At 45.9% G+C, this 57,671-nt stretch carries 55 protein-coding genes (2 of these 55 only partly in view); 30 read left to right on the forward strand and 25 right to left on the reverse strand.

Features of this window, described 5'->3' with window-relative positions:
- Positions 1-223 carry the end of a helix-turn-helix domain-containing protein gene (locus tag KOD92_RS03480; protein WP_310589430.1) on the forward strand. It extends 791 nt beyond the left edge of the window, so 223 of the gene's 1,014 nt are visible here — the last part of the coding sequence; its start codon lies beyond the left edge, outside the window; the stop codon is at positions 221-223.
- 67 nt (positions 224-290) lie between these two features.
- On the opposite strand, the gene KOD92_RS03485 is transcribed toward KOD92_RS03480, so the two are convergent.
- The 5 genes from KOD92_RS03485 to KOD92_RS03505 form a co-directional block, all read right to left on the reverse strand.
- On the reverse strand, positions 291-2,006 hold the full coding sequence (locus KOD92_RS03485; protein ID WP_215232116.1) for a DUF6528 family protein: 1,716 nt from the start codon (positions 2,004-2,006) through the stop codon (positions 291-293).
- 49 nt (positions 2,007-2,055) lie between these two features.
- Positions 2,056-3,609, reverse strand: a complete 1,554-nt coding sequence (locus KOD92_RS03490) for a RagB/SusD family nutrient uptake outer membrane protein (RefSeq protein WP_215232117.1) — start codon at positions 3,607-3,609, stop codon at positions 2,056-2,058.
- Positions 3,610-3,630: 21 nt separating this feature from the next.
- A complete protein-coding gene (locus KOD92_RS03495) occupies positions 3,631-6,999 on the reverse strand; it encodes a TonB-dependent receptor (protein ID WP_215232118.1) in 3,369 nt (1,122 codons plus the stop codon).
- A gap of 315 nt (positions 7,000-7,314) precedes the next feature.
- Positions 7,315-8,325 carry a FecR family protein gene (locus tag KOD92_RS03500; RefSeq protein WP_215232119.1) on the reverse strand — a complete coding sequence of 337 codons (1,011 nt, stop codon included), beginning with the start codon at positions 8,323-8,325 and terminating at the stop codon, positions 7,315-7,317.
- Positions 8,326-8,337: 12 nt separating this feature from the next.
- A complete protein-coding gene (locus KOD92_RS03505) occupies positions 8,338-8,895 on the reverse strand; it encodes an RNA polymerase sigma factor (protein WP_215232120.1) in 558 nt (185 codons plus the stop codon).
- A 284-nt stretch (positions 8,896-9,179) separates the two neighbouring features.
- Between KOD92_RS03505 and KOD92_RS03510 the strand changes: the two genes are divergently transcribed.
- Complete coding sequence (locus KOD92_RS03510; RefSeq protein WP_215232121.1) at positions 9,180-10,124, forward strand: helix-turn-helix domain-containing protein; 945 nt, start codon at positions 9,180-9,182, stop codon at positions 10,122-10,124.
- On the forward strand, positions 10,090-11,079 hold the full coding sequence (locus KOD92_RS03515; RefSeq protein WP_215232122.1) for an alpha/beta hydrolase: 990 nt from the start codon (positions 10,090-10,092) through the stop codon (positions 11,077-11,079). Before KOD92_RS03510 ends, KOD92_RS03515 begins: the two co-directional genes overlap by 35 nt.
- Before the next feature lie 107 nt (positions 11,080-11,186).
- Here the strand turns inward: KOD92_RS03515 and KOD92_RS03520 are convergent, their stop codons facing one another.
- From KOD92_RS03520 to KOD92_RS03535, 4 genes are all read right to left on the reverse strand, one after another.
- Complete coding sequence (locus KOD92_RS03520; RefSeq protein ID WP_215232123.1) at positions 11,187-11,654, reverse strand: ester cyclase; 468 nt, start codon at positions 11,652-11,654, stop codon at positions 11,187-11,189.
- Positions 11,651-11,923, reverse strand: a complete 273-nt coding sequence (locus KOD92_RS03525; RefSeq protein WP_229254500.1) for a DUF3253 domain-containing protein — start codon at positions 11,921-11,923, stop codon at positions 11,651-11,653. The genes KOD92_RS03520 and KOD92_RS03525 overlap by 4 nt, the downstream gene beginning before the upstream one ends.
- On the reverse strand, positions 11,899-12,357 hold the full coding sequence (locus KOD92_RS03530; RefSeq protein ID WP_215232124.1) for a hypothetical protein: 459 nt from the start codon (positions 12,355-12,357) through the stop codon (positions 11,899-11,901). Before KOD92_RS03530 ends, KOD92_RS03525 begins: the two co-directional genes overlap by 25 nt.
- 134 nt (positions 12,358-12,491) lie before the next feature.
- Positions 12,492-12,779, reverse strand: a complete 288-nt coding sequence (locus KOD92_RS03535; RefSeq protein WP_215232125.1) for a hypothetical protein — start codon at positions 12,777-12,779, stop codon at positions 12,492-12,494.
- Positions 12,780-13,111: 332 nt separating this feature from the next.
- Here KOD92_RS03535 and KOD92_RS03540 point away from each other — a divergent pair, with 332 nt between their 5' ends.
- Complete coding sequence (locus tag KOD92_RS03540; protein WP_215232126.1) at positions 13,112-13,627, forward strand: DUF6934 family protein; 516 nt, start codon at positions 13,112-13,114, stop codon at positions 13,625-13,627.
- Positions 13,624-13,845: a hypothetical protein gene (locus tag KOD92_RS03545; protein ID WP_215232127.1), complete on the forward strand. Its 222-nt coding sequence runs from the start codon at positions 13,624-13,626 to the stop codon at positions 13,843-13,845. The genes KOD92_RS03540 and KOD92_RS03545 overlap by 4 nt, the downstream gene beginning before the upstream one ends.
- Positions 13,846-13,979: 134 nt before the next feature.
- Here the strand turns inward: KOD92_RS03545 and KOD92_RS03550 are convergent, their stop codons facing one another.
- From KOD92_RS03550 to KOD92_RS03565, 4 genes are all read right to left on the reverse strand, one after another.
- Entirely contained in the window at positions 13,980-15,011 is a 1,032-nt protein-coding gene (locus KOD92_RS03550) for a DUF4238 domain-containing protein (RefSeq protein ID WP_215232128.1), read from the reverse strand.
- Positions 15,012-15,714: 703 nt separating this feature from the next.
- The gene (locus KOD92_RS03555) at positions 15,715-17,190 is read right to left on the reverse strand and encodes an SLC13 family permease (protein WP_215232129.1); all 1,476 of its coding nucleotides are present in this window, start codon (positions 17,188-17,190) and stop codon (positions 15,715-15,717) included.
- A 50-nt stretch (positions 17,191-17,240) separates the two neighbouring features.
- Positions 17,241-18,884 carry a choline dehydrogenase gene (betA, locus tag KOD92_RS03560; RefSeq protein WP_215232130.1) on the reverse strand — a complete coding sequence of 548 codons (1,644 nt, stop codon included), beginning with the start codon at positions 18,882-18,884 and terminating at the stop codon, positions 17,241-17,243.
- On the reverse strand, positions 18,877-20,364 hold the full coding sequence (locus tag KOD92_RS03565; protein WP_215232131.1) for an amino acid permease: 1,488 nt from the start codon (positions 20,362-20,364) through the stop codon (positions 18,877-18,879). Before KOD92_RS03565 ends, betA begins: the two co-directional genes overlap by 8 nt.
- 238 nt (positions 20,365-20,602) lie before the next feature.
- On the opposite strand from KOD92_RS03565, the gene KOD92_RS03570 reads away from it, so the two are divergent.
- Positions 20,603-24,694, forward strand: coding sequence for a T9SS type A sorting domain-containing protein (locus tag KOD92_RS03570; protein WP_215232132.1), 4,092 nt, complete (start codon positions 20,603-20,605; stop codon positions 24,692-24,694).
- A 3-nt stretch (positions 24,695-24,697) separates the two neighbouring features.
- Entirely contained in the window at positions 24,698-24,799 is a 102-nt protein-coding gene (locus tag KOD92_RS27375) for an AraC family transcriptional regulator (RefSeq protein ID WP_229254502.1), read from the forward strand.
- Positions 24,800-24,825: 26 nt separating this feature from the next.
- Here KOD92_RS27375 and KOD92_RS03575 read toward each other — a convergent pair whose 3' ends face one another.
- From KOD92_RS03575 to KOD92_RS03585, 3 genes are all read right to left on the reverse strand, one after another.
- Positions 24,826-25,671: a HEPN domain-containing protein gene (locus tag KOD92_RS03575; protein WP_215232133.1), complete on the reverse strand. Its 846-nt coding sequence runs from the start codon at positions 25,669-25,671 to the stop codon at positions 24,826-24,828.
- A 64-nt stretch (positions 25,672-25,735) separates the two neighbouring features.
- Positions 25,736-25,933 (reverse strand): hypothetical protein, encoded by a 198-nt coding sequence (locus KOD92_RS03580; RefSeq protein ID WP_215232134.1) that lies wholly within the window; start codon positions 25,931-25,933, stop codon positions 25,736-25,738.
- A gap of 47 nt (positions 25,934-25,980) precedes the next feature.
- Positions 25,981-26,310: a helix-turn-helix domain-containing protein gene (locus tag KOD92_RS03585; RefSeq protein ID WP_215232135.1), complete on the reverse strand. Its 330-nt coding sequence runs from the start codon at positions 26,308-26,310 to the stop codon at positions 25,981-25,983.
- 341 nt (positions 26,311-26,651) lie between these two features.
- On the opposite strand from KOD92_RS03585, the gene KOD92_RS03590 reads away from it, so the two are divergent.
- Together KOD92_RS03590 and KOD92_RS03595 are read left to right on the forward strand one after the other, a co-directional pair.
- Positions 26,652-27,461 (forward strand): YgaP-like transmembrane domain, encoded by an 810-nt coding sequence (locus KOD92_RS03590; protein ID WP_215232136.1) that lies wholly within the window; start codon positions 26,652-26,654, stop codon positions 27,459-27,461.
- Positions 27,442-28,632: a zinc-dependent alcohol dehydrogenase gene (locus tag KOD92_RS03595; protein ID WP_215232137.1), complete on the forward strand. Its 1,191-nt coding sequence runs from the start codon at positions 27,442-27,444 to the stop codon at positions 28,630-28,632. The genes KOD92_RS03590 and KOD92_RS03595 overlap by 20 nt, the downstream gene beginning before the upstream one ends.
- Positions 28,633-28,713: 81 nt before the next feature.
- On the opposite strand, the gene KOD92_RS03600 is transcribed toward KOD92_RS03595, so the two are convergent.
- The 5 genes from KOD92_RS03600 to KOD92_RS03620 are packed head-to-tail and all read right to left on the reverse strand — an operon-like array spanning position 28,714 to position 33,905.
- Positions 28,714-30,966, reverse strand: coding sequence for a xanthine dehydrogenase family protein molybdopterin-binding subunit (locus KOD92_RS03600; protein ID WP_215232138.1), 2,253 nt, complete (start codon positions 30,964-30,966; stop codon positions 28,714-28,716).
- A gap of 18 nt (positions 30,967-30,984) precedes the next feature.
- The gene (locus tag KOD92_RS03605) at positions 30,985-31,626 is read right to left on the reverse strand and encodes a hypothetical protein (protein ID WP_215232139.1); all 642 of its coding nucleotides are present in this window, start codon (positions 31,624-31,626) and stop codon (positions 30,985-30,987) included.
- Between the two features lie 24 nt (positions 31,627-31,650).
- Entirely contained in the window at positions 31,651-32,130 is a 480-nt protein-coding gene (locus KOD92_RS03610) for a (2Fe-2S)-binding protein (protein WP_215232140.1), read from the reverse strand.
- A gap of 12 nt (positions 32,131-32,142) precedes the next feature.
- Positions 32,143-32,859 carry a LytR/AlgR family response regulator transcription factor gene (locus KOD92_RS03615; protein WP_215232141.1) on the reverse strand — a complete coding sequence of 239 codons (717 nt, stop codon included), beginning with the start codon at positions 32,857-32,859 and terminating at the stop codon, positions 32,143-32,145.
- The gene (locus KOD92_RS03620; RefSeq protein WP_215232142.1) at positions 32,859-33,905 is read right to left on the reverse strand and encodes a sensor histidine kinase; all 1,047 of its coding nucleotides are present in this window, start codon (positions 33,903-33,905) and stop codon (positions 32,859-32,861) included. The genes KOD92_RS03615 and KOD92_RS03620 overlap by 1 nt, the downstream gene beginning before the upstream one ends.
- Positions 33,906-34,170: 265 nt before the next feature.
- Between KOD92_RS03620 and KOD92_RS03625 the strand changes: the two genes are divergently transcribed.
- Positions 34,171-34,845: a hypothetical protein gene (locus KOD92_RS03625; RefSeq protein ID WP_215232143.1), complete on the forward strand. Its 675-nt coding sequence runs from the start codon at positions 34,171-34,173 to the stop codon at positions 34,843-34,845.
- Positions 34,846-34,847: 2 nt separating this feature from the next.
- Here the strand turns inward: KOD92_RS03625 and KOD92_RS03630 are convergent, their stop codons facing one another.
- A complete protein-coding gene (locus KOD92_RS03630; protein ID WP_215232144.1) occupies positions 34,848-35,000 on the reverse strand; it encodes a DUF2256 domain-containing protein in 153 nt (50 codons plus the stop codon).
- A 111-nt stretch (positions 35,001-35,111) separates the two neighbouring features.
- Between KOD92_RS03630 and KOD92_RS03635 the strand changes: the two genes are divergently transcribed.
- The 5 genes from KOD92_RS03635 to KOD92_RS03655 all read left to right on the forward strand — a co-directional run bounded on the left by KOD92_RS03635 (position 35,112) and on the right by KOD92_RS03655 (position 37,346).
- Complete coding sequence (locus KOD92_RS03635; protein ID WP_215232145.1) at positions 35,112-35,390, forward strand: hypothetical protein; 279 nt, start codon at positions 35,112-35,114, stop codon at positions 35,388-35,390.
- 116 nt (positions 35,391-35,506) lie between these two features.
- Positions 35,507-35,851 (forward strand): nuclear transport factor 2 family protein, encoded by a 345-nt coding sequence (locus KOD92_RS03640; protein WP_215232146.1) that lies wholly within the window; start codon positions 35,507-35,509, stop codon positions 35,849-35,851.
- Between the two features lie 111 nt (positions 35,852-35,962).
- Positions 35,963-36,382, forward strand: coding sequence for a helix-turn-helix domain-containing protein (locus KOD92_RS03645; protein ID WP_215232147.1), 420 nt, complete (start codon positions 35,963-35,965; stop codon positions 36,380-36,382).
- Positions 36,379-36,729, forward strand: coding sequence for a DUF1016 N-terminal domain-containing protein (locus tag KOD92_RS03650; protein ID WP_215232148.1), 351 nt, complete (start codon positions 36,379-36,381; stop codon positions 36,727-36,729). The genes KOD92_RS03645 and KOD92_RS03650 overlap by 4 nt, the downstream gene beginning before the upstream one ends.
- A gap of 161 nt (positions 36,730-36,890) precedes the next feature.
- Complete coding sequence (locus tag KOD92_RS03655; RefSeq protein ID WP_215232149.1) at positions 36,891-37,346, forward strand: DUF1905 domain-containing protein; 456 nt, start codon at positions 36,891-36,893, stop codon at positions 37,344-37,346.
- On the opposite strand, the gene KOD92_RS03660 is transcribed toward KOD92_RS03655, so the two are convergent.
- Positions 37,318-37,851 carry a peptide-methionine (S)-S-oxide reductase gene (locus KOD92_RS03660; protein WP_215232150.1) on the reverse strand — a complete coding sequence of 178 codons (534 nt, stop codon included), beginning with the start codon at positions 37,849-37,851 and terminating at the stop codon, positions 37,318-37,320. The two genes, KOD92_RS03655 and KOD92_RS03660, sit on opposite strands and share 29 nt — an antisense overlap.
- 105 nt (positions 37,852-37,956) lie before the next feature.
- Here KOD92_RS03660 and KOD92_RS03665 point away from each other — a divergent pair, with 105 nt between their 5' ends.
- The gene (locus tag KOD92_RS03665) at positions 37,957-38,799 is read left to right on the forward strand and encodes a helix-turn-helix domain-containing protein (RefSeq protein WP_215232151.1); all 843 of its coding nucleotides are present in this window, start codon (positions 37,957-37,959) and stop codon (positions 38,797-38,799) included.
- Positions 38,800-38,862: 63 nt separating this feature from the next.
- Positions 38,863-39,984, forward strand: a complete 1,122-nt coding sequence (locus KOD92_RS03670) for an aldo/keto reductase (protein WP_215232152.1) — start codon at positions 38,863-38,865, stop codon at positions 39,982-39,984.
- Positions 39,985-40,012: 28 nt separating this feature from the next.
- Here the strand turns inward: KOD92_RS03670 and KOD92_RS03675 are convergent, their stop codons facing one another.
- The gene (locus KOD92_RS03675; protein WP_215232153.1) at positions 40,013-40,150 is read right to left on the reverse strand and encodes a DUF2256 domain-containing protein; all 138 of its coding nucleotides are present in this window, start codon (positions 40,148-40,150) and stop codon (positions 40,013-40,015) included.
- A 137-nt stretch (positions 40,151-40,287) separates the two neighbouring features.
- Here KOD92_RS03675 and KOD92_RS03680 point away from each other — a divergent pair, with 137 nt between their 5' ends.
- The 6 genes from KOD92_RS03680 (at position 40,288) to KOD92_RS03705 (ending at position 43,710) form a co-directional block, all read left to right on the forward strand.
- Positions 40,288-40,650, forward strand: coding sequence for a cupin domain-containing protein (locus KOD92_RS03680; protein ID WP_229254504.1), 363 nt, complete (start codon positions 40,288-40,290; stop codon positions 40,648-40,650).
- A 100-nt stretch (positions 40,651-40,750) separates the two neighbouring features.
- Positions 40,751-41,170 (forward strand): helix-turn-helix domain-containing protein, encoded by a 420-nt coding sequence (locus KOD92_RS03685; protein ID WP_215232154.1) that lies wholly within the window; start codon positions 40,751-40,753, stop codon positions 41,168-41,170.
- Positions 41,171-41,422: 252 nt separating this feature from the next.
- Positions 41,423-41,668: a HigA family addiction module antitoxin gene (locus KOD92_RS03690; RefSeq protein WP_215232155.1), complete on the forward strand. Its 246-nt coding sequence runs from the start codon at positions 41,423-41,425 to the stop codon at positions 41,666-41,668.
- A gap of 68 nt (positions 41,669-41,736) precedes the next feature.
- Positions 41,737-42,204 carry a hypothetical protein gene (locus KOD92_RS03695; protein WP_215232156.1) on the forward strand — a complete coding sequence of 156 codons (468 nt, stop codon included), beginning with the start codon at positions 41,737-41,739 and terminating at the stop codon, positions 42,202-42,204.
- Positions 42,201-42,605: a type II toxin-antitoxin system RelE/ParE family toxin gene (locus KOD92_RS03700; protein WP_215232157.1), complete on the forward strand. Its 405-nt coding sequence runs from the start codon at positions 42,201-42,203 to the stop codon at positions 42,603-42,605. Before KOD92_RS03695 ends, KOD92_RS03700 begins: the two co-directional genes overlap by 4 nt.
- Positions 42,606-43,143: 538 nt before the next feature.
- Positions 43,144-43,710, forward strand: coding sequence for a cupin domain-containing protein (locus KOD92_RS03705; RefSeq protein WP_215232158.1), 567 nt, complete (start codon positions 43,144-43,146; stop codon positions 43,708-43,710).
- Positions 43,711-43,903: 193 nt separating this feature from the next.
- On the opposite strand, the gene KOD92_RS03710 is transcribed toward KOD92_RS03705, so the two are convergent.
- A complete protein-coding gene (locus KOD92_RS03710) occupies positions 43,904-44,332 on the reverse strand; it encodes a winged helix-turn-helix transcriptional regulator (protein ID WP_215232159.1) in 429 nt (142 codons plus the stop codon).
- Positions 44,333-44,434: 102 nt separating this feature from the next.
- Between KOD92_RS03710 and KOD92_RS03715 the strand changes: the two genes are divergently transcribed.
- The 7 genes from KOD92_RS03715 to KOD92_RS03745 form a co-directional block, all read left to right on the forward strand.
- Positions 44,435-45,178, forward strand: coding sequence for an SDR family oxidoreductase (locus KOD92_RS03715; RefSeq protein ID WP_215232160.1), 744 nt, complete (start codon positions 44,435-44,437; stop codon positions 45,176-45,178).
- Positions 45,179-45,452: 274 nt separating this feature from the next.
- A complete protein-coding gene (locus tag KOD92_RS03720; RefSeq protein ID WP_215232161.1) occupies positions 45,453-47,849 on the forward strand; it encodes a GAF domain-containing protein in 2,397 nt (798 codons plus the stop codon).
- Positions 47,850-47,883: 34 nt separating this feature from the next.
- Positions 47,884-49,107, forward strand: coding sequence for a Pycsar system effector family protein (locus tag KOD92_RS03725; RefSeq protein ID WP_215232162.1), 1,224 nt, complete (start codon positions 47,884-47,886; stop codon positions 49,105-49,107).
- Between the two features lie 6 nt (positions 49,108-49,113).
- Positions 49,114-49,224 (forward strand): hypothetical protein, encoded by a 111-nt coding sequence (locus tag KOD92_RS27660; RefSeq protein WP_406566159.1) that lies wholly within the window; start codon positions 49,114-49,116, stop codon positions 49,222-49,224.
- On the forward strand, positions 49,221-50,075 hold the full coding sequence (locus tag KOD92_RS03735) for an SdiA-regulated domain-containing protein (RefSeq protein ID WP_215232164.1): 855 nt from the start codon (positions 49,221-49,223) through the stop codon (positions 50,073-50,075). Before KOD92_RS27660 ends, KOD92_RS03735 begins: the two co-directional genes overlap by 4 nt.
- The gene (locus KOD92_RS03740; RefSeq protein WP_215232165.1) at positions 50,072-53,860 is read left to right on the forward strand and encodes a metallophosphoesterase; all 3,789 of its coding nucleotides are present in this window, start codon (positions 50,072-50,074) and stop codon (positions 53,858-53,860) included. Before KOD92_RS03735 ends, KOD92_RS03740 begins: the two co-directional genes overlap by 4 nt.
- Before the next feature lie 164 nt (positions 53,861-54,024).
- On the forward strand, positions 54,025-57,671 hold the 5' portion of the coding sequence (locus KOD92_RS03745) for a GEVED domain-containing protein (RefSeq protein WP_215232166.1). 217 nt of this gene lie beyond the right edge of the window; 3,647 of the gene's 3,864 nt are visible here — the first part of the coding sequence; the start codon lies at positions 54,025-54,027; its stop codon lies beyond the right edge, outside the window.

Consider the following 57,671-nt stretch of genomic DNA (forward strand, 5'->3'; position numbering starts at 1 on the left):
AGGTTACCTAAGCGATATGCTCCGTTCGCTGATCGGGCAGAATGCCCAGCAGTACATCCACGAAAAAGTAATCGAGAAAGCAAAAGAGCGGCTGACCACAACGCAGTTAAGCATGTCCGAAATTGCATATGAGCTCGGTTTTGAGCATTCGCAAAGTTTCAGCAAGCTTTTCAAAAACAAAACCAATCAATCTCCGATGGAATTCAGGGCATCGTTCACCTAATAACATTCGCTTAAAGGCAACATGTCAATTACCTGAACCGGTCTGTCAGGGAAACGACGGGCAAAATTTACTGATAAAACCAGCGTGCTTTGTAAACTTTCATGTCGGGGAATGCAAAACTCCGTTCCGGCCTAAGGAATCGTACATGATACGTCCACCAGCTTTTTTCAGGGATAGTGAAAATGTACTGGCCAGCGCTATCACGGTTCAGACTTTTAATATTCTCTGCATCGGGAAAACCGCTGATCTTGGTAAACTGATGATTGTTAAGATTGAAGGTCCAGGCACCCGTGTGTTCCGTCACAAAAAGGGTATTCTCATCTGAGGTAAGCCCCAGCTCATGCCCGCCTTCGCCAGGGATTTTCCAGTGTGCATTCAAGCTGAGACTTTTTCCGTCTACTATTTTGTATTCCCTTAAAACATCAAATCCCAAAGCAAATAAACTCTTTCGCTTAGCATCCCACACAACCCCGTGAGCTGAATACAGGCTGTCCGTAAAAAGCGGCTCGTTGGGTTTTTTGATATCAAAAAGCATGATCTTGTTTCCATTCGCGTGCGTCGAGGCAGCAGCTGCTATCTTGTTACCTGGGAGAATTGCAACGGAATGTGCGTTAGGTACTTCGGCATAGAAAACGACTTTTTTATCGGACACATTCAGGATTGCAATCGCACCTGAGGACGATGAAATCAGTATTTGTTTTCCATCGTTGATAGCCTTGCAATCATCGGTCGAATTGAACTTTCTGTTTCTGAAAGTTTCCGGAAGATCTTTTGCCAGATGCGCATCCCAGCTCCAAATGATCTCAGGAATGCTGTCACGGGACTTGTTGTAATGCACGATCAGGATCTTGCTATCCCCGCAAACGAGAAATGACTTTGGCGGAATGGATTGCGCGTATTCCTGATTGATCCACGCTTTTTTCAAAGATTCGTAATTGGGCTTTAAATCTTTAAAGCTGTAATTGTTGTCGGCCTTCTTCACAGCCTCGTACATGAACGAGCCTTTATATCCGACTTCGACGAGCGCTGAGATGACTTCGTTCCAATCGATGATACCCTTCCCAGGCAGCCAGTGGCGCTCGTTTACATTATCATAGTCGGAAATGTGAACTGTACGGATCCGTTTATTCACCGCCTTTACAAAATCCTGGGGAGTCTCTTTCAATAAATGGTTGGAATCAAAACAGATACCGATGTTATCAATACCGTCCAATATTTGCAGGATCTCCTTGCTTGTGTTGCCCAGGCAGGTGCGGGGAAGGCATTCGATGTTAAGCGAAGCACCTTTTTTCTTGCTGTACACTGAAAGCTCTTTCAGCGACTCCCGGCAGGCCGCTATCTTTGCCGCCCGCTCCGAATCCGGAATTGGCTCGGTACTCGGATGAATCACAATTTGCTTGACCTTCATTTCCATTGCCAGGTCGATGTATTCCTTGGCATTGCGCAAAATGTCTGGCCTCTTCTCAGGATCAGTTTCCGCCAGGTCAAACTTTTTGCCGTAAGGTATATGTGTCGACCAGATTACAAGACCCGCTTTTCTAGCATTACGATGAAAATCCTTCGCGAAGGCCAGGCGTTCCGCCGGTGTACCATTTACGAGTTCCGGTTTCCAGTTAACTTCAATATGCTCAATGCCGCTCGCTTTAACTTCTTTCAATGTCTCAGGAGTCAAATCCGGGAACAGGCCGGAAGCTGTTCCCAGCTTCCAGCTTTCCGGAATTCTTTTTTTACCCTGAGCCAAACAAGGTTGAGAAAGATAGCCTGCCGCAAACACGGTAAGCATTACAAGGCATTTCATTCTCAAAAGGCCTGAACCCATGTTTTTCGCAGTTTTAGTATCCAATGTTTTGATCTAGTTTAGGGTTTCTGTCACGCTGTACATCCGGGATAGGCCACCAGTAATCCCGCTGGGCATTGAATGTGCGGCTCATAATGGGTTTTGCGTCGTAAGTAAGAACGGGCGCGTTAAGTACCACTTCGGCAGTTTTCCATCTGCGGATATCCGTGTAATACAGCCCTTCGCCCGCAAATTCAATGCGGCGTTCCAGGCGGATTATCTCACGCATTTCGGCTTTGGTCTTTCCTGCAGCAACGAGTGGCATGCCTGCGCGAGCTCGTATTTTGTTTACTGCGTCCAGTAATGAAGCGTCAGGCGCGGCCAAAGCTTCGTTTTGCGCCTCGGAATACATCAGCAATATGTCCGCATAACGGATTAACATATAGTTAATCTCCGAGCGGCTTTCCTGAACGTTATTGCTATTGGCTTCCTTGTCATAAATGGTGTATTTCTTGGTACCATATCCGGTTACTACAAATCGGGCTGGGGTAACCAGCTGGCCCTGGAACATATCGCCGGGATACACGATAGTTTGGTACATACGCGGGTCGCGGTTGTCGTGCGGACTGGCCGGATCATACAAAGGCGACTGAGACTGGGGCAGCCCGTCTTTCATCAGATAGGCATTTACCAGGTCACGCACGGGTGCATTGGTATTGTACTGGCGGCCGATCAGGTCAAAAGAGCTGCCGAGCTGGGGCGCCATGAACTGAACGTCAAAGATCGATTCGCTGCTATTTTCATTTGCTGGAAGAAACAACCCGCGGTAGTTTGGAAAAAGTGCGTAGCCGGTTCCGGGAAGGTCCATCACCGCTTTGGCGGCATCGGCAGCCAGCTTCCATTTAGCAGCGTCTCCTGAGGTGTTGATTAACGGGCTTGCTTCGAAAAGGAGCACTTTCGCTTTCAAAGCCAGCGCAGCACCCTTGGTAGCCCTTCCAATGTCAGTAGCAGCGGAGTATTTTACCGGAAGCACAGCAATCGCTGCGTCCAGGTCTTTCAGTACCTGCTGTACTACTTCCTCCCGCGAATTCCGTGGCAGCTCCGACTGGGCAGCCGGGTCCGGCTGGTCGAGGATCAGCGGCACGCCACCGTAGTAGTTTGCAAGCGTAGAATAATACAATGCTCTCAAAAAGGTTGCTTCGCCCTTCATGCGATTTTTCAATGCAGCATCCATGGATACGGCATCAATTTTTGCAAGAAGCGAATTGCAACGTCCTACTCCACGGTAGGCGTCGTCCCATCTGCTGGTGATGATTGCTGAATTGCTGGCTGTCTGGGTACCGGCCCCGATCACATTCCAGCCTCCGGAGTTGTCATAGTTATATGCATTCGGTGTCGCGGTTTCCTCCCAGAGCGGAGTCGCGGTTCCACCAAATATGCCTGCATTGCGTAACACAGCATAACAGCCGGTAAGCCCCATGGTGGCATTGGATTCAGATGTCCAGAAGGTTTCCTCAGTATACCGGTCATTTGGCTGCACATTCAACATATCGTTTCCGCAACCGGCCATAAACAGACTGAGCGTAAAAACGCAGATTATCTTTTTCATAATATCTTTTTTAAGGGTAGGTTAGAAAGTAACGTTCAGGCCAAAGCTTACGGTCTTCAGCATCGGATAATCATAAAGGTTATCGGCGGTGATATTACGTTCAGGATCAGAGTCTTTATACTTGGAAAAAGTAAAGAAGTTCTGAACATTGGCAAACAGGTTCAGCTTGCTGATAGATGCTTTTGAAATCCATTTCTCAGGAAAAGCATAGTTAAGCTGAATGTTCTGGGCACGCAGGTAAGATCCGCTTCTCAGCCAGGCAGTTGAGGCCTGGTAGTTTTCCGAAGCGCCTTGCGGCGTGGTCAGGATAGGTAGCTTTGCGCCCGTATTTTGCGGTGTCCACGCATCGGTCGCCCATTCCTTGGTGAGTCCGGCACCGTTATTGACGGGATACGCCAGGTTAGCAGTAGGATAAATATTGATTCCCTGCACACCCTGGAAGTAAGTATTGAGGCTAAACTGTTTGTAAGTCAGGTTTATCGCAAAGCTGTAATTCCATTTTGGAATGGACGAGCCGGTAATAATACGGTCGTCACCATTGATGGTACCATTGCCATCCATATCCTTATATTTCAAGTAACCCGGTTTTACTGCGTTGCTCACCTTGGCGCTGTTGTTTACTTCTTCCTGCGTCTGGTAAATCCCATCGCTTTGCAGCAAATAGTAAGCGTCCAGCGGGTAACCTTCTTTGTATATTCTTCTTCCGGTGATAACAGTTTCACCATTCAGGTCGACAACCTTGTTTTTTACGTAACTGGCGCCTGTACGTAATTCGTATTTAAAAGCACCAATCCGGTTTCTATGGCTGAGCGTAACCTCAAAACCTGTGTTATCCACCACACCTATGTTTCTTTGAGGGCCGTTCAATGCACCCACCTGAGAAGGGATGGCAACCTGGCGTAAAATACCTGAAGTCCGTTTTTTGAAAACTTCAAATTCACCGGAAAGCTTGCCAGACCAGGCGTCTACATCCAACCCTGCGTTATAGGTAGTGGTTGTTTCCCACGAAATATTCGGATCGTTGTAAGATGTGGAGGCAGCACCTGGCTGAAGGACATTACCAAATGAATAATCACTGCCCAGGCTTACCACATTGAGGTAACTGTAAAGCGGCACAGCCTGGTTACCCAGCTTCCCGATCGAGGCACGGAGCTTCAACAGATTGATAACGTTGGAGTCAAAGAAGCCTTCCTGGTCAATGCGCCATCCGGCAGAAAGACCCGGGAACACCCCCCAGCGATTATTCTGGCCGAAACGCGAAGAACCATCATATCTTATTACTGCTTCAAGCAGGTATTTTTCCTTGAAATCATAATTTACCCTTCCAAAAAAGGAAGTAAGCTTATCGCGCGTTACCTCGCCGCCTATTACCGGGTTCAATGAACTTGCTTTCAGGTCAGTGAGCGTGTTTCCGGAGAGGTTTTCTATGCTTGCGTTGAACAAGCTGTTGTCAAAATCATTATAGCTTGTTCCAACCAATGCAGATAAGTGGTGATTGCCTGCAAATGTTTTATCCCAGGAAAGTGTCTGGAAAAAATTCAGGTTCAGATTGCTTATGTTGCCATTGTAAGAAACCGTCTGCCCATAGTTCATCACTGCCAGCGTGAGTGGATCGTAGGTATTTACCCTTGAATTAAAACGTCTTTCGACATTATCAAGCTTGTCGATACCCAGGTTAACGCTGTATTTGATATCATACGGAAGTTGATAATCAGCAAAAAGCTTGGCAAAAATCCGCTGAACGGTAGGCTTACGATAACCTTCCCTGACCAATTTCATTGGGTTTTCGATCAGGTTACGTCCAGGGGTACGGAATACCGTGTTGCCATACCTTCCGTCCTCAACATACGGCGTGAAGATAGGTAAGACCCGCATCAGGGAACCGAAGTATCCCGAAGTTGCGTCAGCAGGTTCGGTGGATTTTCTGTAATTGGCGATGATATTGGCTCCAACCCGCAGGTTTTTTGCCACTTGTGAAGACAGGTTCAGATCGATTGAATAGCGTTTTGCATTGTCATTTGCAATCAGCACACCCTTCTGGTCCATGTATCCCAGCGACAATTTGTAAAGCATTTTATCACTCCCTCCTGAAAATTGAAGATGGTGCTGATTGAGCGAGCCGTTCTTCATCACCTGGTCGAACCAGTTGATGTTGGGGTAAGCATAGGGATTCGTAGCCATACCGGCCCGGTACTGCTCAATTTGAGCATCCGAATAATCAACTACTGTTTTGCCTTCATTGCGTAATGCCTGGTTTTTGAGCTGCATATACTGGATCGGGTCCCAGATCACGTCGGGCATCATCGTCGGGCTTTGGATACCGTACGAAAAGTTGTAGCTGATCTTGTTTTTGCCTGCTACTCCGGTTTTCGTTGTGATCAAAACAACCCCGTTTGCAGCACGCGACCCGTAAATGGCAGCTGATGCATCTTTAAGAACGGTAATGGTTTCGATGTCATTAGGGTTAACCTCATTCATATCATACTCCATACCGTTTACCAAAACGAGCGGGTTGCTGTTGTTGGTCGTACCTACACCCCTGATGCGAATGGTCGCGTTATCAGCCCCGGGCCGTGATCCCGATTGGTTGACCCATAACCCTGATACACCATGAAGTGCCTGGCTGGCATTAGTTACAGGTGTATTTTCCTTGGTTTTCATGTCCAACATGGAAAGAGCGCCGGTCAGGTTTACTTTTTTCTGCGTTCCGTAGCCCACCACTACCACCTCTTCCAGGGCTTTGGTGTCCGGTTTCAGCGTGATATCCAGCGTGGTTCTGCTACCAACTATGCTTTCCTGCGTTAAATATCCGACAAACGAAAACACCAGAATGTCGGAAGCATTCTTCGTTACAATCTGATATTTTCCATTGACATCGGTTGTGGTTCCCTGCTGGGTGCCTTTCAGCAACACACTGACGCCGGGTAGGCCAGCTCCTGTTTCATCCACTACCGTTCCCGAAATAGTCTGGTCCAGCGTGTATGGAATGAATCCGGTAGGGCTGCCTGCGGGCGCCTTTTCTTCCTTTTTTTCGTTCTTGAGTAAAATCCGGTTTTCAGAGACAACGTAGCTGACCGATATCGGCTTGAGAAGCTCTTTCAGAATCGCATCCAGGTTTCTGTTTGTAGCCTTGATATTCACCTTTTGATTGATATCAACCGCACTGGAACTATACACAAAGCGCACGTTGGTCTGACTTTCGATCGACTGGAGAACCCTTTTAAGTTTTACATTCTCCATTTCCAGGGAAACGGGCTTGCTGAGGATTTCCTGGCCTTCGGCTTCACGGGCGTAGGAGAACCCGCAGAAAAGTAAAATGATGAGAATCTGGTGAAATGACATTTTCATTGTGTTCCAGACAGGGGCTGGAATCTGTAAATTTTTGTGCATAAATTGGCAAATTTTAAGTTTTGACAGGACTTCAACTGGTACATTTCCATAAGTGTCATGGCCTCAAATTGACGTTTGAGTGATGTACTCTTGTTAGCCGGCAATATTGACGTATTGCCGGCTTTTCATTGTTGGGGGCAACTTTTAAAGGGTTTAGGAATTTTTTAAATAAGGAAAGGAGGGTTTAAGTGAATAAAGGTTACAAAGTTGGTTTGTCAATATTATCCCCGTATTACCGGGTTATCGTCATTATTTTAAGAATTCAAACTATTGTCTTGTAGTGGATGAATGCAACCGGTTCATTTGATCTCGCATTTATTTGGTTGCATCACAGCCGCTTCCCGTGACAAAAATCGTTGTCCCACGAATCTCGTATTGTGCATCCACAACGCCGCAAACCATTTCCAGCTGCTGGTACATCGTAAGCCCGTTCAAATCGCCGGTAAAGGCGCATTGTTCCAGAATCGGATTGCCAATCAGGATTTCAACTCCATATGCGTTTTGCATCATCGCCAATACCTTCCGGATCGTGGTTTCTTCGAACTGGAAGTCCGAAACTGTCGGATGCGGCAGTATTACCTCGGGCGCATCGACGATATCCTGCCGGATCGTCTTGCTTTTAGTGTCATACAAAACCTTTTGATTGGGCGTGATGATCACCCCGTTTTTCTTTTTGCCATCACCAGGATCAGGTGCAAACACTGAAACCCGTCCTGATTTTACCGATACTTCGATGGTGGTGCTGCCGGTTTGCGGCTTGATCCGGAAACTCGTGCCGAGTACTTCGGTCACCAGATCGCCGCTATGCACCAGAAACGGCATTCGGGTATTGCGTTTAATGTCAAAAAATGCTTCGCCGGTCAGATAAACTGTCCTGGTTTTCTTTCCGTAATTTTCCTCAGTAACAAGGCTTGCATTCTCGGCCAGTATCACCACGCTGCCATCCGGCAAGGTGACTTTATGCTGCGAATGACCTATATTTTTAGTCTCAATTCCCTTAACTGGCATGCCCGAAGCTTGCTGCGGCACAACTCCTTTATTAATGTAAAAAACCGAGATCAGTAGTGCAAAAGAGGCTGCTACTCCGGCCCAAAGCCATTTATTGAGCAGCCTAACCCGTTTTTTAGGCACGAATGCAGCAGACTCAATTCTGTCCCAAAGCAGTTGCGCTGTCTCTGCGGCCTCCGGCTCGGTTGCAAATGGGCGACTTGTATCACGTTCCGCGTAATGCAGGTCCGACCATTTTTCCAACATAGCGATTTCCTCCGGCGAGCAATTTCCTGCCAGGTACTTCTCCGAAAGGATATCAAATTCATGGTGTGTCATCAAACCGGGAGATTAATTATCTGAGTGAAAGCCCTGCAAATGCTGCCGGAGCATTTTGAGGGACTTGGTAATGTGATACTCGACGGCTTTGTCTGTCAGATCCATTTTGAGAGCGATTTTTTTGACGGGTATCTCGTCGATCTTGCTCATGCGGAATATGGTCGCCGTCTTTTCCGGCATTTTTTTCAGTACTTTTTCTATTGCGTTCGTCAAGTCGTTCGCTTTGAAAATATCTTCCGAATCTTTGAACTCGAAGACCTGGTGTAGCAGCTGATATTCCCGGTACTTCCGCAGGTTAATGTGTGATTTGATTAACTTATTCGTCAGGTTCCGTGCCCCGATAAAAAGGTAAATCCTTAAATGTTGAATTTGAGAATGCTTGCGGTTCTGCCATAAGCTTAACATCAGATCGTGGACCACTTCTTCTGAATCCTCCTTATAACCTAACTGCTGATATACAAAACCGTAAAGCTGCCGCCAATACCTTTGATAAATTATCTTAAAGGCATCCGCGTCATCACTTTTCATTAAATCAACCAACATTTCGTCAGCCAGATCTGTATAGGACATCTGATTCGTCGTTATTCCCTAAGGTTCACCTAAGAGCTGCAATCCCTAATTTTTTTTTAGTTTTTTTTCAAACCTACGATCAGTTAATAAACCGACCAAGTTTCACAGCTGGGGCCACATACACTTTGGTCTCTTTCCGCAATTGATCAAAGACGTTATTAGACAGACAAAGGATGTCGCATTTGATACTTATCTGCTGCCTCAACATGCATATTTAGTGGCTATTTATGGATACATTGAAGTGTAGTATACTGCTGCCCGTAGGCCACTAAATTCATTTTCTGATGATCTGTCAAGAATTTATTCCACAACCACAATTACGGCTCTTCGTGCAGAGCTATCAACTACGGCATTTTACTTTTAGTGACGGCAGTTCCATTCCCTTCAAACCTTACGCTCCACGCCCGGAACAGACGCTGGCATTTTTTCCGCGGGGAAGTGAATCAGAAGAAAATCTGGTTACCAATACGATGATTGAGCGCCCACGCTCAGCCATTATCGGCCAATACTCGCAGCGAACCAACCGTCACCTGAACGGCCCGGAATTCTGTGTGCTGCTGGTCAATTTAAAGCCAGGCGTGCTCTATCGTTTAATAGGGATGCCGTTTACAGAATTAACCAATTCATTTATTGACGCAGAAGATATTTTACCAAAAGAAATAAGGAGGGTTAACGAAAGGCTTAACAGTGCAGAATCTCCACAGGAAATGATTGGCATTATTGAAAAACTGCTATTGAATCTTACCACGAATATTACGAGAGATACCCATGCTATTGATGCCGTTACAAATCTAATGATCCAGCGCCCGGAAGACTCTTCTGTGCTCGCATTGGCCCAGGCCAGCTGTTTCAGTCCACGCCAGTTCGAGCGTTTGTTCAAGCAGCGAATGGGTATCAGTCCCAAGCTATTTACACGTATTGCCAGGATGACGAAAGCTTTCAGTATGAAATATAATCATCCAGGCCTGGATTGGTTTAGCATTGCGCTTTATTGCAAATACCATGATTACCAGCATTTGGCGCGGGACTTCAAAGATTTGGCAGGAGTCAAGCCAACGATTTATATGAGCGAAGAAAACGACGCACCTGAACGCAGTTTTGGTTTACAGGATTCATCATTGACAGCGGAACTTGTCGCGTTTTTACCACCAGCCAAAGTTGTAAATGTTCCACATTTACAAAAAAACTGGAAAGATGAAAACGTTAGTCCCCATACTCCTGGCATTTAGTATTTCACTTTCTGTTGTACAGGCGCAAACCTGCAACACAGGGCGGCTCGATCCCCGCGTAGCGCACGCATTGAAAACGGTTCTGCGCGACTTACCTGGCTCCCCTACTGCTTCCGTGGAGAAAATAAGAGACATACGGATTCCTGTGAGCCCATTTCCACAAGGAGATATGCAAATACTAAAGGTCACCTCTGATAGTATTCCAATTCAGGTTTTTAATCCGTTGCATACAACCGGTTTACCGATTATTATTTACTACCATCCGGGCGGTTTTGTAACCCCTTTGTTGCCGTTTATGCAATACGAGTGCTGGCGCCAAGCGAAAGCTTTCAAGGCTATCGTTGTTGCAGTCGACTACCGGATCGCGCCGGAACACCCCTGCCCTGCTGCGGTCGATGATTCATATAATGCCTTCAAATGGATAAGCGCTTATGGTCAAACGTTTGGAGGCGATACGGCGAAGATTGTTGTCGAAGGATTGAGTGCCGGCGGAAACCTGGCAGCGGTAGTTTGCCAAAAAGCACTGATCGACGGAATATCCGGGCATATAAAATTGCAGGTGCTCAATTGCCCTTCCACTGACAATGCACGGAACAATGCCCGCTACAAATCATTCCAGCAATACGCTTCGGGATATTTCCAGACGAAAGCGTTTAGTGAATATACGATCGAGGCTTACGCACCGAACGAAGATCTCAACAATCCGGAAGTCGGTCCTATTAACCGACAAAATCTGAGCGGTTTACCACCGGCATTAATACTCACGGCAGAGTTTGACCCACTTCGAGATGAAGGCCAAAAATATGCGGAACGGTTGCAGCGGGCCGGAGTTCAGGTATGGAGCCATTGCTTTCCAGGACAGATTCATTGTTTATTAGGATTACCTCCCGGCTCCGCAGAACTAGAATTAGCGGATGAACTGTTGCTGCGCACGATAGGAAGTGTGTTGAACTGATGAGCAAAACCAGCCTGCCAATTTGAATTTGGCAATGATAAGATTTGACTTGCCCCCGCACTATCTCAATACTGCATTCTCTTCATTTCTATTTTTACCTGCGGGAGTCATTGATTCTCCCGCAGCTGCATTTCCATTCCAAGCCGGTCGTTTTGCAGCCAGTACTCGACGATCTTTCCATTTTCAATCCGATAAACCGCGCTTGTAAACTCGATGAGAGGTTTACCGGTTGGTTTGACGCCGTTCATTTCTTCGAGGTGTTTTCCAGTCTGTACCCAGCGTGCGTACACTTTGTTATCTTCTGCCAAAAGCTCTGTGACCTTGAAATCAAATTGTCCGAACATGCGGAGAAAGTCTCGCACGTGCTCAGCGTAATTTTCAGGTGTTCGCTGAATACTTACCGGGTTTTCTGAATTGATCTGATGGGCAATCACCGTGTCGGCCATATATACATGCGCTTTTTCAGGAAAACGCCCCGAACGGACCTCATCAAGAAAAAGGCGTACAACCTCTTTTGGCGAAAGCGGTTCTTCATTTGTACTATTTTGCTCCATCGTTTTATTTCTAATGTTCATATAATTTTAATGCGGACCGGCCCTTTGATATTGTTAACATCGACCGGTATTCCCTTTTGTGTTATTGCTACGCTACCTTTTTTATGTAAATCAATTGCCACCTCCCGTACATCGGTCATATGTTTCCGCCAGTCCTCAGGAAACAGCATGCGTGCAATTTCGGAAGGACAGGTGCTTTTTTCTGCGCCGCGGTGAATGGCAGTGGCTAGGATGGTTGTTGCTATTTTCTCGTAGTGCTGCATGTTTATCTTGTCAACCCTTGTATCCATGCATTGGCAAGTCTGGAATCCGTAAAAAAGTGTTCCCTGTCGCTGCTGTACAATGATTCGTATTTGTCCATTTTTGTGGCATCATGATGGCAATGCGAAGCTGCGATGCATTGGATATTCCTGTTCCTGGTGATGACCATCTTTTCAGCCTCTTCGGGAAACATCGCTACATAGCCGACTTTCCAGCCGTAACGTGCGAGCGTGAGTGGAACAATGTTGCGAAAATATTTGTGCACATCGAGGTCCTTCGCATTAAAACCATGCATATTTACGAAGATCTTGAAAACGCCTGAATCCGCCACCCGATCCAGCGCAGCATTTAATGTTTGCTCCCAATGTAGCACGTCCTGTTTTGTCACGTCGCCACTGATTTGTGTGATAATGAGTTGTTGATCGGCGTACCAGTCGCTGCTTATGATTGTCTTACCCGGCATGTTATCTTGTGATTAATGAACCATTCGATATGATAATCCAGGCAGTGGTCTTTTTGTTCTGACCGTCGACGGAAAGCCATGAATGGTCGACGAAATAAACAAAAAAAGGACTGTCGCCAACAGTCCCCAAATCTCTAAGCCTTTGCGCCCATTTGTTCGAGCCCTTCCCAAAGCACTTTCAGGTCAAAGAGAGCTGACTTTTCTTTCTGATCAAACGGGATATCCGAGTGATAAAGCGCCAGATCGTGGATCATTTTGAGCGAATGCGCCAGCTCCCTGCAGCCCTGACATTCGATTAGATACCAAAACTCGGCTTGTGACTCTGTCAGCGGATCGCCAACATTTGATGCGTGACGTGCATCGGCCGCGGGGTTAGCTGAATGTACATTTGAGCTAACACCTGGTCCATCCAAAGTTTGCATAAAAAATGGGTAAGTGTGATTAGATAAGGAGAGGTCACCGCAAACTTTGTCAAAGAGCCAACTTTGATAGGTTTCGGGACTTTCACCCGTATGCCTCTCCAAGGCCATTTTTTCCCATGTTTTAACATTGGCTCTATATTTAAATTTCAAAGTTTGCGTGGCAAATATAGAAGAAAATTTGAATGGGTGGTGAGGGAATGAACTAACGGTAAGACTTTATGAAAATAAGATTGATGAAGAGAAAGTTGCTTCGATGTTGGAGATTTAGTAGCATTAAAGAGAAAATAATAGGAAGGTTTTTTCCATAGCTTTGCGCTCTAGACACACTATGCATGAACCTTCCGAGTTACGATACCGTCGCCTATGCCGAAAACGCCTTTCAGTTTTATAGTAAAGGAAATCACAATATGTTGATCGCTATTGTCAAACTCCCTGAGAGAGTTAATGAATACAATCTTGGCTTTGGAGTTTGGGATCGTGAGACCAACAAGATCGACGACAAAATCTCGGTCAATAACGGTGACCGGGACCTGATCCTGGCGACAGTCGCTAAAAAGGCACTCGAATACATTGATAACCACCCTGAAATAAAGCTCTTAGCCACTGGTTCGGTCAGGAAGAAGGAAGGTTCCAATGAGTTCGAAATGCGTTTACGAACGCGCTTATATCAAATGGGCATTAACCAGTACTACGAATATCTGGCACAGCGGTATCACATTGAAGGCTTTAAAGCTGTCAAAAACACGGAGGGTGAAATTGAGGGAAATTGGCCTGATTGGAAGGGCGAATGGGTTCCGTTCACAAAAAGCACCAATTATGACGCATTTTCGTTAAATTTGAAAAGATGATTACATTGATAATCAACAAAGAGGGCAACATGGCGACTCAAACGACAAAAAAACAAGGAGTAGAAAAAAAGGTGGTATTTGCCTCTGGGTACACACATGCCAAGCCAGCGCATCAAGTATCTTACACCAAGCCTTTTGTGATGCCGGATTTATTTTTGGAGCAGGCAGAAGATATGGGCCATTTTCTCGATAAAAATCCACTTCCGCTAAAAGACTAGGCAGATCGCCGAATTCTGCTTGCAGCCGCGTATATCAATTTCACGGGCTACACTCTTTTTCAGCAATCTAGTCGATCCAAAACTTTCGCGAGTGGTGAGAGAATTACATCCCATGTCAGGCTATGTGATTTCAGCTATGTTAGAAAAAAATCTTCTGACTCATTCTGTTCCGAATGCCATCGGTCCCATTGCTCCTTCTCTTGTTCAAACCTTTGAGCATTAACATGTCTTGGAACAAATGAAGGAACCTCATCATCTGCATTTTTTCCAAACACATATCTATGGGCATGCTCAGCAATCATGCGACGTAAAAGTTTGGTTTGTTCAACAGAAAATCTAGTGCCGCGTTGCGGCGGTTTGTTGCCGACACACGCGTAAAGCATATGTTCTGGACTAAGCGGCATTAGTATTTTGGAACCATTGTTACCCCAGCCGCCCTTAAAATTATATTTTCCTCGCTCGTGGAGATTTAAGCGAATGACAGGCTTGTCTGAGGTTATCCAACTCATACCTTTTGCGGGATGCATGATAGTCCATGTATGCTGATGCAGGATTTGGGCAGTATCATCCAATTGATGTTCCATTAAGGACAACCAAGATTGTCGCCCAGGTGTTGTCTCAACTTTTAAGATCCCAAATTCTTCTCCATCTTTTATTTCGGTAGTTATTTTTAATGGAAGAGTTGCCTTTAATTTATTGCTAGAAGTATCGCTCACATTTTGATTCTGATTTTCCAATAGCCTAGGAATTTGAGCTAGAACTCCTTCAATTATTGCTGGCACAGTTTCCGGAAATGTTTTCAAGTGTTCAATAAGTCGCGACGGTGTTCGGAGATCATGTAACGCCAAGAATCGAACCAATTTGTGCCAATCATCAGGAGTAAGCCGATCTTCATTCACTACATTTTGAATGCAGGATTCTGCCGGGAATTCAAATTCATTTGCAAAGCGACGCTCAATTTCGTCACTTTCAATACCATTTGACTTTCGAGTGTAGAGATGTTCCTGATAAGCGAATTTTTTGATGCTTTCCTCTTTCCAAACGGGTATATTTTCACGTGAGACCAATCTACGATAAACAAAAACCTTATTAGGAGAAGATTCCCAGCGTTTGAGATAGCCTTGTGATAGATAGTGATTGTTCTTGCGGAATTCTGCTGCTGACATATGTCTTAATACTTTTGAAGTACAGCATCAATATACTATATAACAACGATTTTGCCTTATCAAGACATTTGGCAGTTTCCTTTGACTTTTTGGATAACATTCGTATTTTTCATCATTCCCAGTGAACGGAAATGCTCATGAACCGGTCAGCCAAATATAAAAGCATTCAGGAATTGAAGTCTTCTTCACGGCTCGCTGATCCATCTTCAACAAAGTCGATGAATCTTCATGATAGTTTTGAGCGCTCTTTGAAAGCTTTGAGACAGGAATATATCAACCAAAAGAAACAGGTAAATGAATCCTGAAAGATTTAATACCGTAAGCATCTTACACTCCCATTCAATTCACTCAACACCAACCTTTGCTCAGTGTTTCAATGATAAAGAATTCAATCTGAGAATTAATTTTTCACAATGTTGATCAACATTAAATTTTCTCCTCAAAGCAAAACTGCCACAGCTTGTAGCAGTTTTATAATGTTTTTATAAACAGGCACTTACACGAATATCAGCTTTTCCTTAACAGCATTTTATACTCCATATAGAAGTCTAGATTAATTGCTAGATGGCTCTATAAACCACATCAATGTGAAACAATTTCCAAGTCATTATTTTCCAAATCAACCAGAAGTACACACGTTCTATACACGAGCAAGTTTCAGTTATTCGAAATTTTCGAGTAACTGAAACCGATGGAAAAACCTTCACTCCCAAACAATCACCCTAATAATCAACGACGCCACCGTAATAATCACAATCCCCGCGACATCAAGCAGCAACCCGGCGTTGCGCATGTCAGCCGCGCGGATGCGGCCGCTTCCGAAGACGATGGTGTTGGGCGGCGTGGCTACGGGGAGCATGAAACCGAGTGAGGCGGCCATTGTGGCGGGAACCATGAGCATTAATGGTGGGAGGCCGGTTACTTTTTGAATGGCTATTAATATCGGTAACACCAATTGTATGCAGGCAACATTGGAAGCGAGTTCGCTGATGACACAAATGAGAACGCACATGCCGGCGATGATAAAAACCGGCGACGCATCCTTTAAAAATAGCAGTTCCTGTGCCAGCCAGGTGCTTAGCCCCGACTGATCGCAGCCTTTGGCCAAAGCAAAACCGCTGCCCAGCAAGAGGATGATGCCAATCGGAAGTTTCTTGGCTTCTTCCCAGCTCATCAGCATTTTTCCTTTTTCATTTTTCGAGGGGATCAGAAATAGTAAAACGGCCATGACAATGGCCACCGTGCTGTCCGTAATAAACGATGCCTGTGTTCCCAAAAGTCGGCCCCAGCCTTTTAAATGAAAAGATCCGAAATCAATGTCTTTACGGCCAAACCACAAGTATGCGGTAATTACAAAAACTGCAAATACGACCTTTTCTTCAAAAGCCATTTTGCCTAATTGTCGTAGAGAGGCAACGAAGTAACTGCGGTCGAAAACAACATTTTTTGCCTGACGGAGAAATGTGAATTTAAGAATGAAAAACGCTGCGGCCAACAGCATTACTGCAACGGGAAATGCCAGGACAAACCAGCTGACAAAGTTCATATCACCGGCATCTTTGTAAGCATCCAAATATATTTTGTAGAATGCAAGATTAGTTGCCGTTCCCACCAATGTGGACATGCCGCCGATGGAAGCCGCATATGCAAGCCCCAACAGCATTGCCTTGGCGATCGCATTTTTTTGCGCAGCAGAAATGTTATGTTTTTCCACCTGAACAATAATGCCCAGCACCGCAGAGAGCATCATCATGACGGTGGCCGTGTTGGACACCCACATGGAAATGAAAAAAGTAGCGACCATCACGCCGCCAAGCATAGTGGCTGGATTCGCCCCAAGTTTTGACAAAATGGACAATGCAATCCGCTGGTGCAGGTTCCAGCGTTCGATAGCGAATGCCAGCAGCACGCCTCCGATGAATAAAAAGATAGTCTGATCCATGTATTGCGCCGCAACCGTTTGCGAATCGGCTATGCCCAGTATCGGCATCAGTATGAAAGGCAGTAAGGCCGTTACGGCGAGGTCAGTTGCTTCGGTGAGCCACCAAATGGCCACCCATACGGTTACCGCGGCCATTCTGGTCACTTCGGGATGCCCGGGATTTAAGTCAGCGAAAAACAGGACAAGAAAAAACGCAGCCGGTCCGGCAAGCAGCGCAGCAAATTGGGCAGGTTTCAAGGAGGTTCAGTTAAGAGTATAAAGGAGGTCAGTAATGTTGTTGCGATGCATTAAGGCTTTTGATAAAAATCAGCTTTTTCAGGTGCGAGTGGCTGCTTGCCTAAAATGATATCGGCTGCCTTTTCGGCAATCATCATAATGGGTGCATACAGGTTACCGTTGGTTATATACGGCATCACACTGCCATCCACGACGCGCAAACCTTCAAGCCCATGCACCCGCAGCGTGAGCGGATCCACCACAGACATGCTATCCGTGCCCATGCGACAAGTGCAGGATGGATGCAGCGCAGTTTCAGCATCACGTCTGACCCAATCGAGAATCTCCTGATCGGTCTCCACGCCAGGCCCGGGAGAGAGCTCGCCGCCGTTGAATTCACCCAATGCTGACTGGTTCAGGATATTCCGGGCACAGCGGATCGCCTCCACCCACTCCTTCCGATCTTTATCCGTCGACAAATAATTAAATCGAATGGCTGGTTTTTCCTTTGGATCGGAAGATTTAATCAGGACAGATCCGCGGGCATCCGAATTCATCGGTCCAACGTGCACCTGATAGCCGTGACCGCCTGATGGAGAACTGCCATCGTAACGGATCGCCACAGGCAGAAAATGAAATTGAAGGTTCGGGTAAGCAACGGTTTCATTGCTTCTGATAAATCCGCCTCCCTCAAAATGGTTGGTCGACGCCGGTCCTTTGCGAAAAAGCATCCATTGCAGACCTACGCGCGGCTTGTTATACCATTTCAGCGCCGGATATACGCTAACCGGCTTTTTGCAGGCATATTGAATATATACTTCAAGATGATCCTGTAAATTCTGGCCCACACCCGGCAGGTCGTGCAGCGGATTTATTCCCGCCGCCTTCAATGTTTCAGGGTTTCCTATTCCTGATAATTGAAGCACCTGGGGAGAATTAATGGCGCCTCCGCAGCAGATAATTTCCGCTGCATTAGCCTTGTGCAAAGTATTTCCTTTCAAAAACTCCACGCCCACAGCCCGCTTTCCCGAAAACAGAATTCTGGTTGTAAGTGCGTCACAGATCACTTCCAGGTTTTTGCGTTTTCCCAAAACCGGATGCAAATATGCATCGGTAGCCGACCAGCGCTTTCCGTTTTTGATATTGCGGTCGAACTTCCCAAAACCTTCCTGCTGGAATCCATTCACATCATCAGTTAGCGGATAACCTGCTTGTTTGGCTGAATTGAAAAATGCCTGAAACAACGGGTTCGTAGCGGGCCCGGTCTCCAAATGCAGGGGTCCGCCGCCACCACGCCAGGCATTGACTCCGGCAGTTCTGTTTTCGGACTTTTTGAAATAAGGCAAACAATGGGCATAATCCCAGGATTCCATTCCAGGGTCCTTTGCCCATTTTTCGTAGTCCATTGGATTACCGCGGATGAAAATCATTCCGTTAATGGAGCTGGAACCGCCAAGCACTTTCCCACGTGCATGATACACCTGCCGATTATTCAAAAACGGCTCGGGTTCGGATTGGTATTGCCAGTCGTAAAATCTGCTGCCGATCGGATAAGTCAGCGCTGCCGGCATATGGATGAATATATCCCACCAGGAATCCGTTCTCCCCGCCTCAATGACCAGCACTTTATGGTTGGGATCTTCACTTAGCCTATTCGCCAGTACACAACCTGCCGACCCACCACCAATGATGATCGTGTCAAAATTTTTATCCATTGTCCTTTAATGACTTATAATAATAAATGCAAATTCCGATCACGATTAAACCAGCCGTGTACATCCATGCGGAATACTGGTGATACCATTCTAAACCATACGTTTCGGGCCGCGGCCAGGAGACATTGACCACCATAAATGTGCTCCAAACGAGCGCAAGAATGTTAATCGGTAAGCCCCATTTGCCCAAGTCAAATCTGGCGTTCGTATCGCTATCGCCGCGAGCTGACATTAACCTGTTTTTGAGTTGAAGTGCCACCACGATCCAGTAAGCCAGATTGGCCCAGAGTATGGCAATTGAAGTTACTAAGGCAAAAACATTGGGAAATTGAATGTTAACTGCCAAAACGATGATCGCTCCCAAACCACAAATGAGCGTTGCTAAAACGGGCGTTTGGGTTTTTAAGGAAACTGCTGATAAAGATTTGCTGAAAGGCAAATAACCGTCGCGCCCCATCGCATACATTAACCGGACTGCCCCGGAATGAACTGCCAAAGTGCACACCGTAATGGCGAAAATAACGCAGCAAAGAAACAGACTTCCCGTAGTTTCCCCCAGGACTGATTTGACCAAACCGGGTAACCCGCCGCGAATATTTCCCAGATCCGGCATATTGAAGTCCGGCACTGCCATGAGCGCGAAAAGCAATACGAGTAATCCCGCAGTGCCGGCTGCTAACAATGCCTGCAAAATGGCGCGGGGTGCTTTTGTACGCGGGTTATGGGTTTCTTCGGCCAATGTTCCTGCCGTATCAAAACCGTACAAAACATAAGAGGCTGTCAATGCGGTGGCTGCCAGAAAAATCTTCAAATCAGGAAAAGAGCTGCCCACAGATTTGATTTGTTCAATGTCAACAACCGCCTCGACGGGAGATCTTACCCGGTTTAGAAAAAGCAGAATAATTAAAAGCACAATCCCAATCAGTTCTGCAATCGCACCAATGTTATTAATCAGCACCATCAGCTTAATGCCTTTGGCATTGACCAGCGTACTGATAGCAATCAGAATCGATCCGAGTAAAATGCCGTTGATAGCAACCGATTCTGCATCATCTGACGTTCCTATCACCTGAAAAGCACTTGAAATCTGCGGCAAGCTGACTTGTAATGCCATCGCCACGGCAGCAAGGGTGACAATGAGACAAGCCAGGTAAATCCAGCCAGTCATCCATCCCAGGAATGGGTTACCTGTGAATTTCGCCCATTGATAAACGCCGCCAGACAATGGAAAGCGGGAAGCCAGTTCAGCAAAGCAAAGCGCCACCAGCAATTGACCAGCCAGTACAAACGGCCATGTCCAGAAAAATCCGGGACCGGCAACGCCGTAACCCATATGGAACATCTGGAAAAGCCCCGTAAGAATAGAAATGTAGGAGAAACCGGCAGCAAAACTGGAAAAGCTGCCCATCGAGCGTTTTAATTCCTGCCGATAACCAAAACTGGCCAGGTCGGACTTATCGTCTGCTCGGAAATCCTTCATATTAGTTTTATAGGGTTTACTTCACTATTACTACATAAAATGGAGAGCGACCAATATATACTTAACAGTCAGCCCGATTTGTAAACCTTTACTAAACTTATGGTGCATGCTGGCCTGCCTAACGCTTGAAATAAGGCAGCAAAAAATATAGCGCACAGCTGAGAATATACGTCACGGTTTTATCAAATGAAACCCGGTACTTTACAAAAACTCGTAAACTCCTCTGCTTCTTTCCTGTATGCATTCAACTTTACTTTCTTCAAAAAGTAGGTCCAATTTCTATTTTGCCTTTTCCCGTGTCGCCATTTACTGGTTGATTTTCCTGTTTTTTATAGGCACTTCGTCCGGTGTATTTGCATCGGTATTTTACGTAAAAACAGATGGGACTGGCGATGGTACTGTTTCCTGGGCTAATGCGAACGCAGACCTGCAAGCCGCCATAGATGCTGCCAATGCGGGCGATGAAATCTGGGTGGCGGCAGGTTCATACACCGCCTCGGTGGAACAAAATTATGCACGCGCTTTCCAGATGAAAGAAGGCGTCAGGATCTATGGTGGTTTTGCCGGAACCGAATTGACCCGCGCGGCGCGTGATTTGGCAAGTGGCAATAGAAGTATTCTATACACCCTTTCCAACGCAGGCTTTATTATGCATAACACAGGTGGTGGTCTGACCAACGCTGCCGTACTGGACGGATTCGCGCTATCAGGAAGAAACAATAGCTCCCTCGTTGTGAATGAGAACTCATCGCCCATCTTTGTTAACGTTGAATTAGCTGGTCCTTTGGTAGGAGGCTCTACCAATATGATGTACAATTCTTATTCATCTCCAACCTTAATAAACTGCCTGTTTATTAATAGAGGAGGTATTGGGATGGCCAACCAAAACTCTTCTCCTATACTTGTCAATTGCACGATTACCAAGGATCCGTTGCAACCTACGACAGGTCTGTTTAACGGCGACAATTCGTCTCCCCAGATTCTTAACAGTATCATTCTCGGAAGTCAAACTGGCATGGTCAATCCGGGAAGTGCTATTATCCGATATAGCCAGGTAGAAGGAATAAACGATACAGACCCCACACACCATAATATTTCAGGCGGCGTGGAAGCATATTTAGTTAATCACCGGCTGACAGCTTGCAGTCCCGGAATTAATAAGGGCAACAACTCCTATTACAGTGACGGCCAAATACCAGCGCTATCCGAAATCACCAAAGACCTCGGGGGTGACAAACGCTTCTATAAAGAAGGCACTGTTGATCTGGGCGCTTTTGAGTACCAGGTGGATGAACAGGTTACCACTGTTGCCGGTGTTTGGTATGTGAAACCAGGTGGAACTGGATCAGGAAAAAGCTGGGACTGCGCACTTGGTAATTTGCAGCTTGCCATCAATGCTGCCTATCCAGGCGATGAAGTCTGGGTATCAGGTGGTTCATACACGGGCGCAGTGGATCAAGACAACACACGAAGCTTTCAGATGAGAGAAGGTGTCAGAATCTATGGTGGTTTTGCCGGAACTGAATTATCTCGTGGGGCACGTGATTTATCGAGCGGAAATACAAGTAATCTATACGCCCGTTCCCAGGCAGGTCTGGTTATGAATAATACAGGCGGACTTACCAACGCTGCTGTACTGGATGGATTTACTTTAACGGGGCTGTACAATATCGTCCGCAACTCGTCCTCATCGCCTACATTTGTCAATGTAGTCATCGTCGGTCCTGGGGTGGGAGGAGGTCATATAATGATGGAAAATAACTCTTCGTCTCCAATCCTGATAAACTGCCTGATTACTAACAGAGGAGGTACAGCAATACTCAATAACTCCTCTTCTCCTGTACTTCTCAACGCTACAATCAACAGTGTTTCTTCATTACCAACGACAGGTATGGTGAACAATGGCAATTCATCTCCCAAGATTCGAAACAGTATTATCCTTGGAAATCAGATGGGTATGGTCAATTCCGCAGCTGCTGATATTAGATATAGCTATGTAAAAGGGCTAAACGATACAGACCCAGCACGTCATAACCTTAAAGGTGACGAGGAACTATATTTAGTTGATAGTTACCGATTATCTGGTTGCAGTCCCGCGATCAACACGGGCAACAACGCCTTTTACGACGACATCCAAATCCCAGCTCTATCGGAAATCACCAAAGACCTCGGTGGGAGAGAACGCTTTTATAACGATGGAATTGTGGATCTGGGTGCTTCTGAGTACCAGGGTAATGGACCGGATGCAGGCATTGCCGGTGTATGGTATGTAAGACAAGGTGGAACCGGAACAGGAAAAAGCTGGGGTTGCCCGCTCGGCGATTTGCAGCTAGCCATTAATTCAGCATCCAGCGGCGAGCACGTTTGGGTAGCTGCCGGCACGTATATCCCTGGGAGCGGCCCGCGTTTTAGCATGAAAGAAGGTGTGAAAATTTATGGAGGTTTCGCAGGTAATGAAACAAGTCTGAACCAGCGGGACCTGTCCGTAACAGCTAATATAAGTACCCTAAGTGGTAATAATGGGCCTGGGGTACTCATCCATTTCGGGCTTACGCTGACAAGCGCCGCTGTACTGGACGGCTTTACAATCACCGGTTCAAACGGTGCCCCTGCCATTCAGAACGGTTCCGGATCGTCTCCGATGCTGGCTAACCTGACGGTCACCGGAAATAACTTTTCAGGTATGTATATTACCGACTCCTCACCAGTGTTGGTTAATTGTACTTTTAGCGGCAATACTTCAAACTCGCCAGGCGGTGGTATGCTGATAGCTGGCGGCTCTCCAAGGCTGATCAACTGTTTAATCAGTAACAATACAAGCAATGCTAATGGCGGAGGAGTCTTCATTGACAACGCGACTGCAAGCATGATCAATTGCACAATTGCAGGCAATACTGCTTCTGGCCAGGGAGGCGGCATATTCAATCAAGGCAATGTATCGCCACTGCTCTATAACAGCATTGTTCATGGGAATAATTCTGGCATTTATGAAGTCGGATCTAAGCTCGATGTCCAATTTAGCCTCGTCCAGAAAGACCCTGTCCCTGGCGGTCCAGCAACTGCGAACATCGATCCGCTTTTTGTAAATGCCGCCGACGGAAATTATCGTTTGCAGCCTTGCAGCCCGGCCGTAAATGCAGGTTTTAATTATTTTCAGGAAGGCCAGAGCCCGGAAATTTCTGCCATTACCGCTGATCTTGATCGCAACCCAAGGCTGCGTGAGCACATTGTTGATCTGGGCGCATACGAGTTTGGTGGTGCAAGTCGCGAACTGGCCAGTGATAATGACGAAGCGTCCACTGACATTGCAAGAGATTATGTTTTGACTTCCTCTGACTGCCAGCTTATCGCCTATTTAAATCCGGGAGGTGTATTGAATGGAACTGGCGCAGCCTCCGGCCCGGTAAGTGCAAAAGTTTGGGTAGAAAGCACGCAGCCAAAGGACTTTGTTAAGCGACACTACCAAATCACTCCTTCAAACAATCCGGCAGGCGCTTCATCCAAAATCACCCTATTCTTTACCCAGCAAGAATTCGATGACTTTAATGCTGTAAACCCGACTAAACTGCCGCTCAACGCAGCCGACACTGAAAACAACAAAGCCAATTTGCGCATTGAAAAGCGTGCAGGAGTAAGTAATGATGGTTCTGGTCTGCCGAACTCTTACACTGGCAACATCTCCACATTTACACCTGCTCAGGCCAATGGTAAAATTGAGTGGAATGCTGACGCGCAATACTGGGAAGTAACTTTTGACGTAACTGGTTTTAGTGGATTTTTTGTAAAAACAACACAAACTGCATTACCGCTGAATTTGATCAGCTTTAATGCAACCAAAGAAGTTGGAAGCAATTTGCTTCAATGGAGCACCACGAACGAAGTCAATACCGACAATTTCGAAATTCAGCGTAGCGGCGATGCCAAAAGCTTTATTAAAATTGCAACAGTGGACGCAGCTGGCAGTGGAGATCATCATTACAGCTACCACGATCAAAACAACTTTGAAGGCAACATTTACTATCGTCTGAAAATGTCAGATCGCACGGCGAACGGACTCGGTGAAGCATTCACTTACAGCAAAATCATTTCACTGAATGGAAACGGCCAGCGAAATGCAATTTACCCAAACCCAGCAGGTGAAATAGTTACATTCCAGGTTAGTAATGCATTGCTGAGAACATGGGCTAATTTATATGACATTACCGGTCGCCACATTCAAAGTCTTGACATTACTTCAAACAAACAACAGCTCAATATAAAGTCGCTCCCCAGCGGGCTTTACATTCTCAAATTTGCTGATGGTACATCCGAAAGGTTTGTAAAAAAGTGATTGGTGGCCCAGGTTGCTTATGATCTGGGCTTTAAGTATCCGCAGCATTTCACAGGGCTTTTCAGGCAGCTTGTGGGCTGTACGCCAATGAGTACTGGATGCTAAACTGACATTTGAGGAGCTTTCTATTCCTATATAAACTGCGCAATACGTTCATTGCAAATGCGCTCTGTCAAATCTTTCAGCAATTTCACACGATCGGATAAGTATTCCAATTCTTCTTTTTCGATCTTGTAATTCATGTCATATCGTGCATCGATATACGCTTTTTTAAGAAGTTTAAATAACCGCACTTCCTCGGCTGTATTTTTGGGAAAAGCAGTTGCAAAGTCGGGATGAAGTTTTTCGACTTGTTTTCCCAATTCCTCAATGTCGTGCGTTCTCGGTTTGTAATCTGTGAAAACGAGAAGGGTGGTTGCGTAATATCTCTCGGTTGCCTGATGTAATAAAAATGCTGCTTTCTTTAAGTGACCTTTTTCTAAATCTTTGTCGATATCTATGAATTCATTTGCAGTACCAAACCAATGCTGAAACTGCTCTTTTGCCTTTTCTTTTCTGTCTTCCGACTTCATCTCTTTTGGCTCAGATAGGCTAAATTTTCCGGAGTCAAAAAGCAAAACTCCTTCCTTCAAAATATCGATAAAGAAGTAGTAGTTCCGTTCAATCTTATCATTCACAAACCAAACGCTATGTTGAATAATATTGGCTTTGGTAATGTCTTGATGAGCTGCCAATTCCCTATCCAAATCCTGCCACTTTTTGTGTCCTCTCGCAGCCTTTCTGTCTTTTGTAATTACAAGAATATCATAGTCGCTCACATATTCGTAGGTTTCCTGAAAATCCTCCACCCAATCGCCACGCGCGTGGCTACCGAAAAGGATGACCATTTCGGCGGTAATTTTGGACAGAATGATTTCAGTGATGGTTTTTAGTTCTTCCTGTTTGTCTTCGGGGAGATGAGTGAGGGTGGTTTTCATGTAGTGTGGGTTGGGTAGGTTACAATGTATTCAATGCTTATAAATGTAATACGTTTGGACTCCGCTACTGAGCATGAATTTCTTCAATGTCAGCAAGAAATAATGGGTCTTTGGCAGCTGCTTTCATTGCTTCAATTTTCTGAGATTTGACATCGATCTGATCGTCAACATATATGGTAACCTGTTTCTTATTCCGAAAATCAGGTGGAAGCGTCAGGATCACCTGATTGTTTTCTACTGGACAAACGATTTTATAAGTCATAGCAAAGATTTTTTGGTAATGTACAAATTTTCGATTTCAGTAAGAACTTACTGAAATCGCAGTCCTCGATCCGTCACACTCAACTTCAAGTTCCCACCCAAACCCTCTCTTACAATCCGCATCAAAGTCGACAGCCGAATATCGCTCGCATTATTCTCAATGCGTGAAATATAAGTTTTCGTCGTACCACATTTATCAGCAAGTTGCTCTTGTGTCAAACCCTGTTTCTTCCTCAACTCCTGAATCATAGCTCCTAATTTGAAGGCTTCGAACTCTTCTTCGTATTGCTCTCGCTCAGCCGATCCCTGCTTTCCATATTGATCGTCAAGATGTGACGAAAATGAGATTAGTTCCTTATTTAGAGTTCCGTTGTTCATCGAAATATTGATTTTCAAGTTTTTCTGCCAGGCATATATTCCTGATAAACTTCCGCTTATTGCTGATATAGTGTGTGTTAAGTTTTTATAAAGTTAGCTAATTAGGTAACATTGTCAAAATCTGCCTTCCTATTTGCTGGCTGTAACATGCGGCCGGAACATTACAACCGGCCTTTATACCACGGAATGGGGAATTCCATCTACTGCGGAAAGGTTCAAAATATTTCTAATATGTTCAATAACAGATAGTTAACACAAAATAAAATCACGTACCAACTTCAAATTAGCTGGAACGTTGTTTTCCTGGGCGCTGCACTTTCCACTCACTTAAATTAAAAGCGATGGCAACAATCAAAATCACTTCATCTGAATTCATCGATCGCGGCGTGATTAAGCCGCAGCCGACGGGTTCATCTTACATCAATGTGGGTTCCACCGAGCGGATCGTATCGGCCGCCGCGGGACTTGCGCTGATGTATTTCGGACTACGGAAATTTTCAATGCCTGGCCTGCTGGTTGGAGCCGCGGGTGCAGCCTTATTTGAAAGAGGCGCTTCGGGTTACTGTCCCGTCACCAATCGCATGCAAAAGGAATCAGCCAAACAGCCGGTCGATTCGACAGAGATCACCAAAAGCCTGACCATTAACAAACCCAGGGCGGAGGTTTACATGTACTGGCGCAATCTTGAAAACCTGCCCAATTTCATGCAGCACCTTGAATCGGTGAAGCAGATCGATAACAGAAGATCACATTGGGTTGCACCGGTTCCAGGTGGTGTGGGCAAGATTTCCTGGGACGCCGAGATTGTAGAAGACATCGCAAATGAAAAGCTCAGCTGGCGATCGGTGGCTAATGCAGCCGTTGACAATTCGGGAGAGGTTTTGTTCAAAGATGCACCCGGTAACCAGGGGACGGAGATTTATGTGATTATCAAGTATTTGCCGCCGGCAGGTGCAATCGGTACTACCATCGCAAAGCTGTTTAATCCGGCTTTCAAACAAATGGTGAAAGAAGATTTGCGTCGCTTTAAAAGGCTGATGGAAACAGGCGAAATTCCTGTAAGCGAAGCGCAGCCCTCGGGCAAGAAGCTGACATTTGACGATACTACTCACGATAAAATTGAGAAAGAATATGAAAGCCCTTTGTTATAACAGCGTAAAGGATCTGCGGGTGGAAAACGTGCCGGATCCTGAAATCATCAGCCCAAAGGACATGATCGTGCGCGTGACTTTGTCCTCGGTTTGCGGGTCGGACCTGCATATCATCAATGGCTTTATCCCTACTGTGAAGGCTGGCGACGTACTCGGACATGAGTTTATGGGCGAGGTCGTCGAAACTGGCCGGGATGTCAGAAAGTTCGTAAAGGGCGATCGCGTGGTGGTGGCTTCGGTCATTGCTTGCGGCGAATGTCATTATTGCAACGAGCAATCCTTTTCGCTTTGTGATAATACAAATCCGAATGCATACATCCCCGAAAAGTTGTACGGGGATACGATGGCCGGCATTTTTGGTTACACCCATGCTTTCGGCGGGTATGCTGGTAGTCACGCACAATATATTAGGGTTCCTTTTGCGGACAATGGCGCTTTCAAAGTACCTGAGGGTCTGCAAGATGACTCGGTTATCTTTTGTTCCGATGCATTTCCAACCGGGTATATGGCGGCGGATATGGCGAACATTAAACCAGGTAGCGTGGTTGCAGTTTGGGGAGCAGGCGGTGTAGGCCAAATGGCGATGCAAAGTGCGTGGCTCATGGGCGCAGAGCGGGTAATCGCGATCGATCGCGAGCAATACCGGCTTGGAGTAGCGAAAGAAAAAAGCAAAGCTGAAACCCTCAATTTTACAGAAGTTGAGATTCTGGAAGCTTTGAAAGATTTAACCGGAGGCCGCGGCCCTGATTGCTGTATTGATGCTGTGGGGATGGAAGCATCAGGGTCCGGCTTTGGTTATGCGTATGACAAAGCCAAACAATGGGCGCGGATTGAAAATGACCGTCCACTCGTGTTGCGCGACGCCATTATGGCTTGCCGCAAAGGTGGTACAGTTTCCATTGTGGGCGTTTACAGCGGTTTTGTAGACAAGATTCCAATGGGCGCAGCGATGAACAAGGCCCTAAATTTCAGGATGGGACAAATGCACGGGCCAAAATACATTCCGAAGTTGCTCGAACACGTTCAAAACGGCGAAGTTGACCCATCTTTTTTAGTAACCCATAAAATGGGCCTGGATCAGGGACAGCAGGGATATGATATGTTTACCAAAAAAGAAGACAATTGTATGCGTGTGGTTTTCGATCCGCAAAAGACAATGCAACCGGCTTAAAACGGCAAAACGATTATCGAAAGAAACAGAAAGCGGATGTCTCATTTAAGTAAGACACCCGCTTTCTGCTTTAAATCTCGATCAAATTACTTTCTCTGTTTCATCTTTAAACGGCTGATTGTAATAACGTTTGCCTTTCATTTTATATAATGCATTCGCCACTGCACCGAAAACTGGTGGGAATGGCGGTTCCCCTAATCCGGTTGGATCCAGGTCATTCTGGACAAAATGCACTTCCACGCTTTTCGGCGCTTCGTTCATCCGGATCATCCTGTAATTGTGGAAGTTGCTTTGCTGGGCGGCTCCGTCCTTATGAGTAAGTTGGCCGTAAAGTGCATTGCCAATTCCATCGACAACAGCGCCCTGCACCATATTCGTAGCAGCATCCGGATTGATCACAATTCCGCAATCCATCGCACTGAAAACACGCTCAACATAAGGTTGCCCGTCGCGCGTGACCATATCTACCACGTGTGCAGCATAAGAATTGTGACAGAAATAAGCGGCTACACCACGTTTATACTTTTCGTTTCCGGGCTTGTTCCAATTGGATTTATCACGTACCAATTCCAGCACGCCGGCATAGCGATCGGCGTCATATTCGTTGTTTTTACCAACCGGTTTTTCTTTGGCCCTTTTCAAGAGTTCCAGCCTGAATGCGATCGGATCTTTGCCGGCGGCTTCTGCTACTTCATCCAAGAAGGATTGCTCGGCAGCTGCATTGAAATTGGAACGCGGAGCCCGGAAAGCGCCGATGGTAATGTTGGATGCGATCTGCCAGCCTTCCGCCAGGTAATTGTCAACGGCACCAGCCGGAAACCGGTTGGCATGAATAGGATGCTCGGGAATGCCGCCGCCTTTTACATGAAAAGCGATCAGGTTTTTATTGGCGTCCAAAGCTGCGCGGTAAGTCGCGGTGTACATGGGGCGGTAAATGCCGTAGGTCATGTCGTCCTCGCGGGTGTACATCAGCTTCACCGGCGCTTTCATTTTTTTGGAAATCAATGCAGCTTCGTAGAGATAATGTCCATATGCCCGGCGACCAAAGCCACCGCCCATTCGTGTCATTTGGATTTCAATTTTGTCGGGGGGCAGGTTCAAGAGCTTCGAAAGCATTGGTTCTGTCCAGCCCGGAGCCTGTAACGGCCCGACTAACAACGCTTTATCTGCGGTGACGTGCGCGAAGAAATTCATCGGTTCCATCGTATTATGCGCCAGAAAAGGCCCATTGTATGTCCGCTCGATCACTTGGGCAGCATTCTTAAATGCAGATTCAGGATCGCCGTCCCTTCTTAATTCCTGAGCAGGCTTGGCTGCGTATTCCTGCATTTGCTGCAATTGCGTGGTCGTACTTTCGAGCGCTCCCGGGATGGTAACCTCTTTTACGCCACCTCTGCCACCAATTTTATCTTTCAAATCACCCGCAGGCTCCCAGTTGGCGACCAGCTTTTTGCGAGCATTCATCACTTCCCAGGTGCTATTGCCAACGATAACAAGCAGGTCATTGAATGTGCGTGTATCAAAACCGCCTTGTTCCAAATCGTCCGCATATAATTTTTGAGTAAAAACATCTTTAATACCAGGCATTTTTAGTGTTTCGGCAGCATCAAAGGATTTGAGTTTCATTCCAAAAGCAGGCGGGTGCTGGATCATGGCGATCAGCATGCCGTCTACACTATAATCCAACCCGAAAAGCGGCTTGCCGGAAGTGATTTTTTTGATTTCAACATTCTTTTTAGAATTCCTGATAATCGTAAAATCCTTAGGCGCTTTCAGTTTCAAATCTTTCGGGACTGGAATGCTGGCTGCTTTGCTGGCCATATCGCCATACTTAGCCGATTTCCCACTTGAATGCGACAAGATTCCTGCTTTGGTCGTCACCTCGCCGACCGGCACATTCCAGGTTTGGGCGGCAGCTTCACGCAGCATTTGCCTCGCGGCAGCACCGGCTTCGCGAAGTGGTTTCCAGTACATGCGCACGGAATTGCTTCCGCCCGTAAACTGAGCCCCGAGCTTCGCAGGATCATGTGGCCCCATTTCGACAGTCACGTTTTTCCAGTCCACGTCCAGTTCCTCGGCCAGCATCATGGGCAGGGAAGTCATTACATTTTGCCCGAATTCAGGGTTAGGACAAATGAGTTTTACCTTGTTATCTGGCATTATATGAATGTAACCATTTAAGGTCGCCCATTGCTCGGGCAAATTTAGCATTTCGCTTTTATCAGCCGATTTAAAGCTGGATAACCAGCTAACGGTCAGCATAAGCCCTCCGCCGGACATGAGCGATGCCTTCAAAAATGAGCGCCTGTCTAGGCCTGTTTTATCTTGGTTCATGGTGAAGTCGGTTTGAAGTTATTTTTTGGGAGCAAAAGCGCCACTTTGTAGCCACGTGATCCAGGCTTTTTTAAATTCTGCGTGCGTTACCGGCGGTAATGTTCTGCCTTCACCCGGGTTCCAGCCTGCGAGCACCAATCCGTCGTCGGCGTGCTCGATCAGCTTTTGCATATCCTTGTTTCCGTTCTGCTTTTTGTCAACCAGCTGTTTGGCCAGCTCATGCGCACTTTTTCCCTGAAAAACCATTTTCAAAGCAGCAGGCGGTAAATGCCAGTCGGGATTTCCGGGAGGCATGTGCAGGCCCGCAACATTCGTTTCCTGATGACAATTGGAACATTTCATGGCATAAACGCCCTTTCCGTCCACGCCACGTTTGGGCCCCATTGCATGCAAATGACTATCATCACCTTGCAGCGGCACATCACCGGCCGGATGGCAGTTCATACATCGCGGGCTCATCAGCGTTTTATAGACTATCTCAAAAGCCTGAACAGACGCCACACTATCGCGGGTAATGGTGTTGAATTTGATTTCTTTTTCAGGTAAATCATTTCTAAATGCAGATGCTCCGACCGCGACAATAAATATGAATATTGATAGCATCGTGACTGCTTTTTTAGAAACGAATCGTTTCGCGCCATTTTCTGGTTTTTGCTTCATAAAGTGATTTTGAAAATGGAGTGATTAACCTTTCGTACCCGTTTTTTTCTGCAAATCCGCAGCTGTATGGATCGCTTCACGAATGCGCAAATACGTGCCACAACGGCAAATGTTACCAGCCATTGCATCGTCAATATCCTGGTCTGTGGGGTTGGGCTTTTCGCGCAGGAGCACGGCGGCAGACATGATCTGCCCGGAATGGCAATAACCACATTGCGGCACGTCGATTTCCTGCCAGGCTTTCTGTACCGGGTGTGAATTTGTTTCGGACAAACCTTCGATCGTCACTACCTTTTTGCCAGCCGCTCGGATCACTTTCGTCACACACGAACGCACTGCTTCTCCATCCAAATGCACCACGCAAGCGCCGCATTGCGCCACGCCGCAGCCATATTTGGTGCCTTTCAGCCCGGCCAGATCGCGGATCGCCCACAAAAGTGGCATCTGCGGGTCGGCTTCCAGCGGATAATCTTTTTTGTTAATGTTTAATGTGATTTTCGCCATGGTGAATGATGTTTAATGTGAGTTTTGAAGAATTTTGTCCAGGCCTGCTTTGTAATTTCTTCCAATCGGGATTTCCTCGTTGCCGATCCGCACGTAATTCGCGCTGATGGCCTGAATGTGGTCGAGGGAGATGATAAAAGATTTATGAATGCGGATAAAACGGTCGTGCGGAAGCTTTTCTTCCAGGTAACTGATCCGCAGGTAAGACACCAGCGCGCCCGACCGGGTGTGCAGCTTCACATAATCTTTCAGACTTTCGACCCAGAAAATATCATCGAGAAATATTTTGACCATTTCCTTATCTACCTTGAAATACTGGTATTCGCGGGCAACTGGCGCAACCTGAGCTTGTTCCTGCTGCGTCGCATTGCTTGGGGAAAAACGGTAAATTTTCCCTACCGATTGGAGAAATCGCTCGAAGGATATGGGTTTGACCAAAAAATCGACAACATCAAACTCATAACTATCCAAAGCGTACTCCCGAAATGCGGTAGTGAAAATGACTTTGGGACGGTAACCCAATGGTCGCAATAAATCGAAGCCTGTGAGCCGGGGCATTTGTATATCAAGAAAAATAACCTCAGCCTGCAATTGCTGTAATAGTTGAAGGCCTTGCGTGGGACTGTTGGAAATGCCCACGAGTTCAAGATCGGGCAAACGGCTGATGTAATCCTGCATCAGGTCGGTAGCCAGTGGCTCATCGTCTAGCACAAAACAGCGGATCCCCATCAGTCGATATTGAATTTTAACACTGCTAAAAACTGTCCCTCTTCCGGCATCGTCACCAATTCGTAACTGTCCGAGAACAGGATTTCAAGTCGCTTTTTAAGATTAATAAGTCCCAAACCCGACTGGAATGGCACTTTCGTATCGGATTGAACTGAATTTTCAACCGAAAAGATCAGCCGTTTATCATTCAGTGACAGGTTGATTTGTATCCAGCAGTCGCCCTCCGTTTGCGCGGCTCCGTGTTTGAATGCATTTTCTACAAATGGTAACAAAAGCAGCGGTGGCACTCTTACCTCGCCCGCCGCTGAGAGGTAATTGAAATTAGTCTGAATGTCCAGCCGGTCGCCGTAACGGATTTGTTCGAGAGAAATGTAATCTTTCAGATAAGCGATTTCCTTCGATAGCGGCACGGAATCCCTGTGACTTTCATGCAGTTGATAGCTCAATAACCCTGCCAGACGTTGTAACAGGTTAGGCATTTTGTCGGGCTGCTGAATGGAGACTGATGTGAGATTATTTAATGTATTAAAAAGAAAATGGGGCTGCACTTGTGATTGCAACAACCGATACTCGGCCGAGACTTTTTCACGTCGGTAAGTCTCACTCAGACTTTGCTGATAAAGTGCGTGCCTTACCAGGTCGACAGCTACAAAAAGCGCCACAACCAGATGCAGCTGCATAGCCTCAGCCATGATTTTGGGCAAATAAAGAAACGGTTTGGTCAATGCTTCGGGATAATAAACTGGGTAATACCAGTTGTAATTGATCGCACGCCTCAATATGCCGAAAACGACTAACCCGATCAAAAGCGATAACCAGAATGCCACCATACGCCGGTGGAGCAAAAACTTACGCACCGTGACAAGCAAATGCCAGTAGGCCGCGATGATCAACAGCGGCAGTTGCATGCTGATCAGACAGAGGCTTTGCTGGAAATTGTCCAGATATGCGCCCGTATTGAGCCATTCAAACAGAAAAAAGCACAGCCAGAAAAAACTTTGTGTCCAAAGCTCCCTCGGCGGCCTAAGGGTTGAGACGCGAATCATTCGTAATTTTTGAAGTCTTCAAGGCTTAAAACTAAGAAATTGGCAAATCAGAAATCCAGACTTTCGCCCAACGACACCATTTGCCTCCCAAACGTATTTTCTAAACGGAAAAAGGTGCCGTAATCCCTGAATAATGTCATTACCTGCTTTTTAGGTGATGTAGGAAAGTGGCGGCGTAGTACGTCTAAAATCCAGATTTGTAATGTAAATGTTGGGCTACTTGCTTATGCAATGCAAACAAGTTCAACTAAAACATTACCTCGTCATGCGCAAATTGTCACTCCTATTACTCGTTTTACCGGCCCTACATTTCGGGCAATTTACACAAGCACAATCCGCGCCGCAGGGTTATCTTGCTCTGAATGCAGATTCTTCTGGCTACCACTGGCGGATATTGACCGATGTCAAATCCAGAAATACAGAGGTCCAATTTTTCGGAAATGGTAGTGAACTGCTTTATAAAGAGGATGTTCCCGAAAAATATATCAAGCAAAACAAGCGAACCCAACGACGTCTTAACAAACTTCTCTCCGACATTTCGGCAAACAAATTGGTAATTGCCCGCCTTAAAACCGAGGAGCTTCCCTCCGACCCTGCCAAATCGAAGCCAACGCATTCCTCACAAAGCCTGGAAGCCGATGCTTCCAAGATGTCCTACCGAATTCATGTGTCCATTAATGCCGAAGGTAAAGTGCGCGTGGCTGTCGACAATCCCGAAAGCATAAGATACAAAATCGAGATCGCAGACTACCGGGATCGGGTTGTTTATCAGGAATTTACAAGTCATGATCAGTACAGAAGGCACATTGATATTTCACCTATTTTGGCCGACTCGGCGCAGGTGATTTTATCGATTGATAAAAAGCGGTTTGTGTATCGTGTGGAGCGAGAAAAAATGAGGAACGCCTATAAGGTGAATGCGGTCATTGCGCAACGGTAATGTCAGCCAGTTGCCGCAACTCTGTTCCGCCGACACTTTTCACTGCAATATTTGACTTCATCCCAAACTTTTTCCCACTTCTTCCGCCAGGTAAATGGCCTGCCGCAGACTACGCAAGTTTTCTGCGGCAGGTCTTGTTTTTTTGTTCCTTTCATGGTGAAATCTGGTAGGTAACCAACTATTCATTTGGACTTGTTAACTTACGAAAAGCGTTAAATGTTAGACCAATTTTTGTGGAAGAACCTTGCTAACCAATGCTTACGAAAATGAATATTGAGAAGTTATTGATCTGGATCACACCTCTTACGCTGGGCGCATTGCTGGGCATGTACGAAATTCTGCATGGAACGTTTTATGTGCTTTATGGAACACCGGACCAGAAGCGGGACTATCCGCTCGAAATTGTTCTTGGGCTGCTGATCATGGCAGCATGCCTGGTTGGCCACTGGCTGATTCGACGAATCTCACATTCAAACACCCGCACCATCTGGATCACCGAATCGATATTGGTGGGTTTTGTCATTTATGGTTTTTATCGTTCGTAAGATATCAGGGATAGAAACCTGAACACGCATCGCTAATTGCAACTAAATCTCAATGTTTGCCGACATTGGAAGAGACAGTCAAGACGTAGTTTTGGAATTTCAAACCAAACCATCTTATGGACTATCAAACACTACTTCGCCAGCTTTACCAGGATTTCAATGCTCGCCGGATCGATGCAGTTCTGGCGCATTTGCACACAGACGTGAGCTGGCCTAATGGCTGGGAGGGCGGCTACATTTCCGGGCACGAGGAAGTGCGGGCCTACTGGCTGCGACAATGGCAAGAGATTTATCCCGTGGTCGAGCCGATTTCATTTGATGCGAAGCCAGACGGCCGGATTGCCATTAAAGTGCATCAAGTTATAAAGAATCTGAAAGGTGAAATTTTGAGTGATACGGTGTTATTTCACGTCTATACTTTTGAGAATGGGAAGGTGCGGGTGATGGAGATTGAGCACTAGGAGAGGCTGAATGTGTGACTTGGTAACATACAACAAGAGGCCTGTAAATTATCTCGGCACTTCCCGGGAGATTTACATAAATTGCTTTTTTAAACCAAAACACCTTCCACAATGGCACATACTACCTCCAATCCAAAGATTCATGAAGGCCGAAATTTGAAGCGTTTCAGAGAAATGCTCGCGATTAAACAAGATCATCTCGCATTCGAGCTCGGCGACGACTGGAACCAGCAGAAAATCTCCCTACTTGAACAAAAGGAAAAGATCGATTCGGATATCTTGGAGCAGGTTGCGGCTATTTTGAAGATACCAGCGGAGGCGATTCGGAATTTTGATGAGGAGCAGGCAATTAATATTATATCCAATACATTTCACGACCAATCGAGCGGAGTAAATATCTACGCTACTTTTAACATCAATCCGATTGAAGAATTGAAAAAGCTTCACGACGATAAAATGGAGCTTTATGAACGGATGTTGAAGGAGAAGGATGAAATGATGGGGAGGTTGGAGAAACTACTAACGCGATGATCGAATCCAAGTCTTCGGAAATGTCCTTAATACAGGATGTTGTTCGCATTTTACAATCTGCAAGACAAAATGCTTACAGGGCCGTCAATACAGCGATGCTTGAAGCTTATTGGCAGATCGGCAAAAGAATCGTGGAAGAAGAACAGTTTGGGGAAATCCGAGCGGCCTATGGAGAAGGTATTATCAAGCAACTTTCGAAGGATTTAAGCCGCGAAATCGGCAAAGGATTTTCAGTAGCAAACCTTGAAAATTTCCGAAAATCTTATCTGACTTTTTCTGATAACCAAAAATCTTACGCAGTGCGTAGGGAATTGAGCTGGACACATTACCGGCTCATAAAAGTATAGCATTTTAAATGATAGCAAGCAGTTGTTTGCTACCAAGTATCTGCTTTATCTGCCGACGGAGGAAGAGTTGATTGCCGAGATAGAGCGCGAGAAGAGGCTGATTGAGAAGCACTTAAGTCAAAAGAAGACAAGTGACTCTTATTAGCCCCCCAACCCAAAACATGAAAACACTCCTAAAAAACGAAAAGCTAATTCTCCGGCATGAACCCGGTAAGGGTGCGTGGACGTATCATTTGGTGATACCGGGAACGAAAGACATTCGGGGGAGCTGGGGTGAAATGAAGGTATCGGGTACCATTGACGGTTATGAGTTCGAAAACTTGAACCTCGCGCCGGTTACGGATGCGGATAAAATGATTTCTGTGAATGGCACCATTAGAAAAGCCATTAACAAAGGTGGCGGCGATGAAGTGGTGGTGACCATGTACAAGAATTCAGACAATAAACTGAGCTCAAAAGATCAGTTGCTTGATCTGTTTGAAGATGCCGGGATTTTGAAGAAATTCAAAGCTCTGCCGGATGAGGAGCAGGAAGAAATTATGAATACAATTCTCTCACAACCAAATGAAAGCAGGCAGGAACAAAAGATCATGGCTGTTGTGAAAAAGTTATCGTAGTATGAGCGACTTTTTCTTCATTCACGTGGCTCGAAAACTGGTTTAATAAAATCTTCAATTTAGGGTCAATGAAAGTTTTGCAAAACGGTTTGTCAGGGTTTTGGTAGTAGTAATCCAGATATTGCTCATTGTTCAATTTGAAGTTTTTGAAGGGAATCACTTTTGTAATAATTGGATCCTCGAATTGCTTCTGTAACATTCTAATAGCCTCTTTTGCTGGGATTACCTGATCGTCATTGAAAGTATAAACTGCGGATCGGTACTTCGATCGCATGGAATGTTCGGACGTGCAGCTGTGCGTGTGAAGGTGAACTTCAATGAGGTTTTCCAGGGAAATCATATCGGGATTAAATTCAACAATTACTGCTTCTGAAAATCCGGCTGAATCATTGTCCGCCTCAATCCAGCCCTGACTTACCTGGATCACGCCTTTCAACGATTGAAATATTGCCTCGGTACACCAATGGCAGCTCCCTCCCAACCCGATTTTGTTTGCAGCAGACATTCAATTTGGCTTTTCACAAGTTCAACGTCAGCGAAACACAAAATGTTACAAGGCCACGATATCTGCGGATGCGAATACCACCTTTGTTTTTCTTAGTTTTGCAAGATGAGCGATCAACTTAAACTCACGGGTTTTAAAGTTTACAAAACAAATAGCAAATCAGGCGGATACAGTTATAGCCGCAAGGATTTCTATAAGATCAATATTACAACTGGCCGGTTTCTGTTCAACTATGCCGAACGGAGTATTGAAACGGAGGATACCTTTTTGTTTTTCGGAAATCCGCGTATCCCGTATTCCTGCGAACCGAGGTCGGAAGAGCATTATGGATACACCTGCCTGTTCACGGAGGATTTTATGAACCTGAATGAACGCTCGGAAAGTCTGCTACAATCGCCGCTTTTCAAAATTGGCGGAACACCCATTTTTGGTCTCAATGAAACTCAAAAGAAGAAGTTGACAGGGCTATTCGAGGAGATGATCAAAGAGCAGGAAACCGAATATGCATTTAAGGATGAGCTGATTAGAAATTATATGAGCCTGATCATCCACGAGGCGCTGAAAATGCAGCCTTCCGAAAGTAACATCAGGCATAATAATGCCGCAGCGCGGATTACTTCTGTATTTCTCGAACTATTGGAGCGCCAGTTTCCAATTGAAAGTACGGATCAACCGCTCACGTTAAGAACTGCCCAGGACTATGCCGGATACTTATCGGTCCATATTAATTATCTGAACAGCGCGGTGAAAGAAATTACCGGCAAAGCAACATCCACCCTCATCAGCGACAGGATTATCGCCGAAGCGAAAGCTCTTTTGCAACATACAGACTGGAATATAACAGAGATAGCTTACGCGCTTGGATTTGAATACCCCACCTATTTCAACAATTTTTTCAAAAAGAAAACCGGCAGCGTTCCCAAAGCTGTAAGATCCAGCCACCTTTGATTTTCATACTTTTAACTTTGTTTTTCTTTATTTCCGGACTCCGGTTATTATGACTTTTGTATCATGATAACACGACGAAGTTTTTTAAAAAACACAGCACTCACGGGAACAGCGATAACGCTGGCTCCCCTACCCGCTGCATTTGCCTCCGGCAAATCTGAATCAGTTAATAAAGCAACCAACAAAGTAGAACCAAAGATGAAAACACGTGAACTAGGAAGCCTTGAAGTTTCAGAACTCGGCCTGGGCTGCATGAATATGGCCGGAAATTACAATCCACCTGCCGACCACCAGCAGTCTATCAAAACGATCCGAACAGCATTTGAAAATGGTGTCACCTTTTTTGACACTGCCGAAGTTTATGGTCCGTACACGGATGAAATACTTGTGGGAGAAGCGCTTCAACCTTTTCGTGATCAGGTGAAAATTGCTACGAAGTTCGGATTTGCAATTGATGGAACCGTTGCATTGGACAGCCGGCCTAAAAGAATTAAAAAGGTAGTTGAAGAATCCTTGAAGCGCCTGCGAACAGACTACATTGACCTTTATTATCAGCATCGCGTTGATCCGAATGTACCTATTGAGGATGTTGCCGGTACGATTAAAGACCTTATTCAACAAGGGAAGGTTTTACATTTTGGCCTTTCGGAAGCAAGCCCAAGAACGATTCGTCGCGCCCATGCCGTGCAGCCGGTTAGTGCCGTACAATCGGAGTATTCCATGTGGACACGAAATGTTGAATTGAATGGTGTATTGAAAACCTGTGAAGAATTAGGGATCGGCTTTGTGCCGTGGTCGCCGCTAGGATCAGGATTTTTGACGGGAAAGTATGACACTACGACAAAGTTTGATAAGGAAACCGATTTCCGGGCTGGCTTCCCACGCTATTCGAAAGAATTCATGCCATTGAATATGCCTCTGATTGAATGGCTTAAAGGATATGCAGCAAACAAGAATGCTAAACCTTCACAGGTAGCGCTTGCCTGGTTACTTGCAAAAAGTCCAAGTATTGTACCGATTCCCGGTACGCGTTTCGAAGACCACTTATTAGAGAATTTAGGTGCTCAAAACCTTGTTCTGACCCAAAAGGATTTTCAGGATATCGATACCATGTTATCCAAATTTCCTATTTACGGTGAAAGAATGGGTGAAGCACATATGAGCTCGATTGATTATACATTGTAAACAAACGGAAAAAGAGTTAGGCGGCGATTCATTTCATGTGCCGACACTTTTCAGTGCAATATTTGACTTCATCCCAAACCTTTTCCCAATTCTTCTGCCAGGTAAATGGCCTGCCACAGACTACACAAATCTTCTGCGGCAGGTCTTGTTTTTTCACTCCCTTCATTTTACACTTCTGTGAGTGATCAACTATTATTTGGACTTAGTAACTTACGAAAAGCTGCGGGCGTAAGACCGGTTTTCTAATGCGTACGCTCGCGCAGATTTTGTATCTATGTATCCGATGTTATTTTATCAAAAGCCATGATGAACGCAGCCCCGCTTACCCGACTCGATATTGCTGAACTTACCCGGGCGGTAACAGACAGCTATGCAAATTTTACAGTAGCTGAGTTGAATGACCATGTTGTGAGACTAAGTGTAATGACCGAAAGTTATTACTGGCATTACCATCCCAATTCGGACGAGACGTTCCTGACCGTTGAAGGTGTATTAATCATTGATTTAGAAACAGAAAGCATTGAATTACTTCCTGGTCAGCTTTTTACAATTCCCAAAAACATCGTCCACCGAACCCGTCCTAAGGGAGAACGTTCAGTAAACCTGACAATGGAATATTCCAAACTCGAAACGGTCGTTACCGATCCTGCTGCGACCAATTCCTAACACAATTGCCCGGTAACATACATCGCGACGCCTGTAAGATATCTAAGCACTTCCCGGGAGATTTACATAAATTGCCTTTTTAACCAAACACCCTTTCCAAATGACACATACTACCTCCAATCCCAAGATCCACGAAGGCCGCAATCTCAAAAGATTTCGGGAAATGCTCGCGATCAAACAAGACGCGCTCGCATTCGAACTAGGCGAAGATTGGAACCAACAAAAAGTCTCGCTGCTAGAACAGAGGGAAAAGATTGACTCCGATATTTTGGAGCAGGTTGCGGCGATTTTGAAGATTCCTGCGGAGGCAATTCGGAATTTTGATGAGGAGCAGGCTGTGAATATTATTGCAAATACATTTGATAAGGTCGAAAACTCCTTCAATTTCGGCACCTTCCATTTACATCCAGTAGAAAAGATTATTCAACTTCATGAGGAGAAGATTGCTTTGTATGAGCGGATGTTGAAGGAGAAGGATGAGATGATGGGGCGGTTGGAGCGGTTGACTGGGGGGCGGTAAATAGGTGAACCGCAAAGCTCCGGAGGAGCAACCTGTTTCTAGAAATCAATGATAATAATTTGTTGGGCCCCGGCGGGGCCTCCTGTGAATTTGCGATTAATCAGGAGGCCCCGCTGGGGCCTTTGCCATAAAACTGATATCGTTGTTCTAGAAACAGGAAGCCGCTCTGCGGCTTTACAATTCGAGACAAGTAATAGGGAGAGAATGCCTTAGACGTTGGCTTTATAGGTTATCATAAACAGGAGCATTGCTATGATTTTGATTGATCCCGCCCATCCAGGCGAAGTTATCCGCGAAACGCTTGACGGAATTTATGCGGAAACAGGAAAAAGACTCACCGTTGAGCAGGTGGCCGCAATATTGGGAACAACCAGGAAAACCCTGTCCGCAATTATCAATGGAGAATCTGCGGTGTCACCCGAAATGGCAATTCGTTTGGGCGCTGCGTTCCCTAACACGGATGCCGAGTTTTGGTTAGCTGTACAACCTCAATGCTGATTCTTTTTTTGCTTTAATTTGTTACCTTAGTCAGCAAAGATTTATTAAAGAAGACTAAAATATTGACCATGATTGCGACCAAGCCAAATATTCATAGACTCACCCAGGGACTAAGAAAGGCTGTATCTACTACGGCAACAGGAAAAGTCGTAAAAGACCAGAAGGATCTGGTTTCCTCCATCAGCCTGGCGATTAATAAGTTACAAGACAGCCTGACAAGAAAGACTGCAAGCGCCAAAACCGTCAGCACCTACCTCGCCGAACTTACTTGGGTTGACATTTCGGATGAAAAAGTAAAAGAGACCATCGTCGGATTACTCGACTCCTCCCAAATTTGGTATGATTTGGAGTTGGAATACATTGAAACGATTCAACCTGTAATTAAAAATGGGATTGCAGCAAGGGAGTTCAAGGCATACAAAGAATCAATTGAAGAATTAGGTGAAGCGATTTCTGATCTAAGATCCGCAGTAATTACATTGCCTAACTCCAAAGAATTCAATGATGCAATGAATGAGCTTTCAAATCTTTTATGAGAATATTCTGCACCGTTGAGTTTGAGAAAATATTCAAAAAGCTTAGCAAGAAGAATGCGTACAGAGATTTGGAAAAAGAAATTGTCGATTATTTCTTCGCAGAAAAAATAGATTTCTCAGGTGGCAAACGTTTAGGAGGCCATGCCGAAAATCCATATATCAAAAAGCGTTTAGGAGGATCTGGCGGATACCGCACCTATTTTTACGTTATCGTAAAAGGCGATAACCTGTATTTACTGTTCCTCCATCCAAAAACCGGCCCCGACGGATCACCAAATATAACCGACGACGCCAAAACACAACTTCTTAAAGACTTGATTTCAGATATTAAATTGGGGAGATTTCTGTTGGTCACGAGGCATGAAAGTAAGAGGCAGTTGATATTTAGGGCTGTTCAGTAATATTTGTTCCAAAAAACACGGATAAGCTTTAAATTTTGTGACGCTCATGGTGCTTTGATAAATGAGTTGCAATGTCATCGATTAGTTGCTGGAAATTCATTCTAATTCTATGTTAATGGCCGTTCCAAACGACAGCCGATTACAGGTGAGACTGTCGAAATGGACATAGAATATGTTGATGACCTTGGATACCGATATTCACAAAAAATCCGCAGCAGAGTTGGTGAAAATGTCGCTCTCCAACGAATCCAATATTTGGAATAGACAAAATCAAATTAGCGCACCCGCCACTTTATCAACTCCACATTTAGCACTCCTCAATCCGCACAATCTTTGCGACTGCTTGGTCTCCCCAACTTATTTAAAGGTAGCGCTCCACACCGCCCACATCCTTACATTAGTTGCGCTTCTCCTCTCAAATATTAGCTTAAATATTCAAAGCAAACGCTACGCGTCCATTAAGCGGTAATGCTCACATTTGCCCCTTTTACTGAATGCCTTTAACCTGAACAAAGTAACTTTCAACATTCATCATCCTATGAAAAGAAACGCATTCATTGGCAGTATGGCTGTCATTAGTTCACTTCCTGCCATTGTATTTGCGAAGGCAGCGGCATTGAGGGGAATGATCGAAAAAGTATTTAAGACGAAGGCTGGTGAAGGACGGAAGCATGGTCACATTCAGTTAAAGGGGGTCAATGCGAATGTGTTGGATGTGAAGGTTTCGGGTAGTGATACGGATGGTGGTTTTGCGATTTTTGAGCAAACTTCACTCAGTCAGGGCCGCGGAACGCCGCTACATGTGCACCCGGGCCAGGATGAAGTTTTTTATGTGCTTGAAGGCGCTTATGAATTCCTTATTGATAAGGAAAGATTTAGTCTGACCGTCGGTGAGAGCATCTTTCTGCCGCGAGCCGTTCCCCACGCCTGGACCCAGGCATCGGCCAAAGGCAAAATGCTGGTAACATTGCAGCCAGCTGGGAAGTTAGAAGATTTTTTCTTGCAAATGGCAGCGCTGACACACGATCCTACGCCTCAGGAAATTGCCAAAATATTTGAACAAAACGAAATGAAGGTGGTAGGACCACCGTTGAAACTGGATTGAAAGTTGCGTTTTTCTGGGGACAATTAAGTTTTGCTATTAATCAATAATCGCAGTAGATCGGGTTAATTAAACGTGTGTTAAATTCCTGTTTCGAGGCGAGTGGATATTCTGAGGAGTAAGGATTTATACCTGCGATTAAGCGCAAAATGCAATTACGGCAACTTCCCTGACTCGTTCATTGATGCACCAGAGGTCAGTTTGAGGTTGCTGTTACATAAGATTGCCGTTCGTTTCTTAATTTATCCTGCAGTTCCGCAATCGCTTTCTTTTTGTTTTGCCTGATCTGGGCGAGCAAGGGTTTTGGACCGCCGTCTGGGTTGTACCGGGACCCCCACTCAAGCACCTCCACCATGACCGGCACCAGCTCGATTCCTTTGTCCGTGATCAGATACAGGAAACTGGATGCGTTTTTGGGTGAAACTACTTTGGAAACTATTCCTTCCTCCAATAGCGTGTTCAGCTTTTCGGTCAATACGGCAGAGGATATCTTCTCCGCTGATGCGCGAAACTCCAGAAAAGAGTTTTTGCCGTTAAACATCAGGTCACGCAGGATCAGCAGCATCCATTTATCACCGAAAATTTCCACCGAAAAGTTGATGGGGCAGGTTGATCTTCTCTCCATTGTTTTCATAATATCATTACCGAAAGCAGTTTGTTTTTAAAACTACTTTCAGCTACATTTGCAGTTCATAAAACAGACTACAAAAGTAGCAAAAATTTAATTATGGACTTCACAGACAAAAACGTCATTATCACAGGCGCAACATCGGGAATCGGACTCGCAACGGCAAAAGCATTCATTAACGCAGGTGCTAATGTGTGGGTTACCGGAAGAAACGCCGAAAATTTACAAAAGGCAAGCGCGCAAATAAACAGCCCCAGATTGACCACTGTTGTATCTGATACTTCAAAACTTGCAGAGATTTCTGTTCTGGAACAAGCATTTGCGGAGAGTGGAAATAAACTGGACGTTCTCTTTCTGAATGCAGCGATCGGCGTATTTGAGCCGATAGAAAAAGTCACCGAGGAAAATTTTGACGCACAGTTCACCACCAATGTAAAAGGGCATTTTTTCACACTGCAAAAACTACTTCCGCATCTGGCAGAGGGAGCATCGGTCATTTTTACATCTTCATCGGCTGCGACCGCCGCCACCCTGGGAACGAGCGTATATTCCGCGACCAAAGGAGCGCTGACTAAAATTGCTCAAATCGCTGCTAATGAGCTGGCAACCCGGAAAATCCGCGTAAATACCGTGAGTCCAGGCCCAATTGCCACACCCGGTCTGGATAGCGTCTTACCCCAGGACGCACAAGCATTCGTAGCTACTACCACCGCATTGCAAAGGCTCGGCCATCCCGACGAAATTGCAAAAACAGTACTGTTTCTGGCTTCTGATGCCGCAAGCTTTATTTCAGGAACAGATATCGTAGCTGACGGTGGTTATCACACCTATGCATTGAAATAACTTCATGCTTTACAAGCGCCGGTCTGGTTATGAAATAGTTACGCAGCTATCTCCTCTAAAACGCCAGGGATTCAGGTCGACATTTATCGCATTGCAGGTATAAAAGTCTCTCAGCACAAGCTGGGGGACTTTTTTGCTTAAAATCCTGGAAACTAACCTTATCCAACCGATGTTGAACCGAAAGAGTAATAAAAGATTTTACATTGGATTTTACCGAAAAACGCGGATTTTTGGTGACCGCCAGTAAGTCAGCGCGTTTTTAAAAATAATAATAATGGAACCGACGATTATTGATGTAATCCAAGATGCACCATACGGTCTCCAGAAAATCGACTCTTCCATATCATTCAGAAATTTTATCAACTTTCTGGAAGAGAAAGCAGGGCGGGAACAAACAGTCAAAAAAACATTCTTCTCCATGGTGCTGGACCGGCTTCGGTCGAATCCGGCTTTCTCGGCGGACATTGATATCAACAATATTGCAGATTTCAGAGAAGAACTAAGTTTGGTTTACGGCATGCTGATGCCGCCCGTTACGAATGAAGATGAAGTTTTTTGGGCGTTAAGTACACCTGTGAGCCCGGTCGTATTTTACGGCACATCCGGTTTTTACAAGCTGATGACAGACAATTCTGGCAATGTCAGATGCGAGATTGCGGATAAAACCGCGATCAATGTGAAGCAGAAAATGAAAAAGCTGTACTCGTTTATCCTTGAACGGCTTTACCAATTTCCACCGCTGCACGAGAGCGACCTGATCATTGCGCTGAACGACGAAAAGACCGGACTGAAACGATATTACCGTGCAAATCTGGACACCCGGTTTGCAGACGTATATGCTAAGGAGAGTCTTCCTGAACTTGATCGGGAAGAGATCCGGAAGGAGTTGCAGGAGTCCAACGATATTGATGTGCTAAGCCGGGTGCTTCCGTTAAACATGTTCCGGTTCGAAGGTTTTTCGGTCATTGTATTTACCGATGTAACAGCCGAACATGCAGTTGACAACATCAAAAGCGCGATTCTTGGCCGCGCTTCCTACGACGCAAATACCTATTTCAGCAACGTTACCAATGCGCTGAAAATGCTCGCCTGCAATTCGGACATTGATTTTGGATTGTTGCCCGTGCTGCGTGTGAACAATAAGCTTGTGTTCGACCGGAGTACTGTGCTTTTCAGTAAGCTGATGACCGCGGCACTTCAGGACAATGAGGCGGAAGATATGTATCTGTCTATGGCTAACCAGTATTTCCAGGCGCCTAAGGTGCTGTTTATGCGAAATCTGGCGCTGGAAGACGAAAGCAAGATGGATTTCATCCGCATACTCAAAGCCGATGGCGTGGAATCTTATGCTTTGCTACCCGTATATTACGATAACAAGGCTATTGGAGTGCTCGAAGTTTACTCCAAATCAAATACAGCGATCGATGAGCGTGTGCTGGCGAGGCTCGATGCCGCACTTCCTTTCATCGGCCAAATGATGAAATATTACATTGATGAGTTCAATGTGGGAATCGACAATGTGATCAGGGAGAAATTTACGTCTTTGCAGCCTGCCGTACAATGGCGGTTCCGCGAAACGGCCTGGCATTACCTCCGCGACAAATCGCTCAAAATGCCTTCTTCTACCATTGAAACGATTCAATTCCGTAACGTATATCCGCTTTATGGTGCCATTGATATCCGGAATTCGACATTGGAAAGAAATGCCGCGCTAAGGGACGATTTGCACTTACAATTTGATTTATTGATAGAAACCTTTACGATTTTAAAGCAGAAACTGGGTTTCGGGCTCGCCGATGAGATGATCTACAAATGCAAAAAATGGATCGAAGAAATCGACAATGATTCTACGGACAGCGATGAGATGCGTGTGCGGGATTTCCTGGAATACGAGGCACATCCTTTTTTGTTACATTTTAAGGAAGCACGGGCTTTTCAATCGGCCTCTGGCGTGGCGGATGATGAAAATGAGGAACTGGCGGATGTTATCGATAAATATTTCGAAATAACAGACGAACATACCGGGGCTGCTTATTCCAACAGACGCGCGCTCGAAGCTTCTATGCAAACGGTCAATTCATCTGTAAACCTGTATCTGGATCTTTTCAGAAAGGAAATTCAACAGTCTTATCCCTGCTATTTTGAGAAGTTCAGGACGGATGGCATTGAATATGATATCTATATCGGTCAGTCTATTGAGCCGGAAAAGAAGTTTAGTGAACTGTATCTCAAAAACATACGGCTCTGGCAACTGACTTCGATGGCGGCCATTTCAAAAATCACAAATTCGCTTATTCCGCAGATGGAAAAACCGCTGCAAACCACGCAGTTGATTTTCATTCATTCCAGCAGCATTGACATTAGTTTCCGCGATGATGAGCGGCGTTTCGATGTAGAAGGCGCGTACAACATTCGTTATCAGGTTATTAAAAAGCGTATCGATAAAGTACACATCAAAGGAAGTGGCGAGCGCCTTACGCAGCCAGGGAAAATAGCGCTCGTGTATTTCAATACTAAATCCGCCGATGAATATGTCGGGTATATCCGGTATTTACAGGAGAAAAAAACTTTAAAAGACGATTTGGAATTCCTTGATCTGGAAGAATTACAGGGCGTTACGGGATTAAAGGCGCTCCGGGTTGGGGTTAACCTCGACTCAGAGTGGCTCTGATACAATATTGAATGCAGCATTAAACTGAACTTCTATGAATTACAACCATCGGCTTGACAAGGTGCGGCATTATGTCCATCATTTCTTTGGCAAAAAAGAACTGGCGCAACTCAGTTACCATAACCTGGTGCATACCGAAGCCGTTGTATCGAATGCAGTCAAAATTGCCAATCATTACCGTTTGGAGGATAAGGAAACTTTCATCGTCGTCACCGCCGCCTGGTTCCATGACACGGGTTACAGCACCGGCGAGGCGGCAGGTCACGAACAGCGCGGAGCTTCACTTGCAACCGAATTTTTGCGATCCGAAGCATTGGATGAAAGTGTGATAGCAGAAGTAGAAGGGTGTATTCTGGCGACTATATGGCCGCAAAATCCCAAGAATTTCTTGCAGCAGGTGGTTTGTGACGCGGACCTTTTTCATTTCGGAACACCCGAGTTTTCGGATTGGAACAAGCTCGTGCGCAAAGAAGCAGAGCAGCGTTCCGGCAAAAAAATGGACAAAGCGGAATGGCGAAAAAGCACCATTGCATTGCTGGAATCCCACACTTTCCAAACCGACTACTGCCGTGATTTGCTGGACAAGCAGAAGCGCAAGAACATTGAAAAGCTGAAAGAAAAGGAGCTCGAATCATCGACCGTTGAACCGGTTGTTGAAACCGTTACGGAAACATTTACTCCCGCAACCGCGCCGGAAATCTCAGACATTAAAAAGATAAAGAACGACCGACCGGACAAAGGCATTGAAACCATGTTCCGGATCAGTTCCAATAACCATCAGAGGTTGAGCGATATGGCTGACAATAAGGCGCATATCATGATCACAACCACATCCATCATCATTTCCGTCCTGCTTAGCGTTCTCATCCGGAAGCTGGAAGACAACACTTACCTGATCATTCCTACCATACTTCTGCTAACGATTTGCATGATCACAATGGTGTTTTCCATCCTTTCAACACGCCCGACGATCCCGCATGGAACATTCACGCAGGAGGATATTGATACGAAAAATGTGAACCTGCTGTTTTTTGGAAATTTTTACCGGATGTCGTTTACCGACTATTCCAACGGCATGCAGCGCATGATGAATGACCGCGAGTTTTTATACGGGAGTTTGACCAAAGATGTTTATTCCCAGGGCGTTGTGCTTGGCCGGAAATATCGGTTGCTGCGCATTGCCTACAATGTATTTATGTTCGGTATAGTCGTGTCCGTCATCGCCTTCGTGGTTGCCTCCGCACTTTTTGAACATTGATCAATGATGGTTCTCAACCGTGCTATCAGCTGGCTTTCCTTTAATGGGCGTGTTTTGCAAGAGGCGGCCCGCCGGCAGAATCAGCAGACATATCGGACTAAACGTATTAAAATATGACGACATTCTTACAGCAGATCAGTTTGCTGGCTTTGCTGACTTTGGGCGGGTGCGACTCTACAAAGAAGGAGCAGGTAGTTTACAAAGATTACGATCTGGGCAAGCCGGATAAATTCAACATGCCGGAAAGTCTCTTCGAGATCTCGGGCATTACCCTAAATCAAGGCAATCCGGACACTGTTTACGCGATCCAGGACGAAGACGGGCGGCTTTACCGCCTGGGCTGGGACGAGCCGAAGCAGCTGAATGTTAAGTTTTCCAAAAAAGGGGATTACGAGGATGTTACCATTATCAAAAACAATGTCTATGTCCTGAAAAGCAATGGCGTCATTTATAATTTTCCATTGACAGAAGCGGTTTTTGAGGAAGTGGAGCAGATCAGGGAGATAAAGAAAATATTACCGAAAGGAGAATATGAAGGCATGTTTGGCGACGAAACTTCCGGCAAAATTTACATTCTCTGCAAAAACTGCGAACAGGATAATGCCAAGCGCAGCATTACGGGCTACATTATTGAGCCGAACAAAGATTCTTCACAGATTGCTGGTCAGTTTTCCATCAATGTGGAGGAGATCAAAGCGATTACCGGGAAAGTAGAACGCGGTTTCCGGCCGTCGGGTTTGGCCAAAAATCCGTTGACAAACGACTTTTATATCATCTCGGCTGTCAACAAGCTCATGGTCGTAACGGACAGTCAATGGAAGGTAAAAGAGGCTTATGCGCTGAATGGGAACCAGTTTATCCAGCCCGAGGGTATTGCTTTCGATAAACAGGGAAATCTCTACATTTCCAATGAAGGTGACGATCTGTTTTCGGGCAGCATTTTAAAGTTTAAAAAAATCAGCCGATGAATCGCGTGTTGCGGGTTATCATTTTTTCTGTTCTGCTGGCTGGTGCTTTTTCATGTGCCAGCTATAAAACCCAATTTTCAAAAGAAGCAGTTAACTGGGAGCAGGACGCGCCGGCCCCGGATCTGGTTTTGAAACACACTATGTATCTCATCGGCGATGCCGGAAATGACTCTCCCGAAAGCCGCGCTCCGGTTTTGGAGTATCTCAAAAGAAAGCTGGAAACAGAGTCGAAGAACAGCTCTGCCTTGTTTTTGGGAGACAATATTTACGAATACGGCATGCCGCCGTCAGAGGATTCGGCGGATCGGAAAGTGGCCGAGTTCAGGATCATTTCCCAGCTCGAAACACTCGACAAATTCAAAGGAACGCCCATTTTCATGCCCGGCAATCACGACTGGCGCGGCTGGGGCGTGAAGGGTTTGAAACGCCAGGAAAAATTTGTTGATAAATATATCAATGAAAAGCGCGGTGTCACGGACAAGGAAGATTACGAAAATTATTTTCTGCCCTTAGACGGCTGCTCAGGCCCGGAAGTGATCGAACTGAATGACAATGTGGTGGTTATCGTTGTGGATTCACAATGGTGGCTTACGGATTGGGATAAGGATTCAAAGATCAATGATGGCTGCGAGATCAAAAACAGGGAACAGTTCCGGTTTATTTTTGAAAACGTGGTTCGTAAATACCGCAATAAAAATGTGGTCTTCGCTATGCACCATCCGCCTTACACCTACGGGCCGCACGGGGGAAGATTTACCATTAAGCAACATATTTTTCCTTTAACAGAGCTTAATCCTGACCTATGGATCCCTCTGCCGGTTCTGGGCAGTATCAGCGCCATATTCCGCGCAACGATCGGCTCGAAGCAGGATGTTGCCAACAAGCATTACAAAGACTTGCGCACCGCTGTGATGGCAGGGGCGAAAAAGAATGGAAAATTCATTTTTGCCAGCGGCCATGAGCATGCATTGCAATTTATTGAAAACGATGATCAGGAATTCATTGTCAGTGGAAGCGGGAGTAAGAATAGCCCGGTAAGCCTTGGTAAGGGCTCGCAGTTTGCTTCATCCAGGCTCGGTTATTCAACCATTGATTTTTATGAAGGCGGCGAGGCTTGGACCAATTTCTGGGAAGTAAGCGCAGATGGTAAAGAGGCAAAGCTGGTTTTTCGAAAAAAAATTAAGGATAAGCAACCCATTGAATTGCCAGATTCGACCATCGCATTTACAGAATACAACCAGCATAATGATTCCACAAGCCGGTATGTGACCAGCAATGAGGTGAAACCTGTGGGCCGATTTCATGATTTTCTGTTAGGCCGGCACAACAGAGATCTTTACATTCGAAAATATACATTCCCCGTTTTAGACCTGAGCAAATACAAAGGTGGCGTCACGGCCGTCAAACAAGGCGGCGGTAACCAGACCAATTCCCTGCGCTTGCGGGACAATGATGGGAAGGAATATGCATTGCGCGGCCTGACCAAAGACGTGAGCCGGTTTTTGCCATTTCCATTCAATCAAATGATCGCTGCGAAATATCTGGTCGAGGATAACTTCCTGTCAACCAATCCTTTTGCGCCGCTCTGCATGCCTGTGTTAGCGGATGCGGTGAAAGTTTACCACACCAATCCGAAGTTATATTATGTCCCGGCTCAACCTGGGCTGGCGACTTACAACGCGCTTTTCGGTGGCACAATGAATTTGCTTGAAGAACGGCCGGACGGAAAACGATGGAAGCAGGCCGCTTTTTTTGGGAATCCTGATAAAATCGTGAGCACGCCCGAACTGGTAGAAAGCATGTTGGAAAATGGTAAGCATAAGGTGGATGAAGCATGGGCGATCCGGACCCGCCTCTTCGATTTTGTCGTGGGTGACTGGGACAGGCATGATGATCAATGGGCGTGGTCATCGGTGAAGCAGCCGGATGGGACAACATTATACCGCCCGATCCCGAGAGACCGTGACCAGGCGTTTTCCATGTATGATGGCGTGCTAACCGGCGTTGCGCGGCTGACATTGCCATTTCTGCGTCAGCTTCAAAGTTTTAGTCCCGAAATCCAGAGTATGAAATGGACCACATGGAGCGCCCGGCTTTTTGACAGAACATTCCTGACCCGGCTTACGTGGCAGCAATGGGAAGAACAAGCAAAATTCATCCAGCTCAACCTGACCGACGAGGTCATCCATAACGCTTTTGCCAGCTGGCCTGAGGAAGCCAGAAAAATATCCTCGCCTGCATTGATCCGCAACATAATAAGCCGCCGGGATAACCTGCTTAAAATAGCCCGCACGCATTATGAATTTGTAAGTGAAAATGTAAATGTGATAGGCACGGAAGAAGAAGAACGGATTGTGGTGGAAAGGCTTGATGAGAGCCGGACCAAAGTATCCGTTTACGAAACAGGAAAAGACCGCCATATCAAGCATTTAAACTACGAGCGCATTTTTGACGCGGATGTCACCAGGACGATCAATGTTTATGGCAATGGCGATGATGACGAATTCATCGTAAAAGGAGATGCAAATAAGGGCATTCAGGTAAGATTGATCGGCGGATTGGGAACGGATGTGTTTGCGGATAGCACGAAAGCGGGCGCGGGAAAGAAAAAAACGCTGGTTTACGACGATCTTCGCAACAACACAGTCGTTTCCGGTGCTGACATAAAGGACAAACGCACAAACCTTTACCGGTACAATGTCTATGACAGGCGAAGCGCCGACAGCAACTACGACATTGCCATCCCCGCACCCATTCTGGGCGTCAACCCGGACGATGGTCTTTTGCTCGGTGCAAGCGCTACCTGGATGCGTTATGGATTCAAAAAAGAGCCTTATGCCTCATTACATGCCTTTGGGGCCAGTTATGCATTTGCTACCAAAGGCTTCAAGGTCGATTATACCGGTGATTTTATCAATGCTTTCAAGAAGTTTGATTTTTATCTGGACACTTATTATCACGGGCCAACCTATGCATTCAACTACGCAGGATTAGGAAATGATACGGAAAGGCCGGTTGATGATCCGGATTTTTACCGGGTACGACAAAGCTTTTTACACATTTATCCTGCATTAAAAAAACGGTTCGGAGGTACTTCGGGCTTCATTACGCTTGGCCCAACCTTTGAGCTGTCAGACATCCAGCCAACGGGCGGAAGGTTTATTACAAGTGCGGAAAACGAATTGTCCGATGATGTTTTTGAAACAAAAATGTTTGCAGGCGGCAAGTTTCAACTTGATTTTAATAGTGTTGACAACATTTTTGCACCGCACACGGGTATCCGTTTCAATGCCGGCTTCAACTGGACGACCAACCTGGATAACAAGAATAACTTCGGCTCATTCCGTGCGAAATTCGCCTACTATACCAGCCTCGATGCCAGAGAAAACATTATTCTGGCAACGCAAGTAGGAACCGGGCTGATCTTTGGGGACAGTTATGAATTTTTCCAAATGCCCACATTAGGGGGGAAACAGGGCTTACGGGGCTATCGTACGGAGCGATTTTACGGGCACAGCAGCATCTGGCATGATACCGACCTTCGTATCCGGCTGGGGAGCAGCTATAACCCGACGTTACCCCTTACTTACGGCGTTTTTGGTAGCTTTGATTATGGCCGTGTCTGGCTGGACGATGAGGAATCAAAATCTTTGCATTATAACTATGGAGGCGGGGTCTGGTTTGCGCCGGTTGATATTCTCACATTCGCGGTAGGGGCCTTTATACCCAAAGAAAAAAAAGAAGAAAAGCCGCGGATCGCGTTTCAGATCGGTTTTTGGTTCTGAAATTCTAAGAAATATTTTCGGATCTAATATCAGAATCGGCCGTGCGCGCCGGTCTGCATTACTATCACGCCGTTTCATACCGAAACGCTGAATAGCAAATATTTGCTATTGTGCACCGTGTGTAGTTTAGTGTTTTTTGTATAAAAGACCTTAACTACGTTCGGATGAAAACCATAAAATTCTACTTCACATTCTTTTTATTCCTCGTGTGCCTGGCCGGCGGTAGCAGCCTTTATGCACAAACGTATTGCGCTTCTGCGGGTGTTAATGGCCAAAGTATATTTAATGTAACGATTGGCACTTTAAACAATTCTTCGAACTGTAATCTAACGGGTGGCAACGGGTCTGTTTTGAATGATTATGCAAATTATACCGAGCTGGCCGCTCCGGATCTTTTCCAACTAGCGCCTCATCCTTTTTCTATCGGCATCGGTAGTTGTAGAAATTACGGACAATCCACGACATCGATCTGGATTGATTATAACCATGACGGAGCTTTTGATGGGGAGGGTGAACTCGTATATCGCTCAGCTGGATTTTTCAACCCGTCTTATACGGTATCAGGTTCAATCGTTATTCCTCAGACCGCCCTGCCAGGCCCAACCCGGATGCGGGTTATCAACTCCAATGAATCGAATGTAAGTCCTTGCGGAGATTATAGCGGAGGTGAAACAGAAGATTACACAATAAATATTCTAAGTACAGTTGCGTGCACTGGCCAGCCTGCACCGGGAAATACCGTAGCAAGTGAATCCGTTACCTGCTTCAATCGCACCATTGATTTGTCGTTTTCATCCGCTTCCGCACTCAACAGTGTCGATGCTGCCGGCTTCACTTACCAATGGTTTAACAATGCGGGTCCGATTTCCGGTGCGACCAACCCGACATACACGGCAACCATTACAAACGCAGACAATTTTTATTGTGAAGTCACCTGTACTGTGAGTGGCCAAATTGGTCAATCAACTCCGGTTTCCATTAGTTTAAAACCGTTTGATCAATGCTATTGTGCATCTGTCGCTGCCAGTGCCGCGGGGCTGGACATTTTCAATGTAACAGCAGGGACGCTCAATAACACTTCTGACCTTTCCGCGGCAGGCGGCCCCGGATCAGTTACAAACAGATATGCCGATTATACCACGGTGGTGTCATCGCCGGTCTTTAATCAGTTGGCGGCAATTCCACTTTCCGTGCAAATAGGTGAGAATACCGGTCTTGCCGCCACTTCTGTCTGGATCGATTACAATCAGAACGGCATTTTTGAAGCTCCCGACGAAAGAGTATATCAAACAACAACGCCAACTTCCGGAAACCAAACGCTTACCGGCTCTTTTATCATTCCATCCAGTGCGTCGACGGGCACAACCCGTATGCGGGTCATTACAAATGCTGGTCAAAATCCGGTAGGCTCTGCCTGCGATAGTTATGATCAGGGCGAAACGGAAGATTATCTGGTCAGCATCGAGCTGCCGCTGGTGTGCAGCGGCGCCCCGGCACAAAGCAATACAATCGCTACACAAGAGCAGGATTGCGCGGAAGGAAGGTATACATTTTTGCTGAGCCCTGCTGTGACGACGATCGGCAATACGTTTCAATGGTATAATAACGAAGGACCCATTGCCGGCGCAACAGGCGAGACTTATTCTGCAAAAATTACAAGAGAAGATGCTTATTACTGTGATGTATCATGCTCCAACGGCGAAACAACGACGAGATCGATCCCGGTTTCTGTTGCTCCCTGCTACTGCAAATCTTACGCTCGGGACCCAGAGGGACTAGATATTAATAATGTGACAGTAGGGACGCTCAACAATTCAACCACCTCTTTTCAGCTTGGTGGGCCGGGATCTGTGTCGGGTGCTTATTCTGATTTCACAACCCTTGTGGATGCGCCTGTCTTTAATCAATCAGCCACGATTCCATTTTCAATATCCGCTGGCGGAAGCGCTTTTTTCTTTAATACTATGATCTGGATTGACTACAACCGCAATGGTTCCTTTGAAAGTCCGGACGAATTGATATTTCAAGGACGGGGTGAGGGGAGTCTTACTGCCACGGGCTCATTTTTAATCCCTAAAAACGCACCCACAGGTACTACCCGTATGCGAATCATTTCCGCCCAGAACGCCGGTCAAAGTCTGTTTACTTCTCCGTGCGGAGACTATTTTAAAGGAGAAACAGAAGATTATCTGATCAACATTGTACCGCCACCATCTTGTAGTGGCACTCCTGCCCAAACAACTACTATTGCGACCCAAAACCTGGTTTGCCCCGAAGTAAGTTTTACTTTTTCGCTGAGTCCGATCATTACAACGGGCGACAACACTTATCAATGGTACAATGATGCCGGTCCCATTGCCGGTGCTACCGACGATACCTACACAACCACCATCACCGGTCCCGACAATTTTTATTGCGCTGTAACTTGTCCAACCGGCGAAAGCACAACCCTATCAACACCCGTGGCTGTTCAGAGTCCTTATCTTTATTGTGCCTGTACTTCCATTTCAGAAGATGCTAACTCTGCCGACATTGCCAATGTGACGATAGGCGAATTAAACAACTCCTCGAATTGTGGGCAAACCGGCGGACCTGGCTCAGTGCTGAGTCGGTACTCGGATTACACCCGGGTGATTGCCGCCACTAACCTTACAGCAGGTAACACCATTCCGATCTCTGTATCAATGACTTCTTGTGGTCGATTTACTATGAGTTCGACATCTGTATGGATTGATTTTAATCATAATGGAAGTTTTGATGCACCGGGGGAAAGAGTTTTTTCCTCACCAGATAACCTTGGGGCCGAATACACTTTGACAGGTTCCGCTTCCATACCGGAAGGCGCGCTGCCTGGCCTGACACGCATGAGAGTCATATCCGGGAGCGGAGATATCATTAATTCTGCTTGCGCAGGCTATGTACGGGGCGAAACGGAAGATTATTTTGTGAATATCTTGCCCTCGGCATGTAGCGGCAATATCACACTCCCGACAACTGCAACAACAACTACACAAAACGTCGCGACGACGCCTTTGGTAGCTAACGAATGTGAATACATTGCCAAAGTAGTGCCCGGAGAAGGTTTCACGGAGGCTACGATCAAAAGCTGGCTCGAAACAACACCGCCTTTTAACTATGTGCCACGGCATTACGAGATTACACCGGCCACCAACGCAGGCACAGCAACAGGCACGGTCACTTTGTACTTCTCTCAAGCCGATTTCGACGTCTATAATGCAACGATCAATGCTGGCCTGCTACCAACCGGCCCGGATGATGCCGCGGGTATTGCCAACTTCCAGATCGTTAAATTTTCAGGAACCAGTGAGACAGGCCTGAACTATCCGGGACCACCAAAACCTATTCCGGGCGCGGGAAATTCATGGAATACGGGAGCATATACTTTTGTCTGGAACGCAACTAATTCCATCTGGGAAGTAACATTCCCTGTAACAGGATTCAGCGGCTTTATTGCGAAATCAATTGGTCAACCTTTACCAGTTACACTGATTTCTTTCACGGGCAAAACCGTAGAAAAAAGTAATGAACTAACGTGGAAAACCAGCTCCGAAGTCAATTTCAGTCATTTTGAGATCCAAAGGAGCGTGAATGCGAAAACCTTTGAGAAAATAGGTGAGCTGGCATCGGATCAACTTAGAACTTACACTTTCGTGGATCCTAATGCACCTTTCGGAAAAGTATATTATCGCCTGAAAATGATAGATCTGGACACGAAATACAGCTTTTCAAAAATAATTTCATTGGAAGGCAACACGGAAAACGCAGTGGTCGGCAACATTTATCCTAACCC

The organism is Dyadobacter linearis (assembly GCF_907165045.1).
Lineage (GTDB): Bacteria > Bacteroidota > Bacteroidia > Cytophagales > Spirosomataceae > Dyadobacter > Dyadobacter linearis.

Coding starts and splice junctions, on each gene's coding strand:
- KOD92_RS03485 (WP_215232116.1), bottom strand. CDS start 2,006: ATGCTTACCGTGTTTGCGGCAGGCTATCTTTCTCAACCTTGTTTGGCT.
- KOD92_RS03490 (WP_215232117.1), bottom strand. CDS start 3,609: ATGAAAAAGATAATCTGCGTTTTTACGCTCAGTCTGTTTATGGCCGGT.
- KOD92_RS03495 (WP_215232118.1), bottom strand. CDS start 6,999: ATGCACAAAAATTTACAGATTCCAGCCCCTGTCTGGAACACAATGAAA.
- KOD92_RS03500 (WP_215232119.1), bottom strand. CDS start 8,325: ATGACACACCATGAATTTGATATCCTTTCGGAGAAGTACCTGGCAGGA.
- KOD92_RS03505 (WP_215232120.1), bottom strand. CDS start 8,895: ATGTCCTATACAGATCTGGCTGACGAAATGTTGGTTGATTTAATGAAA.
- KOD92_RS03510 (WP_215232121.1), top strand. CDS start 9,180: ATGATCTGTCAAGAATTTATTCCACAACCACAATTACGGCTCTTCGTG.
- KOD92_RS03515 (WP_215232122.1), top strand. CDS start 10,090: ATGAAAACGTTAGTCCCCATACTCCTGGCATTTAGTATTTCACTTTCT.
- KOD92_RS03520 (WP_215232123.1), bottom strand. CDS start 11,654: ATGAACATTAGAAATAAAACGATGGAGCAAAATAGTACAAATGAAGAA.
- KOD92_RS03525 (WP_229254500.1), bottom strand. CDS start 11,923: ATGGATACAAGGGTTGACAAGATAAACATGCAGCACTACGAGAAAATA.
- KOD92_RS03530 (WP_215232124.1), bottom strand. CDS start 12,357: ATGCCGGGTAAGACAATCATAAGCAGCGACTGGTACGCCGATCAACAA.
- KOD92_RS03535 (WP_215232125.1), bottom strand. CDS start 12,779: ATGCAAACTTTGGATGGACCAGGTGTTAGCTCAAATGTACATTCAGCT.
- KOD92_RS03540 (WP_215232126.1), top strand. CDS start 13,112: ATGAACCTTCCGAGTTACGATACCGTCGCCTATGCCGAAAACGCCTTT.
- KOD92_RS03545 (WP_215232127.1), top strand. CDS start 13,624: ATGATTACATTGATAATCAACAAAGAGGGCAACATGGCGACTCAAACG.
- KOD92_RS03550 (WP_215232128.1), bottom strand. CDS start 15,011: ATGTCAGCAGCAGAATTCCGCAAGAACAATCACTATCTATCACAAGGC.
- betA (WP_215232130.1), bottom strand. CDS start 18,884: ATGGATAAAAATTTTGACACGATCATCATTGGTGGTGGGTCGGCAGGT.
- KOD92_RS03565 (WP_215232131.1), bottom strand. CDS start 20,364: ATGAAGGATTTCCGAGCAGACGATAAGTCCGACCTGGCCAGTTTTGGT.
- KOD92_RS03570 (WP_215232132.1), top strand. CDS start 20,603: ATGCATTCAACTTTACTTTCTTCAAAAAGTAGGTCCAATTTCTATTTT.
- KOD92_RS03575 (WP_215232133.1), bottom strand. CDS start 25,671: ATGAAAACCACCCTCACTCATCTCCCCGAAGACAAACAGGAAGAACTA.
- KOD92_RS03580 (WP_215232134.1), bottom strand. CDS start 25,933: ATGACTTATAAAATCGTTTGTCCAGTAGAAAACAATCAGGTGATCCTG.
- KOD92_RS03585 (WP_215232135.1), bottom strand. CDS start 26,310: ATGAACAACGGAACTCTAAATAAGGAACTAATCTCATTTTCGTCACAT.
- KOD92_RS03590 (WP_215232136.1), top strand. CDS start 26,652: ATGGCAACAATCAAAATCACTTCATCTGAATTCATCGATCGCGGCGTG.
- KOD92_RS03595 (WP_215232137.1), top strand. CDS start 27,442: ATGAAAGCCCTTTGTTATAACAGCGTAAAGGATCTGCGGGTGGAAAAC.
- KOD92_RS03600 (WP_215232138.1), bottom strand. CDS start 30,966: ATGAACCAAGATAAAACAGGCCTAGACAGGCGCTCATTTTTGAAGGCA.
- KOD92_RS03605 (WP_215232139.1), bottom strand. CDS start 31,626: ATGAAGCAAAAACCAGAAAATGGCGCGAAACGATTCGTTTCTAAAAAA.
- KOD92_RS03610 (WP_215232140.1), bottom strand. CDS start 32,130: ATGGCGAAAATCACATTAAACATTAACAAAAAAGATTATCCGCTGGAA.
- KOD92_RS03615 (WP_215232141.1), bottom strand. CDS start 32,859: ATGGGGATCCGCTGTTTTGTGCTAGACGATGAGCCACTGGCTACCGAC.
- KOD92_RS03620 (WP_215232142.1), bottom strand. CDS start 33,905: ATGATTCGCGTCTCAACCCTTAGGCCGCCGAGGGAGCTTTGGACACAA.
- KOD92_RS03625 (WP_215232143.1), top strand. CDS start 34,171: ATGCGCAAATTGTCACTCCTATTACTCGTTTTACCGGCCCTACATTTC.
- KOD92_RS03630 (WP_215232144.1), bottom strand. CDS start 35,000: ATGAAAGGAACAAAAAAACAAGACCTGCCGCAGAAAACTTGCGTAGTC.
- KOD92_RS03635 (WP_215232145.1), top strand. CDS start 35,112: ATGAATATTGAGAAGTTATTGATCTGGATCACACCTCTTACGCTGGGC.
- KOD92_RS03640 (WP_215232146.1), top strand. CDS start 35,507: ATGGACTATCAAACACTACTTCGCCAGCTTTACCAGGATTTCAATGCT.
- KOD92_RS03645 (WP_215232147.1), top strand. CDS start 35,963: ATGGCACATACTACCTCCAATCCAAAGATTCATGAAGGCCGAAATTTG.
- KOD92_RS03650 (WP_215232148.1), top strand. CDS start 36,379: ATGATCGAATCCAAGTCTTCGGAAATGTCCTTAATACAGGATGTTGTT.
- KOD92_RS03655 (WP_215232149.1), top strand. CDS start 36,891: ATGAAAACACTCCTAAAAAACGAAAAGCTAATTCTCCGGCATGAACCC.
- KOD92_RS03660 (WP_215232150.1), bottom strand. CDS start 37,851: ATGTCTGCTGCAAACAAAATCGGGTTGGGAGGGAGCTGCCATTGGTGT.
- KOD92_RS03665 (WP_215232151.1), top strand. CDS start 37,957: ATGAGCGATCAACTTAAACTCACGGGTTTTAAAGTTTACAAAACAAAT.
- KOD92_RS03670 (WP_215232152.1), top strand. CDS start 38,863: ATGATAACACGACGAAGTTTTTTAAAAAACACAGCACTCACGGGAACA.
- KOD92_RS03675 (WP_215232153.1), bottom strand. CDS start 40,150: ATGAAGGGAGTGAAAAAACAAGACCTGCCGCAGAAGATTTGTGTAGTC.
- KOD92_RS03680 (WP_229254504.1), top strand. CDS start 40,288: ATGATGAACGCAGCCCCGCTTACCCGACTCGATATTGCTGAACTTACC.
- KOD92_RS03685 (WP_215232154.1), top strand. CDS start 40,751: ATGACACATACTACCTCCAATCCCAAGATCCACGAAGGCCGCAATCTC.
- KOD92_RS03690 (WP_215232155.1), top strand. CDS start 41,423: ATGATTTTGATTGATCCCGCCCATCCAGGCGAAGTTATCCGCGAAACG.
- KOD92_RS03695 (WP_215232156.1), top strand. CDS start 41,737: ATGATTGCGACCAAGCCAAATATTCATAGACTCACCCAGGGACTAAGA.
- KOD92_RS03700 (WP_215232157.1), top strand. CDS start 42,201: ATGAGAATATTCTGCACCGTTGAGTTTGAGAAAATATTCAAAAAGCTT.
- KOD92_RS03705 (WP_215232158.1), top strand. CDS start 43,144: ATGAAAAGAAACGCATTCATTGGCAGTATGGCTGTCATTAGTTCACTT.
- KOD92_RS03710 (WP_215232159.1), bottom strand. CDS start 44,332: ATGGAGAGAAGATCAACCTGCCCCATCAACTTTTCGGTGGAAATTTTC.
- KOD92_RS03715 (WP_215232160.1), top strand. CDS start 44,435: ATGGACTTCACAGACAAAAACGTCATTATCACAGGCGCAACATCGGGA.
- KOD92_RS03720 (WP_215232161.1), top strand. CDS start 45,453: ATGGAACCGACGATTATTGATGTAATCCAAGATGCACCATACGGTCTC.
- KOD92_RS03725 (WP_215232162.1), top strand. CDS start 47,884: ATGAATTACAACCATCGGCTTGACAAGGTGCGGCATTATGTCCATCAT.
- KOD92_RS27660 (WP_406566159.1), top strand. CDS start 49,114: ATGGTTCTCAACCGTGCTATCAGCTGGCTTTCCTTTAATGGGCGTGTT.
- KOD92_RS03735 (WP_215232164.1), top strand. CDS start 49,221: ATGACGACATTCTTACAGCAGATCAGTTTGCTGGCTTTGCTGACTTTG.
- KOD92_RS03740 (WP_215232165.1), top strand. CDS start 50,072: ATGAATCGCGTGTTGCGGGTTATCATTTTTTCTGTTCTGCTGGCTGGT.